The 55,933-nt window shown below is 70.6% G+C and carries 58 protein-coding genes and 1 tRNA gene (2 of these 59 only partly in view); 21 read left to right on the forward strand and 38 right to left on the reverse strand.

What is annotated here, in order from left to right; genetic code table 11:
• Positions 1 to 500 carry the 5' portion of a hypothetical protein gene (locus AC4D2C_RS06555; RefSeq protein ID WP_490913551.1) on the reverse strand. The gene continues 115 nt to the left of window position 1, outside the view, so the window shows 500 of its 615 coding nt (coding positions 1-500); the start codon lies at positions 498 to 500; the stop codon falls past the left edge of the window.
• Positions 501 to 624: 124 nt separating this feature from the next.
• Here AC4D2C_RS06555 and AC4D2C_RS06560 point away from each other — a divergent pair, with 124 nt between their 5' ends.
• The 4 genes from AC4D2C_RS06560 to AC4D2C_RS06575 all read left to right on the forward strand — a co-directional run bounded on the left by AC4D2C_RS06560 (position 625) and on the right by AC4D2C_RS06575 (position 3,289).
• Positions 625 to 1,374: a hypothetical protein gene (locus AC4D2C_RS06560; RefSeq protein WP_490913553.1), complete on the forward strand. Its 750-nt coding sequence runs from the start codon at positions 625 to 627 to the stop codon at positions 1,372 to 1,374.
• 75 nt (positions 1,375 to 1,449) lie between these two features.
• On the forward strand, positions 1,450 to 2,037 hold the full coding sequence (locus tag AC4D2C_RS06565; RefSeq protein WP_490913555.1) for a DUF7010 family protein: 588 nt from the start codon (positions 1,450 to 1,452) through the stop codon (positions 2,035 to 2,037).
• Between the two features lie 176 nt (positions 2,038 to 2,213).
• The gene (locus tag AC4D2C_RS06570) at positions 2,214 to 2,711 is read left to right on the forward strand and encodes a tetratricopeptide repeat protein (protein WP_490913557.1); all 498 of its coding nucleotides are present in this window, start codon (positions 2,214 to 2,216) and stop codon (positions 2,709 to 2,711) included.
• 200 nt (positions 2,712 to 2,911) lie between these two features.
• On the forward strand, positions 2,912 to 3,289 hold the full coding sequence (locus tag AC4D2C_RS06575; RefSeq protein WP_490914025.1) for a GNAT family N-acetyltransferase: 378 nt from the start codon (positions 2,912 to 2,914) through the stop codon (positions 3,287 to 3,289).
• Between the two features lie 127 nt (positions 3,290 to 3,416).
• Here the strand turns inward: AC4D2C_RS06575 and AC4D2C_RS06580 are convergent, their stop codons facing one another.
• Both AC4D2C_RS06580 and AC4D2C_RS06585 read right to left on the reverse strand, forming a co-directional pair.
• On the reverse strand, positions 3,417 to 4,004 hold the full coding sequence (locus AC4D2C_RS06580) for a dihydrofolate reductase family protein (protein WP_490913558.1): 588 nt from the start codon (positions 4,002 to 4,004) through the stop codon (positions 3,417 to 3,419).
• 185 nt (positions 4,005 to 4,189) lie between these two features.
• Positions 4,190 to 5,107, reverse strand: a complete 918-nt coding sequence (locus AC4D2C_RS06585) for a MerR family transcriptional regulator (RefSeq protein WP_490913560.1) — start codon at positions 5,105 to 5,107, stop codon at positions 4,190 to 4,192.
• 282 nt (positions 5,108 to 5,389) lie between these two features.
• Between AC4D2C_RS06585 and AC4D2C_RS06590 the strand changes: the two genes are divergently transcribed.
• Entirely contained in the window at positions 5,390 to 6,226 is an 837-nt protein-coding gene (locus AC4D2C_RS06590; protein ID WP_490913562.1) for an alpha/beta fold hydrolase, read from the forward strand.
• A 156-nt stretch (positions 6,227 to 6,382) separates the two neighbouring features.
• Here AC4D2C_RS06590 and AC4D2C_RS06595 read toward each other — a convergent pair whose 3' ends face one another.
• A complete protein-coding gene (locus tag AC4D2C_RS06595) occupies positions 6,383 to 6,742 on the reverse strand; it encodes a hypothetical protein (RefSeq protein WP_490913563.1) in 360 nt (119 codons plus the stop codon).
• 121 nt (positions 6,743 to 6,863) lie between these two features.
• Positions 6,864 to 7,451, reverse strand: a complete 588-nt coding sequence (locus tag AC4D2C_RS06600; RefSeq protein WP_490913564.1) for an NAD(P)H-dependent oxidoreductase — start codon at positions 7,449 to 7,451, stop codon at positions 6,864 to 6,866.
• A 107-nt stretch (positions 7,452 to 7,558) separates the two neighbouring features.
• Here AC4D2C_RS06600 and AC4D2C_RS06605 point away from each other — a divergent pair, with 107 nt between their 5' ends.
• Positions 7,559 to 7,852 (forward strand): hypothetical protein, encoded by a 294-nt coding sequence (locus AC4D2C_RS06605; protein WP_490913565.1) that lies wholly within the window; start codon positions 7,559 to 7,561, stop codon positions 7,850 to 7,852.
• A gap of 40 nt (positions 7,853 to 7,892) precedes the next feature.
• On the opposite strand, the gene AC4D2C_RS06610 is transcribed toward AC4D2C_RS06605, so the two are convergent.
• The 13 genes from AC4D2C_RS06610 to pyrR form a co-directional block, all read right to left on the reverse strand.
• Entirely contained in the window at positions 7,893 to 10,076 is a 2,184-nt protein-coding gene (locus AC4D2C_RS06610; protein WP_490913566.1) for a primosomal protein N', read from the reverse strand.
• Between the two features lie 45 nt (positions 10,077 to 10,121).
• Positions 10,122 to 11,333 (reverse strand): methionine adenosyltransferase, encoded by a 1,212-nt coding sequence (metK, locus tag AC4D2C_RS06615; RefSeq protein ID WP_490913568.1) that lies wholly within the window; start codon positions 11,331 to 11,333, stop codon positions 10,122 to 10,124.
• 95 nt (positions 11,334 to 11,428) lie between these two features.
• Positions 11,429 to 12,685: a bifunctional phosphopantothenoylcysteine decarboxylase/phosphopantothenate--cysteine ligase CoaBC gene (coaBC, locus tag AC4D2C_RS06620; RefSeq protein WP_490913570.1), complete on the reverse strand. Its 1,257-nt coding sequence runs from the start codon at positions 12,683 to 12,685 to the stop codon at positions 11,429 to 11,431.
• Positions 12,686 to 12,716: 31 nt separating this feature from the next.
• Positions 12,717 to 12,977: a DNA-directed RNA polymerase subunit omega gene (gene rpoZ, locus AC4D2C_RS06625; protein WP_334210087.1), complete on the reverse strand. Its 261-nt coding sequence runs from the start codon at positions 12,975 to 12,977 to the stop codon at positions 12,717 to 12,719.
• 43 nt (positions 12,978 to 13,020) lie between these two features.
• Positions 13,021 to 13,590, reverse strand: coding sequence for a guanylate kinase (gene gmk / locus AC4D2C_RS06630; protein ID WP_490913572.1), 570 nt, complete (start codon positions 13,588 to 13,590; stop codon positions 13,021 to 13,023).
• A 10-nt stretch (positions 13,591 to 13,600) separates the two neighbouring features.
• A complete protein-coding gene (gene mihF / locus AC4D2C_RS06635; protein WP_104050637.1) occupies positions 13,601 to 13,939 on the reverse strand; it encodes an integration host factor, actinobacterial type in 339 nt (112 codons plus the stop codon).
• Positions 13,940 to 14,128: 189 nt separating this feature from the next.
• Complete coding sequence (pyrF, locus tag AC4D2C_RS06640; protein ID WP_490913574.1) at positions 14,129 to 14,980, reverse strand: orotidine-5'-phosphate decarboxylase; 852 nt, start codon at positions 14,978 to 14,980, stop codon at positions 14,129 to 14,131.
• Entirely contained in the window at positions 14,970 to 18,278 is a 3,309-nt protein-coding gene (gene carB, locus AC4D2C_RS06645) for a carbamoyl-phosphate synthase large subunit (RefSeq protein ID WP_490913576.1), read from the reverse strand. The genes pyrF and carB overlap by 11 nt, the downstream gene beginning before the upstream one ends.
• Positions 18,278 to 19,651, reverse strand: a complete 1,374-nt coding sequence (gene carA / locus AC4D2C_RS06650; protein WP_490913578.1) for a glutamine-hydrolyzing carbamoyl-phosphate synthase small subunit — start codon at positions 19,649 to 19,651, stop codon at positions 18,278 to 18,280. The genes carB and carA overlap by 1 nt, the downstream gene beginning before the upstream one ends.
• On the reverse strand, positions 19,648 to 20,187 hold the full coding sequence (locus AC4D2C_RS06655) for a PH-like domain-containing protein (protein ID WP_490913580.1): 540 nt from the start codon (positions 20,185 to 20,187) through the stop codon (positions 19,648 to 19,650). The genes carA and AC4D2C_RS06655 overlap by 4 nt, the downstream gene beginning before the upstream one ends.
• Positions 20,175 to 21,563 carry a dihydroorotase gene (locus AC4D2C_RS06660; protein WP_490913582.1) on the reverse strand — a complete coding sequence of 463 codons (1,389 nt, stop codon included), beginning with the start codon at positions 21,561 to 21,563 and terminating at the stop codon, positions 20,175 to 20,177. The genes AC4D2C_RS06655 and AC4D2C_RS06660 overlap by 13 nt, the downstream gene beginning before the upstream one ends.
• Positions 21,560 to 22,585: an aspartate carbamoyltransferase catalytic subunit gene (locus AC4D2C_RS06665; RefSeq protein ID WP_490913583.1), complete on the reverse strand. Its 1,026-nt coding sequence runs from the start codon at positions 22,583 to 22,585 to the stop codon at positions 21,560 to 21,562. The genes AC4D2C_RS06660 and AC4D2C_RS06665 overlap by 4 nt, the downstream gene beginning before the upstream one ends.
• A complete protein-coding gene (pyrR, locus tag AC4D2C_RS06670) occupies positions 22,582 to 23,169 on the reverse strand; it encodes a bifunctional pyr operon transcriptional regulator/uracil phosphoribosyltransferase PyrR (protein WP_334210096.1) in 588 nt (195 codons plus the stop codon). Before pyrR ends, AC4D2C_RS06665 begins: the two co-directional genes overlap by 4 nt.
• A 96-nt stretch (positions 23,170 to 23,265) precedes the next feature.
• Here pyrR and AC4D2C_RS06675 point away from each other — a divergent pair, with 96 nt between their 5' ends.
• Positions 23,266 to 24,558, forward strand: coding sequence for a PrsW family intramembrane metalloprotease (locus AC4D2C_RS06675; protein ID WP_490913586.1), 1,293 nt, complete (start codon positions 23,266 to 23,268; stop codon positions 24,556 to 24,558).
• A 154-nt stretch (positions 24,559 to 24,712) separates the two neighbouring features.
• Here AC4D2C_RS06675 and nusB read toward each other — a convergent pair whose 3' ends face one another.
• The 13 genes from nusB to AC4D2C_RS06740 all read right to left on the reverse strand — a co-directional run bounded on the left by nusB (position 24,713) and on the right by AC4D2C_RS06740 (position 37,571).
• Positions 24,713 to 25,123, reverse strand: a complete 411-nt coding sequence (gene nusB / locus AC4D2C_RS06680) for a transcription antitermination factor NusB (RefSeq protein WP_490913588.1) — start codon at positions 25,121 to 25,123, stop codon at positions 24,713 to 24,715.
• Complete coding sequence (gene efp / locus AC4D2C_RS06685; protein ID WP_104050627.1) at positions 25,120 to 25,683, reverse strand: elongation factor P; 564 nt, start codon at positions 25,681 to 25,683, stop codon at positions 25,120 to 25,122. Before efp ends, nusB begins: the two co-directional genes overlap by 4 nt.
• 146 nt (positions 25,684 to 25,829) lie before the next feature.
• Positions 25,830 to 26,924 (reverse strand): 3-dehydroquinate synthase, encoded by a 1,095-nt coding sequence (gene aroB / locus AC4D2C_RS06690; protein ID WP_490913590.1) that lies wholly within the window; start codon positions 26,922 to 26,924, stop codon positions 25,830 to 25,832.
• Positions 26,914 to 27,489, reverse strand: a complete 576-nt coding sequence (locus AC4D2C_RS06695; protein ID WP_490913592.1) for a shikimate kinase — start codon at positions 27,487 to 27,489, stop codon at positions 26,914 to 26,916. Before AC4D2C_RS06695 ends, aroB begins: the two co-directional genes overlap by 11 nt.
• Positions 27,489 to 28,697, reverse strand: coding sequence for a chorismate synthase (aroC, locus tag AC4D2C_RS06700; protein WP_490913594.1), 1,209 nt, complete (start codon positions 28,695 to 28,697; stop codon positions 27,489 to 27,491). Before aroC ends, AC4D2C_RS06695 begins: the two co-directional genes overlap by 1 nt.
• Before the next feature lie 32 nt (positions 28,698 to 28,729).
• Positions 28,730 to 29,617: a shikimate dehydrogenase gene (locus tag AC4D2C_RS06705; protein WP_490913596.1), complete on the reverse strand. Its 888-nt coding sequence runs from the start codon at positions 29,615 to 29,617 to the stop codon at positions 28,730 to 28,732.
• Between the two features lie 12 nt (positions 29,618 to 29,629).
• A complete protein-coding gene (gene mltG / locus AC4D2C_RS06710; protein WP_490913597.1) occupies positions 29,630 to 30,850 on the reverse strand; it encodes an endolytic transglycosylase MltG in 1,221 nt (406 codons plus the stop codon).
• Entirely contained in the window at positions 30,847 to 31,467 is a 621-nt protein-coding gene (gene ruvX, locus AC4D2C_RS06715) for a Holliday junction resolvase RuvX (RefSeq protein WP_490913599.1), read from the reverse strand. Before ruvX ends, mltG begins: the two co-directional genes overlap by 4 nt.
• A gap of 5 nt (positions 31,468 to 31,472) precedes the next feature.
• Complete coding sequence (gene alaS, locus AC4D2C_RS06720) at positions 31,473 to 34,151, reverse strand: alanine--tRNA ligase (RefSeq protein WP_490913600.1); 2,679 nt, start codon at positions 34,149 to 34,151, stop codon at positions 31,473 to 31,475.
• A 132-nt stretch (positions 34,152 to 34,283) separates the two neighbouring features.
• Positions 34,284 to 34,568, reverse strand: coding sequence for a hypothetical protein (locus AC4D2C_RS06725; protein ID WP_490907991.1), 285 nt, complete (start codon positions 34,566 to 34,568; stop codon positions 34,284 to 34,286).
• A gap of 23 nt (positions 34,569 to 34,591) precedes the next feature.
• The gene (locus AC4D2C_RS06730; RefSeq protein ID WP_490907990.1) at positions 34,592 to 34,966 is read right to left on the reverse strand and encodes a DUF948 domain-containing protein; all 375 of its coding nucleotides are present in this window, start codon (positions 34,964 to 34,966) and stop codon (positions 34,592 to 34,594) included.
• A 153-nt stretch (positions 34,967 to 35,119) separates the two neighbouring features.
• Complete coding sequence (rpsD, locus tag AC4D2C_RS06735; RefSeq protein WP_087075826.1) at positions 35,120 to 35,746, reverse strand: 30S ribosomal protein S4; 627 nt, start codon at positions 35,744 to 35,746, stop codon at positions 35,120 to 35,122.
• 328 nt (positions 35,747 to 36,074) lie between these two features.
• On the reverse strand, positions 36,075 to 37,571 hold the full coding sequence (locus AC4D2C_RS06740; RefSeq protein WP_490913602.1) for a replication-associated recombination protein A: 1,497 nt from the start codon (positions 37,569 to 37,571) through the stop codon (positions 36,075 to 36,077).
• 98 nt (positions 37,572 to 37,669) lie between these two features.
• Here AC4D2C_RS06740 and AC4D2C_RS06745 point away from each other — a divergent pair, with 98 nt between their 5' ends.
• A complete protein-coding gene (locus AC4D2C_RS06745) occupies positions 37,670 to 38,332 on the forward strand; it encodes an acVLRF1 family peptidyl-tRNA hydrolase (protein WP_490913604.1) in 663 nt (220 codons plus the stop codon).
• Here the strand turns inward: AC4D2C_RS06745 and rpe are convergent.
• The 5 genes from rpe to AC4D2C_RS06770 form a co-directional block, all read right to left on the reverse strand.
• The gene (rpe, locus tag AC4D2C_RS06750; protein WP_490913606.1) at positions 38,329 to 38,994 is read right to left on the reverse strand and encodes a ribulose-phosphate 3-epimerase; all 666 of its coding nucleotides are present in this window, start codon (positions 38,992 to 38,994) and stop codon (positions 38,329 to 38,331) included. The two genes, AC4D2C_RS06745 and rpe, sit on opposite strands and share 4 nt — an antisense overlap.
• Positions 38,995 to 39,058: 64 nt before the next feature.
• Positions 39,059 to 40,642, reverse strand: coding sequence for an RsmB/NOP family class I SAM-dependent RNA methyltransferase (locus AC4D2C_RS06755; RefSeq protein WP_490913607.1), 1,584 nt, complete (start codon positions 40,640 to 40,642; stop codon positions 39,059 to 39,061).
• Positions 40,639 to 41,652: a methionyl-tRNA formyltransferase gene (locus AC4D2C_RS06760; RefSeq protein ID WP_490913608.1), complete on the reverse strand. Its 1,014-nt coding sequence runs from the start codon at positions 41,650 to 41,652 to the stop codon at positions 40,639 to 40,641. Before AC4D2C_RS06760 ends, AC4D2C_RS06755 begins: the two co-directional genes overlap by 4 nt.
• Positions 41,649 to 42,254 carry a peptide deformylase gene (gene def, locus AC4D2C_RS06765; protein ID WP_490913610.1) on the reverse strand — a complete coding sequence of 202 codons (606 nt, stop codon included), beginning with the start codon at positions 42,252 to 42,254 and terminating at the stop codon, positions 41,649 to 41,651. Before def ends, AC4D2C_RS06760 begins: the two co-directional genes overlap by 4 nt.
• 146 nt (positions 42,255 to 42,400) lie before the next feature.
• The gene (locus AC4D2C_RS06770; RefSeq protein ID WP_490907983.1) at positions 42,401 to 43,276 is read right to left on the reverse strand and encodes a cytochrome; all 876 of its coding nucleotides are present in this window, start codon (positions 43,274 to 43,276) and stop codon (positions 42,401 to 42,403) included.
• Positions 43,277 to 43,438: 162 nt separating this feature from the next.
• Between AC4D2C_RS06770 and AC4D2C_RS06775 the strand changes: the two genes are divergently transcribed.
• Together AC4D2C_RS06775 and AC4D2C_RS06780 are read left to right on the forward strand one after the other, a co-directional pair.
• Positions 43,439 to 43,512 (forward strand) — tRNA-Gly (locus AC4D2C_RS06775).
• A gap of 147 nt (positions 43,513 to 43,659) precedes the next feature.
• Positions 43,660 to 43,911, forward strand: coding sequence for an antitoxin (locus AC4D2C_RS06780; protein WP_490913612.1), 252 nt, complete (start codon positions 43,660 to 43,662; stop codon positions 43,909 to 43,911).
• 98 nt (positions 43,912 to 44,009) lie between these two features.
• On the opposite strand, the gene zapE is transcribed toward AC4D2C_RS06780, so the two are convergent.
• Positions 44,010 to 45,041, reverse strand: coding sequence for a cell division protein ZapE (gene zapE, locus AC4D2C_RS06785; protein WP_490913614.1), 1,032 nt, complete (start codon positions 45,039 to 45,041; stop codon positions 44,010 to 44,012).
• Positions 45,042 to 45,311: 270 nt separating this feature from the next.
• Between zapE and AC4D2C_RS06790 the strand changes: the two genes are divergently transcribed.
• Together AC4D2C_RS06790 and AC4D2C_RS06795 are read left to right on the forward strand one after the other, a co-directional pair.
• A complete protein-coding gene (locus AC4D2C_RS06790) occupies positions 45,312 to 46,238 on the forward strand; it encodes a sulfurtransferase (RefSeq protein ID WP_490913616.1) in 927 nt (308 codons plus the stop codon).
• A complete protein-coding gene (locus AC4D2C_RS06795; RefSeq protein WP_490907979.1) occupies positions 46,235 to 46,675 on the forward strand; it encodes a SufE family protein in 441 nt (146 codons plus the stop codon). The genes AC4D2C_RS06790 and AC4D2C_RS06795 overlap by 4 nt, the downstream gene beginning before the upstream one ends.
• Here AC4D2C_RS06795 and AC4D2C_RS06800 read toward each other — a convergent pair.
• Positions 46,659 to 47,930, reverse strand: coding sequence for an alpha/beta hydrolase family protein (locus AC4D2C_RS06800; RefSeq protein ID WP_490913618.1), 1,272 nt, complete (start codon positions 47,928 to 47,930; stop codon positions 46,659 to 46,661). The genes AC4D2C_RS06795 and AC4D2C_RS06800 overlap by 17 nt on opposite strands.
• Before the next feature lie 109 nt (positions 47,931 to 48,039).
• Here AC4D2C_RS06800 and AC4D2C_RS06805 point away from each other — a divergent pair, with 109 nt between their 5' ends.
• The 9 genes from AC4D2C_RS06805 to AC4D2C_RS06845 form a co-directional block, all read left to right on the forward strand.
• Positions 48,040 to 48,525 carry a hypothetical protein gene (locus AC4D2C_RS06805; protein ID WP_490913620.1) on the forward strand — a complete coding sequence of 162 codons (486 nt, stop codon included), beginning with the start codon at positions 48,040 to 48,042 and terminating at the stop codon, positions 48,523 to 48,525.
• 14 nt (positions 48,526 to 48,539) lie between these two features.
• A complete protein-coding gene (gene msrB / locus AC4D2C_RS06810; RefSeq protein WP_490913622.1) occupies positions 48,540 to 48,965 on the forward strand; it encodes a peptide-methionine (R)-S-oxide reductase MsrB in 426 nt (141 codons plus the stop codon).
• A 212-nt stretch (positions 48,966 to 49,177) separates the two neighbouring features.
• Positions 49,178 to 50,542, forward strand: a complete 1,365-nt coding sequence (locus AC4D2C_RS06815; RefSeq protein ID WP_490913624.1) for a DUF6421 family protein — start codon at positions 49,178 to 49,180, stop codon at positions 50,540 to 50,542.
• Complete coding sequence (locus AC4D2C_RS06820; RefSeq protein WP_490913626.1) at positions 50,539 to 51,273, forward strand: SDR family NAD(P)-dependent oxidoreductase; 735 nt, start codon at positions 50,539 to 50,541, stop codon at positions 51,271 to 51,273. The genes AC4D2C_RS06815 and AC4D2C_RS06820 overlap by 4 nt, the downstream gene beginning before the upstream one ends.
• 19 nt (positions 51,274 to 51,292) lie before the next feature.
• On the forward strand, positions 51,293 to 52,372 hold the full coding sequence (locus AC4D2C_RS06825; protein WP_490914027.1) for a threonine aldolase family protein: 1,080 nt from the start codon (positions 51,293 to 51,295) through the stop codon (positions 52,370 to 52,372).
• A gap of 96 nt (positions 52,373 to 52,468) precedes the next feature.
• Entirely contained in the window at positions 52,469 to 53,095 is a 627-nt protein-coding gene (locus AC4D2C_RS06830) for a DUF3000 domain-containing protein (RefSeq protein ID WP_490913628.1), read from the forward strand.
• Positions 53,096 to 53,168: 73 nt separating this feature from the next.
• A complete protein-coding gene (locus AC4D2C_RS06835; protein WP_490913630.1) occupies positions 53,169 to 54,479 on the forward strand; it encodes an HRDC domain-containing protein in 1,311 nt (436 codons plus the stop codon).
• 87 nt (positions 54,480 to 54,566) lie between these two features.
• Entirely contained in the window at positions 54,567 to 55,826 is a 1,260-nt protein-coding gene (locus AC4D2C_RS06840; RefSeq protein WP_490913632.1) for a thiolase family protein, read from the forward strand.
• Positions 55,823 to 55,933 carry the beginning of a 3-hydroxyacyl-CoA dehydrogenase NAD-binding domain-containing protein gene (locus AC4D2C_RS06845; protein ID WP_490913633.1) on the forward strand. It continues 2,013 nt past the right edge of the window, so the window shows 111 of its 2,124 coding nt (coding positions 1-111); its start codon is at positions 55,823 to 55,825; its stop codon lies off the right edge, out of view. The genes AC4D2C_RS06840 and AC4D2C_RS06845 overlap by 4 nt, the downstream gene beginning before the upstream one ends.

The raw sequence follows: 55,933 nt of genomic DNA on the forward strand, positions 1-55,933 counted from the left end.
ACCCAGGAGGACTGTCCTGCATCCGCCAGGGCAATTCCTCGACCGAATGCTCCCATCAGCACCACCCCGAGGAGGCCCACCAGACCGAACGACACCGAGGCCACCCAAGCGGCCGTCGGATGGTCGTTTCCCTGGCTCCATGCCTGACCGAAGAGGACTACGGTCGCCGCGTATGCGATGAATCCCAGGAGCAGGAGAACCGACACGAGGAACTGGGGAGCTGTGAAGATGCTGGCGCCGACCGCTGCTGCCACGAGGCCGGCCGCAACTCCGGCAAGACGCCATGCACGGGAGAAGCTGGGGTGCGTGGTTCTGAGCTTCACCGCAAAGACCAAGGAACCAGCAACCAGCACAGGTATGAACAGGAACGGTGCCACCATGACGGCGAGGAGGCTCATCCCGATTAGGACGATGGCAGTGACGCGATTTCCAGCACTGGTCATTGCAGTCCCCACCTTCAAAGTTGGAACGACTCTACCCGCAGCTCCTAGGCCGATCATCGTGCGGGCAGGCTGACCGGAGGCTGGTGGACAGGACTCGGCTCGCTCGGCGTGAAGGCTTTCGGTCCGATAACAACCTGTGCCCGCTATCGACGCGGCTTGTCATCCCGGGCAGGGTGAAGACATGCGCGCGATGCGACCGACGGGCGAGTTCCCGATTTCCGGCCAGATGCTACTCGGCGCCGTGACTATGGCGATGCTGCTGAGCGGATGCGCCGGCGCCCCTGGCGGTGATACTTACGGCACGGAGGCTGCCGAGGTCGTCGAAGGCGACAACTGTATCGCCCCGAATCTCAGCGAGGGGGCGCGGCCTGCCGACGCGTTCGGTTCTCCCGATCCCCAGCATTCGAATGCGCCGGATGCCGGCCGGGTACCGGTCGGTTTCACTCCGGCCACGGCTGTTCGCTGTGATCGAACGGGCAGCATCGAGGACGCCGAGGGGCGATGGAGCGGCGTCACCGCTGTCACTCTCACCGGTGACCTGACACCACTTCTGGCGTCCTTGGCCGAGCCGGATCATGCGGTTGGATGTGGGCCGTATACAGCGGACATGGAGATCGTGTCGCCGTTATGGCTCGTTGATGCGACCGGCCGTGCGATCCTCGCGCACTACCCCCGGGACAAGTGCGCAAAGACGAAGCCTGGTGTGCACGCCGCTCTCGCCGAGTTGTCCGTCGAAAGAACGACGGTACTGAAGCGAACCTCGGACGCACCGCGGGCTGCACTGGCAAGTGGATGTGCAGCTAAGCGGGCTCTTCCCATCAAGGCGGAAACACCGCAATCGATGAACTCGGAACAATTACCGTCGAACTCGATGGCTGTGAACTGCTACACCGCAACGGGAGCGAAACCCGCACCACCCCGGCCGACATGACAGACCTGCTCACCACACGAACCAGCCCGTGACCGCTACCCGACCGCCGAGAACCTCCCCGAACAGGACGACACCATGGTGACCGTTGACAGCACGGCCGACGCATCGACGAACGCCACTCCTCCGCGGTTCGCGGATCCACGACGGACGGGAACCTTGATCGGGCTGGTCGGTGCTTGCGTTTTCGTCTTCTCCTACACGCCCGGGTTCACGGACGTGCTGTCCGTCGCAGCGCGCATCCTTGTCATCGCTGCCGTCAGTGCGACCCTCTGGTTTCTCTTCGTCGCCCCCCGCTTCCTCGGCCGCTTCACACCCCCGCGCGGGTGGCATATCGGCGTGTACGTCCTCTGCGTCGTCGTGGAGTTCGCGCTGATCGCGGCTGGTGCCCGGTGGCTTGAATTCATCGGGAGACCAGAGCTCCGGCCGGCGTTGATCGCTCTAGTTGTGGGTCTGCATTTCCTCCCGTTCGCCTGGGCCTTCAAGGAGCGGATGTTCTACACGCTAGGCGGAACGATCATCCTTCTGGGTGCTGCGGGCCTGCTCATCGCCACCCCGACCAGTGCCCTCGGAGCAGCCGTTGGATCAGGGGTGGCCATGTCGTTCATCCTGCTCACCTACAGCCTGGGCCTCTTCGCTCCCCGTCGAGAGAGTGCAAGCCCCTGACGACTACGGCAGGAAAGGCGCGAGCGCGGCGGCGCATGGGCGCCGGTGATCTGGTCGGGTACGTCGATCTTCACGGCTCGAACCTGGGCGTTCCTGGGCGAGGACAGTTCCTACCTGCAATTCAGTATCAGCCGCCCAGCATGGGTGCATGGGGGTGACCGTGCCAAGCTGATGAGATGGCAGATACAGCGTGGCAGCAGAAGATCGATCGCTTCTATGAGCAGGACTTCGACGACGACGACCCGCTGGGTTCCCTGACGAGGATGCGCGCAATCCTCTCCGAGCGGCTTGAGGGGGACCCGGAAGCCATATTCGAGTTGGCCGGCGTGCACGATGCCCTGGGACTCGAGGACGACGCGATCCCGCTGTACAGGCGAGCCATTGAAGCAGGGCTGGAAGGGACGAGCGCCCTGCGCGCGTCCATCCAACTGGCGAGCACTCTACGTAACGTCGGCCAGTCGGCCGAGGCCGTGTCGATCCTCGAGTCCATGCCGGACGCCGGTGTCGACGAAGGGGCGCGCCAAGCCTTCCTCGCTCTGGCGCTGCATGACGAAGGTAGGCACGGGGAGGCTCTGAAGACGGCGCTGCTGGCCCTCATTCTGACGCTCAATGGTTACCAGCGATCCCTCCGCGCCTACGCGGCAGAACTGCCGAACACTGCCGGCAAGCCCTGACCGCGCCCCCCCCCCGGCAGGGGTGTTGCACCGACCACCGCCCGGAAACGTTCATGAAATAGGGGGCCAGTATCCTCCTTCCCATGACCTGCACCATTCAACTCGCCGACTTCGGGGATCCCGCCCTCGAGGCCTTCCTGCGTGCCCACTTGGCGGACATGGCACCGCAGTCTCCAGAAGAGAGCCAGCACGCGCTGGACATGGCTGCCCTGCGGCAGCCGGGCGTCAGGCTTTGGGTCTCCTGGCACGAACGGCGCATAGCGGGCACGTGCGCACTAGCGGTGCTGGAGCCAGGGCACGAGGAGCTCAAAAGCATGCGGACGGAACCCGAGTTGCGGGGGCGGGGAATAGCGTCCGAGTTGCTGGATCACGTGCTCGCGGATGCCCGAGCACGTCACGTCACGCATATCTCCCTGGAGACCGGAAGCATGGGGTTCTTCGCGCCCGCCCGAGCACTCTATGTCAGGCACGGCTTCCATCCGTGCCCACCCTTTGGCTCCTACGAGGAAGATCCACACAGCTCATACATGACGCGCGCTGTATTGACCGCTGACCGTCCCCATCCAGCTCAGGTATGAAAGCGTCTACCAGTCGTAACTGGCCCTGATCCTCGCTGTGCGGCGAACTTCTCGTCGAACACCTCGGCTACGACTCGGTGGAGCATAGCCTCGATGTCGATAGTCGCAACGACGGTCTCCCAGCCCCCTAACCGCGTACGGGGTGCGGTCGAGGATCGCGTCTCGGGTGGTATGCCCGGCCGAAGCTGCGCTCGGCACCGTCGTATGTCTCCACGAGTTCCCAGTGGTATCGGTGGCCGCCCGGTACATCGAAGATGCGGATGCCGTCGCCCAGAAATACTGGGGCGACGAAGACCTGCAACTCATCGATCAGGTCATGCTCGAGCGCTTGGCGGGCGATGTCCGCGCTGATGATCTGTATGTCCCGATCACCGGCGATCTGCTGAGCACATTCGATCGCCTCAACTATTCCGCAGTTCATCGCGACGATCGAATGATCGTCGGATATCTCGTGGGGCCGGTGAGTGAGGATGATCTCGGTCCCTGACCAGGCGCCGCCGTACGCCTCGGATGTCATCTCGTCCCGCTCGTCGCGTTGGGCCTGTGCGGCGTCGTAGCCGTTTCTGCCGGCGATGATGACGGCGACCTTCCCTGCCAGTCGCTCGGTGAAACCATCAGCTGTCGGCTCCGCAGCAGCCAACCAGCTCATGTCATGATCAGGTCCAGCGATGAAGCCGTCCAGTGAACACGTGAAACCCCAAGCGACTTTGCCCATGATCATCCTCATCGGTGTCGGCAACCACTGAGTCGATGCTACCCACCCCGTGATTCGAAGCGGAATGGATGGACCAACAGCGAGGTTCCAGCGATACCAGTGCTCCGTGGATTTCCCTTGATCTGTCGTGAGGCATGGCGCGGGGAATCGTGTTCTTCAGCCTGTGTACACCTCGACCTTGGTTGTCATCCACCTGGACGGAGGGGCTGTGTGTTGGTCCCCACTGGAGGCTGTGCATCGAAAATGCTGACCGGCGAGCTGCCGCCGAGCAGCGAAGGGCCGTGCACGACCTGCCGTGCGGTGGGATGGACGGCGGAGAGCCCATGTCGCTCGAGATGGTCGTGAAAAGCGAGGGTCTGCAGATAGTCGCGGGCGGCTTCTTCAACACCGCCTGGCTCGCTCGGGCGGTCATGGGTGAATGTGATCTCGATGCGCCGGGGTAGCGTGTCGTTGGCCACGGTGACCGGCTGCCCGGTCCGTGCGAGCACGTGCGCCGCGATGGCATCGCGGCTTCGCTGGGTCGGGCGCAGGGAGGTGGGGCGGGCGATGAGCATCTGGTTCGTGCCGCTTCTGGATGCATTCGGGACAGCTGTCCAGACTGTTTCGGCCAGATCCTCGCCGAGCTCCGAGAGCACCTCCACGAAGGCCTGATCGATGGCGGGGACATTCGTCGCCAGTGTGATGAAGGCTTCGGCTCGGCCTTCGAGGTCCAGAGGAAGTCCGAGGTCGATGATGACGCCCACCCAGTCCACGGGTGGAACAGGATCGCTGTGAGCGAGGAAGCTCTCGGGGACGAACGCAGCAACGCGCTCGGCGACGCCGAGGTAGAAATCCTCCAGTGCACGCCGCAGAGCAATCGTTTCCCGCCAACCCTGGAAATCGAAGGCCTGCGCGGTCGCCAACTCCGCCAACGGAACCTGGGCACGCCGTAACAGATCGAGGGTGATGCCATGCCGGGCCTGCGTGTGGTCATACGCGCGGTAGCCGGTGAGCGGGTCCACCGAGACCGGCAGAAGGATCCCGCGTTCCCCGTAAAGGCGCAGCGCCTTCGCCGTCAGACCGGTGACCGCCTCGAATTGTCCAGCAGCCAGTGCATCCCTCATTGTCTTCCCTCCCTCGGCTCATCGAATCGATATCAGCATGGACGGCGCCCTTGGGGCGAGGTCAAACGCGGCCGCGCGAGCCCCGCACCGCTGTCGGCGTTGCGGCGCACACAGTGACCAGCTCGAGGGACCACTAACTCGGCGTCCCGTGCAGCGGGCCGAGGACCACAGCTGGGCACCGAAGTGCCGCTGGCCCCGTCCGGTCAAGCATCAGCTTACGGATGCACGGCAGGGACGAGCGATCTCTGTCATGGGACGCGGGTTTGAAGTAGGTTCGGGCCTATGGACCCTCAGCAACTCATGGTTACGCTCTCCGATGGCAGTCAGCTCGCCGTGACGAGATGGCCGGGGCCGGGGCCAGCGGTGGTCTTCCTGCACGCTGGTGTCGCCGACCGGCGATCCTGGATCGCGGTCGCGGAGGCGCTCCACCGCGATGGCTCTGATCTGATCGCGTATGACAGGCGGGGTTACGGAGACACCCCGGCGGCTACTGACGCATCATCGTTCACGCACGTCGATGACCTGCTTCAGGCCATCGACGAACTCGGCCTCGACAGGGTTCTGCTCGTCGGCAATTCGATGGGCGGGGCGCTGGCGCTCGATACGGCTCTGCTGCGTCCTGATCGGGTCAGCGGGCTGGTGCTCATCGGTGCTGCGGTATCAGGGATGACCGACGAGGACACGTCGTTCGATTGGCAGCCGGACGAGGCCTCTGCTGCTCTGATGACACGTGCAGATGACCCGAACGTACCGGACGACGACAGGATCCGGGCGCTTGCCCACCTGTGGTTGGACGGCCCGGAAGCAACGGAAGGCCGGGTCGCAGGTGAGGCGCGGGAAATGTTCGAGTCGATGAACCGGAGGATTCTCGCGGTCGCTGCCCCTGATTCAGCCGGCGATGCCGGTGTTGATGCCTGGACCCGGCTCGGTGATGTGAGCGTGCCGGTGCTGTGTACCTGGGGTGAGCTCGATGTGCCCTGCGACGTGCCGTTCTATGAAGAGACTGCACGCCGTATAGGACAGGGGTCAGTACGCGTCCTGCCGGGTGCGGCGCATCTGCCGGGCCTCGAACAACCCGCACTCATCGCAGAGCTGATCCGAAACGCCGCTCACCACTGAGGCATCGGTCTGCCGGCCTATGGAGTTCGTAGGACCACCTGAGGGATATCCGATCCCGTTCTTGTTGCCCGCGAGGAACGCCATGTGGGCCGGATTCAGGGCGTAGTAGGCGTCGTTGCCCGGGCATAGGCCGTTGTCCTTCGTGTCGTCATCCGTTCAACGACGGAACGAAACCAGGAAGACTGCACCTGATGCGCCGTAGGTTCTTCTGACTCCGATGTCATCGTGGGGATCCCAGGAAGCCGTCCGGAAGCCCTCGATGCGCAGGGCCGGGTACTTCTCGAACTTGGTTCTTGTCACGTTGATGTCGCCTTCACACTCCAGTTCTCTTCCCCCTTCGAGCTCGATCCTGAGCCCCTGCGGGAGATCCGCGGCGAGGGTGAGGGAGAAGAGGGAATCGAAAGGCCGCCCGTACCACCCATCAGGCAGGACCAGCCACGCCCGCCCGTGCTTCGCGAAGAACCGCTCGACTGCACGGACAGGCGAACGTCGGCTCATCCGCGGGTCAGGAATCATGCGTCGATCCTATCGACGGGTGTGATGACATCGGGGTCGACGGGCTGGTTTCATCCGGTCCTCGGCCCGGTGGAGGGCCCGCGTCCCACTGAGGCGTATGCAGGTTGCGGGATTCGCGTTCCTATTCGCTGATTGCCTGGCTGACGGCGTCGATGGCACTGAGGACGACGTGCTCACGGGCGCCGGCGTCGTCCCGCTCGGACTCATACACGAATGCCGTGACGCCGCGCCGGCTGCCGCAGTAGTCGATGATGCCGTGCTCGATCTGCGTCCGGAGCGCATGCTCGTAGCCGTGCCGGTCGTACACGCCGGCGTCATCACCGGCGATGGGCACCAGATGTGTTGTCAGGCGCCCGAGGTTGCGGTTCATGCCGCCCTCCGCGGCGATGTCGAACGCCCAACCATTGACGAACACGCGGTCGATCCACCCCTTGAGCAGGGCCGGCATCGACCACCAATAAACAGGGAACACCAGCACGAGATGGGCGGCCCTGTCGAGCCTGAGTTGCTCCACGGCGACGTCGGGGGCGAAATCGTCCCCGACCCGGTAGGTGTGCCGATCGGCGAGGGTGAACCTCGGATCGAAGCCCTCTGCTGCCAGATCAGCGAGCTCCACGGTCCCGGGCTGCAACACTCGCTCGAGCCGACGCGCTATGTCATGGGTCAGCGAGTTCCGGTCAGGGTGGGCGGTAACGATGAGTGTCTTCACGCTCAATCATCACCACAGCTCGCTGTTCATCAACGCTATCGCCCCGGGCGCGTTGCATCGGGATGCTGTCCGCCTAGACTGACCACACCACGAGTCAGGAGGCCGGCATGGACGCCAGCGAGACGTCAGGCTGTGAGGCACCGCCCATCCGCTTGATGGCTGTGAACCCCGCCGGCAGTGACCTTGCCACGCGGATTCCGACGGACGGACCCACCACGGACATACCCGGTGAGGCAGGTGTCGATGCCAGTCCTTTCATCGCCGATGCATCCGATGCTCCTGATTTCGAGAAGAACCTCGCCGTGCTGCGGGCCGGGGATTCGGGGCAGACATTCACCGCAACAGCCGAACCGTCTCCGAGCCCCCAAGCCCCCGGAGCTGCCGACGCTGACGGCGATTGACCCCCCCCGAGGAAGCGTCGAACCGCCGGGCCGAGACGGGTCAGAGCACGTCGAGGGCGTCGAGACGGATGTGCACCGGCTCCCCCGTCCGCCTGGCCGACAGGGCGGCGCGGCGTGCCCGCAGCTGGGCGGTGACGCGGGCAGCTGCCCGATAGGGGAAGAACAGCAGCACGCGGTGGCTCCCCTGGCCCGCGAGGGTGTCCGGCGGCCCTGTCGGTGCTGCGCCCTTCACCGCGGCGGCAGCACCACGCGCGGCGAGCATCGCCTCGCGCCGTACGTCGGGCGGCACCGGGGCCGGGCCGACGACGCGCACCGAGCCCTCCGTCTGCACGCCCTCGAGGAAGTGGGTGAGGGCCTCGCGGGTCCCGGTGAGCACCGCGTAGCGCACGGCGGGCGGCAGGCCGAGTTCCTGCCGCTCGGCGAGTTCCCGTGAGGCGGCGCCTGCTGGGTCCCACCGCACGAGGTGGCCCACCGCGACGTCGTCGTCGCCGGTGATCACCACCGTGCCGCCCGCCGCGGAGGGGCGCGCGAGGATCGCCGCCGAGAACCAGCGCCGGAGGGCGTCCTCACCCGCGCGCAGTGACTCCCTGCTCAGCAGCGCATTGCCGTCGAGGAGGATGACCGCAGCGTATCCCTCGGGAGCCACCGGTTCCGCGCCCGGCGTTGCGACGACGACCGCGGGTGCATCCCGCACGGCGTCGACGATGTGCTCCCCCGCCGAGGAGATGACGGGTACTCCCGGAAAAGCCCTGCCCAGTTCCTCGGCCGTGCGTGTGGCACCCGCGACCGTGGCGCGGATGCGGGTTCCCCCGCACTCGGCGCAGGACCAGGAGGTCTCGGGGCGCCCGCACCACCGGCATGCGAGCGGCGCCGACCGGCCCGCCTGCGCGAGCGGTCCGGCGCAGGCCGAGCACCGCGCCGGGTGGCGGCACCGGTCGCACGCCAGCGCCGGCGAGAACCCCGTGCGCGCGACCTGCAGCAGCACGGGGCCGTGCTTCAGGCCCGCCTGTGCTGCGGCCCAGGCGGCGTGCGGGATCCGGGCCTGCGCGGCCAGGGGGTCCCTCTCCATCTGGTATGCGTCTGCAGCATGGACGACGCGCGGCGTGGCCCGGCGCACCTCTGCACGGTCGGCCTGGATGGCGCGCGCCCAGCCCGTGTCGACGAGGCGCTGCGCCTCCGTGGTCCGCCCGACGGAGGAGAGCAGCATCGCCGTGCCCTCGTGCTCGGCGCGCAGCAGCAGTACGTCCCGGACGTGCTGGTAGGGAGCGCGCTGTTCGACGTGTTGGTCGTCGCCGTCGTCCCACAGGCACACGAGCCCGAGGTTCCGCACCGGAGCATAGGCCGCGGACCGGGTACCGACGGCGACGGTCGCGGTCCCGTGGAGGACACGCAGGAAGTTCCGGTACCGCGGCGTCGCGCCGTCTTCACCGGTGAGCCGTGCGACGGCGGGGGCGCCCAGCCGGGCGACGAGCGCCGCTTCCACCCGCGCAAGATCGCGCTGGTCGGGGACGACGACGACGGAGCCCCGCCCGGAGGCCGCCGTGGCCGTCACGGCGTCGGCGATCTCCTCCGGCCAGGCAGTCGCGCCGTACCCCCCGAGGCTCGTTAGGACGGCGCGCGGTGACTCACCGGCCCGGAGGTGCTGCAGGTAGGTGCGCCCGTTGAGGTAGCGGGAGAAGCTGCCGGAGGCACGGGGTTCCACGTACACGGGCAGCGACGGCTCCCCCTCCTCCGCGGTCGCCGGCGCGCCGATCCCATCAGGGAACTCCGTCTCGACGCGGGCCATGCGCGGCGGGACGGCCGAGCGCAGCACGTCGCTGACCGTGCCGACGGAACGGGCGGCGACAGCGGTTGCGAGGGCGAGGATCTCGGGCCGGAGCACCTGCTGCGGCGACACGACCTTGCCGAGCGGAAGAAGCGTCGCCGTCGTGCTGGCTTCGTCGACCCGTTCGGCGAGGAATGCGGCCTGCTCGCGTCCGGCGAACCGCACCTTCACCCGGACCCCGGGCTGGGCCTCCGCGTCCATCGCCGCGGGCACCGCGTAGTCGAAGAAGCGGTCGAGGTGTGGCAGCTGGGCGTCGAGGATGACCCGCGCGACGGGCAGGGACGATGCCCGCTCGGGGTCGGCCTGCGGCAGTTTCGCGGGTCCGAACCCGTGCAGGAGCGACAGCTGGCCGTCCGCACCCGGGCTCGGCCGCGTTCCGGGCCGTGTCGTCTCGGTCATGATGCTGCAGCGGGTGGCCCGTGCCGCCCGCCGTCCCCTCCCGCCTCAGGCGTTGAAGTAGCTCCGCAGCTTGTCCACACGGTCCGTTCGCTCCCAGGTGAAGCCGTCCTCCTCGCGGCCGAAGTGGCCGTGCGCGGCCGTCCGCTGGTAGATCGGCCGCTTGAGGTCGAGCGCGTTGATGATACCGAGGGGCCGCAGGTCGAAGATCTCACGGATCGCCCTGCCGATGGCCTGCGGGTCGACGGTCTCCGTGCCGAACGTCTCGACGTAGATGCCGACGGGCTGCGCCATGCCGATCGCGTAGGCGATCTGGATCTCGGCGCGGCGGGCGAGCCCCGCGGCGACGACGTTCTTGGCGACCCAGCGCATCGCGTACGCGGCGGACCGGTCCACCTTCGAGGGGTCCTTGCCGCTGAAGGCGCCGCCGCCGTGGCGGGCCATGCCGCCGTAGGTGTCGACGATGATCTTGCGTCCTGTGAGGCCGGCGTCGCCCACGGGCCCGCCGATGATGAAGGCGCCGCCCGGGTTGAGGATGTGCCGCACGCCGGTGGCGTCGAGCTCGGACTCGGCCAGCACCGGGGTGATGACCTGCTCCACGAGGTCCGCGCGGAGCTCGTGGAGGGAGACCTCGGCCGCGTGCTGCGACGAGATGACCACGGAGTCGATGGACACCGGCCGATCGCCGTCGTACCCGATGGTGACCTGGGTCTTGCCGTCGGGGCGCAGGTACGGGAGCGTGCCGTCCTTGCGGACCGTGGTGAGCCGTTCGGAGAGGCGGTGGGAGAGCCAGATGGGCGCCGGCATGAGCACCGAGGTCTCGTTGCTCGCATAGCCGAACATGATCCCCTGGTCCCCCGCGCCCTGCGCGTCGTACGGGTCCACGCCCGTGCCCTCGCGCGTCTCGAGGGAGGTGAAGACGCCGGACGCGATCTCCGCGCTCTGCTGGCCGATGGACACGGACACGCCGCAGCGGGCGCCGTCGAAGCCGTTGGCCGAGGAGTCGTAGCCGATGCCGAGGATGGTCTTGCGCACGATGTCGGGGATCTCCACGTACGCCTCGGTGGTGACCTCCCCCGCCACGTGCACGAGGCCCGTGGTGACCAGCGTCTCGACCGCGACGCGGGAATCGGGATCCTGCTCGAGGAGTCCGTCGAGGATCGCGTCACTGATCTGGTCGCAGATCTTGTCCGGATGACCCTCGGTGACCGACTCCGACGTGAAGAGGCGCAACGAGGACTCAGGGCTGGGAGAATTCACGTGCTCACTCTACTTGGTCGGACGGACCGTCCGGCTCGATGCCGGGTCCTGCGCCGCCGTGGGACGTGCCCGCGCTGGACCCTCCGCCGTGCGGCTCAGCGGGAGAGCAGGCCGGCCGCATGGCCGATGACCGCGTCCGCGACGACACGCTTCGATCCGCGCACGGGAGCCGACTCGCTGCCGTCGGCGCCGATGATGGTGACCTCGTTGGAGTCCTCCCCGAAGACCAGGTCCGAGCCGACCACATTGAGGACGAGGAAGTCGCATCCCTTCCGCGCGAGCTTCGCACGGGCATGGGTGAGGGGATCGGCCGTCGCGTCGCCGGTCTCGGCGGCGAAACCGGCGATGACCAGCGGCCGGGCGTGATCCGTGCCCGCGGGCATGGCGTCGCGGGTGAGCACCGCCTCACGGAGCACGTCGGGGTTGCGGACGAGCGTGAGCACGGGATCCGTCCCGTCGTCGTTCTTCTTGATCTTGGTGGCGACCACTTCGGCGGGACGGAAGTCCGCCACGGCTGCGGCCATGACGAGCACGTCCGTGGCGGGCAGCGCTGCGAGGACGGCGTCGCGCAGCTGGAGCGCGGACTCGACCCGCACGACGTCGCATCCGCGGGGCGGGGCGACCTCCGCGTGGGCGAGGACGAGGGTCACGTGCGCGCCCTGGGCGAGCGCGGCCTCGGCCAGCGCCATGCCCTGCTTACCGGAGGACCGGTTCCCGAGGAACCGCACGGGGTCGAGGGCTTCGCGGGTGCCGCCGACGGAAATGGTGACGCGCTTGCCGTGCAGTGCTCCGCCGGCATGGGCGGCGGCATGGGCGGCGGCATGGGCGGCGGCATGGGCGGCGAGGGCGGCGGCATGGATCTCGGCCGGCTCGGGCAGCCTGCCGGGCCCGGTGTCCGCACCCGTGAGCCGGCCGGACGCGGGTTCGATGACGGTGATTCCACGCGAGCGGAGGGTTTGGACGTTCGCGCGGGTGGCGGCGTGCTGCCACATCTCGGTGTGCATGGCCGGAGCCATCACGACGGGCCCGCGGGCCATGAGCAGCGTGCCGGTGAGGAGGTCGTCGGCGAGACCGGCGGCCGCGCGGGCGAGCACGTCGGCCGTGGCCGGCGCGATGACGATGAGATCCGCCTCGTGGCCCAGGCGCACATGGTTCACCTTGTCGACGTCGTCCCAGACGCTGTTGCTGACGGGACGGCCCGAGAGCGCCTCCCAGGTGGCCGTGCCGACGAAGCGCGTGGCGGCCTCCGTGGGGATGACGGTGACGTCATGGCCGGACTCCGTGAAAAGACGGAGGAGGGATGCTGCCTTGTAGGCCGCTATCCCTCCTCCGACACCAAGTACTATGCGCACCGGTTATCTGCCGCCTGCTGGATCGGTCGTGTTATTCGGACTGTTCGATGGGTGAGGAGACGAGCATGCCCTCGTTGATCTCGCGCAGGGCGATGGAGAGGGGCTTCTCGTTCAGCTTGGTGTCGACGAGGGGGCCGACGTACTCGAACAGGCCCTCGTGGAGCTGCGAGTAGTACGCGTTGATCTGGCGGGCACGCTTGGCACCGTAGATCACGAGGGCGTACTTCGAGTCCGAGGCCTCCAGCAGAGAGTCGATCGGCGGGTTGATGATGCCTTCGGGCTGAGTTGACACAAATTCTCCAAAAAATAAGGCGGAACGGCTGGTGCGGGGCCTCTCAGCGCTGCAGCGGACGCAGTCCCATCAGTGATACGAGCTCGTCTGCCGCATGCTCCACGGAGTCGTTGACGACGGTGTGGTTGAATTCGGGCTCGGCGGCAAGTTCCAGTTTAGCGGTTTCCAGCCGTTGCTGCTGTTCCTCCGGTGTTTCGGTCCCGCGACCCACGAGTCGGCGCACCATCTCGTCCCAGGTGGGCGGGGCGAGGAACACGAAATTGGCCTCCGGCATGCTCTCCTTGACCTGGCGTGCGCCCTGCAGATCAATCTCGAGCAGGACGGTCCGCCCCTCGTCCATCGCGGCCTGGACGGTGCTGCGGAGCGTGCCGTACCGGTTGCGTCCATGGACCACGGCCCACTCCAGCAGCTGCCCGTCGTCGACGAGCCGGTCGAACTCCTCGGGCGAGACGAAGAAGTAGTGCACGCCGTCGACCTCGCCCGGGCGGGGAGGGCGCGTGGTCGCCGAGACGGAGAGCCACACCTCGGGGTAGTTGTCCCGGATGTACGTCGAGACTGTTCCCTTGCCAACCGCTGTGGGGCCGGCAAGGACTGTCAGCCGGGGCTGTGACACTACTGCTTCCTTACTTGCCGGCCGGGCCGGCGTGATGTTGTTCCAGGTACAGGACCAGGGCCTTGCGCTGATGGACGCCGAGGCCGCGGACACGGCGCGTGGCGGCGATGCCGACCTCGGTCATGATCGCCGCTGCGCGCACGTCGCCGACTCCGGGCAGGGCCTTGAGGAGATCCAGGACCTTGAGGCGGCCCACGGCGTCGTCGCCGTCCGGGTTGTCGATGACCTCGGCCACCGAAAGCTTACCGGTCTTCAGCCGGGACTTGATGTCCGCCCGCACCGCACGCGCCGCGGTCGCCTTCTCGCGCGCCGATGTTCGCTCGTCATCCGTCAATGGCTTCAGGCTCACGGGTGCTCCCTGCACTGGGCGGCACCACGGGTGGCGGCGACCGCTCGTCGTCTGGATCGGTCAAGGGTCTCCCCCGGGAGGGGGGTGGGGCTGGAACCGAACCTACCGGGCGCGGGCCTCCTAAATCAATGCACCTGTCACTGCACCTGTCACTGCAACCTGCACCGCACCCGATGCCGGGCGGGCGTCTCAGGCGAGCTCGTCGCGCGTCCGTTCCGCGGCGTCCCGTAGCGCGGGCACGCCGGGGCCGGCCGCGAGGATGGCACGGCTGGAGGTCGGGAGCACGAACGGCAGGGCGTCGCCGAACGCGTCCCGCAGCTCGCGCGGTCCGGCTCCCTGCGCGCCGACGCCGGGGGCGAGGATGGGGCCGTTGAGGCCGGCCAGGCCGAGGCCGAGGGTGTGCGCGGCGTCGCCGATGGTCGCGCCGACCACCAGGCCGACGTGCCCGGGCCCGGGCCCGGCGTTCTCGGCCGCTGCTGCACGGGCGATGGACTGCGCAACTGAGGCGCGCCCGCCGGCGTGCTGCACGGAGCGGCCCTCGGGGTTGGAGGTCAGCGCGAGGACGAACACACCCCGCCCGGTCGCCGCGGCAAGGTCGAGGGCGGGCCGGAGGGACTCGAAGCCCAGATAGGGGTTGAGGGTCACGGCATCCGCCGCGAGCGGCCGCCCCTCCCCCAGCCATGCCTCCGCGTAGGCCTGCATCGTCGAACCGATGTCACCGCGCTTCGCATCGGCGATCGTGAGGACTCCGGCGTCGGCGGCACGCGCCAGCAGGGCCTCGAGGACCGCGAGACCCCGCGAGCCGTGCCGCTCGTAGAGGGCGACCTGCGGCTTGAGGGCCGCCGACACGGGCCCGACGGCGTCGAGCACCGCGAGCGAGAAACGCTCGAGTCCCTCCGGCGAGTCCGTGAGCCCCCAGGCGTCGAGCAGTGCCGGGTGCGGATCGATCCCGACGCAGAGGCTCCCCTTCTCCGTGCGTGCCGCCGCGAGGCGCGCCCCGAAGGGAGCCCGCGGCGCGGCGGCCGGCGCCTCAGGAGGCATCGCGGGCCTCTGTGGAGGCGCGGAGGTTGGCGGCGTGCTCCTGCAGGCTCGTCACCGACCATTCGTAGGAGCGCATGGCCTCGATGGCCTGCACGGCCGCCCCGACCTCCGGGATGGTGGTGATGACGGGCAGCCCGTAGGACGTCGCCGCCGCCCTGATCTCGTAGCCGTCACCGCGTGCCTGACCGCCGGACGGCGTGTTGATGATCATGTCGATGCCGCCCGCGGTGATGAGGTCGACGACGGTGCCCTCGCCCGCGTCGCCGGCACCCTCGGCGACCTTGCGGACCGTCGTCGCCTGGATGCCGTTGCGGCGCAGCACGTCGGCGGTGCCACCCGTGGAGACGATCTCGAAGCCGAGGTCCACGAGGCGCTTCACCGGCATGACAATGGCGCGCTTGTCCCGGTTGGCGACGGAGACGAAGACCTTGCCCTCGACGGGCAGGGCCGCGTTCGCGGCCGCCTGGCTCTTCGCGAATGCCGTGTCGAAGTACTTGTCGATGCCCATGACCTCGCCGGTGGAACGCATCTCGGGGCCGAGCAGCGAGTCCACCACGGTGCCCTCCGGTGTGCGGAAGCGGCTGAATGGCAGCACGGCCTCCTTGACGGAGACGGGGGCGTCGAACGGCAGGGACCCGCCGTCGCCCTGCGCCGGCAGCAGCCCGCGCCGGCGCAGTTCGGCGACGGTGACGCCGGTCCCGATCAGCGCGGCTCCCTTGGCCAGCTGGACACCCGTGGCCTTGGAGACGAAGGGCACCGTGCGGGAGGCACGCGGATTCGCCTCGAGGACGTAGAGCACGTCCGAGGCGAGGGCGAACTGGATGTTGATCAGTCCACGTACCCCGACGCCCTGCGCGATGGTGAGCGTGGCCTCGCGGACGCGCTGCAGGACGTCGGCGCCGAGCGTGATGGGCGGCAGCACGCACGCGGAGTCGCCGGAGTGGATGCCGGCCTCCTCGATATGCTCCATGATGCCCCCGAGGTACATCTCGGTGCCGTCGAACAGGGCGTCGACGTCGATCTCGATGGCGTCCTCGAGGAACCGGTCGATCAGCACCGGGTGGGCCTCGGTGATCTCCGTGGCGTTCGCGATGTAGCGCGAGAGGTTCGCCTCGTCGTAGACGATATCCATCCCGCGTCCCCCGAGCACGTAGGAGGGGCGGACGAGCACCGGATAGCCGATCGTGTCGGCGATGCGCTTCGCGTCCTCGAAGGACACCGCGGTGCCGTTCTTCGGGGCGATGAGCCCGCCGGCGTCGAGCACGCGGCTGAAGGCGCCGCGGTGCTCGGCGAGGTCGATCGCCTCCGGCGACGTGCCGAGGATCGGGATGCCGGCGTCGGCGAGCTCCTGCGCGAGCTTCAGCGGGGTCTGCCCGCCGAGCTGCACGAACACCCCGAGCACGCCGCCGGTGCGCTGCTCGGCCGCGATGACCTCGAGGACGTCCTCCAGGGTCAGCGGCTCGAAGTACAGGCGTGTGGAGATGTCGTAGTCCGTGGACACCGTCTCCGGGTTGCAGTTGATCATGACGGTCTCGTAGCCGGCCTCGCGGAGCGCCATGGTGGCGTGGACGCAGGAGTAGTCGAACTCGATGCCCTGCCCGATCCGGTTGGGTCCGGACCCCAGGATGATGACGGAGGGCTGCTCGTGCGCCTCCACCTCGTCCTCCTCGTCGTAGGACGAGTAGTGGTAGGGCGTGTAGGCGGCGAACTCCGCGGCGCACGTGTCGACGGTCTTGAACACCGGACGGATGCCGAGGGCGTGGCGGACCCCGCGCACCACGGCGTCGGGGGTGTGGGTGAGCGCACCGATCTGCTCGTCCGAGAAGCCGTGGCGCTTGGCGTGCCGCAGCACCTCCTCGGTGAGGTTCGGCGCTGTGCGCACCTCCTCGGCCACCTCGTTGAGCAGCACCAGCTGGTCGAGGAACCACGGATCGATCCCGGTCGCCTCGTAGAGCCGCTCCACGCTCGCGCCTCCCAGCAGGGCACGCTGCACCTGCGCGAGGCGTTCCGTGGTGGGGCGCCTGGCGGCCTCCACGAGCGCGTCGACCTCGTCGGCGCCGACGGGCGTGAAGGAGAGCTGCGAGCCCTTCTGCTCGAGCGACCGCAGGGCCTTCTGCAGGGCCTCGGTGAAGTTGCGGCCCATCGCCATGGCCTCGCCAACGGACTTCATGGTGGTGGTGAGGGTGGGGTCCGCCGCGGGGAACTTCTCGAACGCGAACCGCGGCACCTTGACCACCACGTAGTCGAGGGTCGGCTCGAAGGACGCCGGGGTCTTCAGGGTGATGTCGTTGGGGATCTCGTCGAGCGTGTAGCCGAGGGACAGCTTCGTGGCGATCTTCGCGATCGCGAAGCCGGTGGCCTTCGACGCCAGCGCCGAGGACCGGGAGACGCGGGGATTCATCTCGATGACGACGACGCGGCCAGTGCCGGGCTCGACGGCGAACTGAATGTTGCAGCCGCCGGTGTCCACGCCGACCTCGCGGATCACGGCGATCGAGATGTCGCGCAGGCGCTGGTACTCGCGGTCGGTCAGCGTCAGGGCGGGGGCCACGGTGATGGAGTCGCCGGTGTGCACGCCCACGGGGTCGAAGTTCTCGATGGAGCAGACCACCACGACGTTGTCGTTCTTGTCGCGCATCATCTCGAGCTCGTACTCCTTCCACCCGAGGATGCTCTCCTCGAGGAGGACCTCGCTCGTGGGGCTGTACTGCAGGCCCTGGCCCACGATGCGGCGCAGGTCCTGCTCGGTGTACGCGAGCCCGGAGCCGAGGCCGCCCATGGTGAAGGAGGGGCGGACCACCATGGGGTAGCCGAGGTCCTCTGCGGCGGCGAGGGCCTCGTCGATGGTGTGGATGATGGCGGAGCGGGCGGACTCGGCGCCGCAGCGCTCGACGACGCCCTTGAACTTCTCGCGGTCCTCGCCGAGCTCGATGGCGGCGATGTTCGCGCCGATGAGCTCGACCCCGAACTTCTCCAGCACGCCGGCCTTGTCGAGGGCGATCGCCGTGTTGAGCGCCGTCTGGCCTCCGAGGGTGGGCAGGAGCGCGTCGGGGCGCTCCTTCTCGATGATCTTCGCGACGACGTCGGGCGTGATGGGCTCCACGTAGGTGGCGTCGGCGAACTCGGGATCGGTCATGATGGTCGCCGGGTTCGAGTTGACGAGGATGACGCGCAGGCCCTCCTCGCGCAGGACGCGCAGCGCCTGCGTGCCGGAGTAGTCGAATTCGGCGGCCTGCCCGATGACGATCGGCCCGGAGCCGATGACCAGGACGCTCGTGAGGTCGGTTCTGCGGGGCATCAGTTCTCTTCCTGCGTGCTGCCGGTGGATGCGCTGTGGGCGCTGTCGTGGCGGGGCTGCGTGCCCGTCACCTTGGATCCGTGCGTGCCGAGTTCGGCGGCGGCCGCACGGGCGAGCGCCGCCGATTCCGACGGTGCGTCGAGGGCGGAGGCCAGGACGGCGTCGCCCGATCCGGGGTTGGCCTTCTCGGCGGCCATGAGCGCGATGAAGCGGTCGAAGAGGTACGCCGAGTCGTGCGGGCCGGCGGCCGCCTCCGGGTGGTACTGGACCGAGAAGGCGGGCAGGTCCAGGCAGGCGAGGCCCTCGACGACGTCGTCGTTGAGGTTCACGTGGCTCACCTCGACCCGGCCGTACGAGCCCGCAGGCGCTTCCACGGGACCGTCGAGGGGTGCGTCGACGGCGAACCCGTGGTTGTGCGAGGTGATCTCCACCTTGCCGGTGCGGCGGTCGAGGACGGGCTGGTTGATGCCGCGGTGGCCGTAGCGCAGCTTGTAGGTGCCGAAGCCGAGGGCCCGTCCGAGGATCTGGTTGCCGAAGCAGATGCCGAAGAACGGCATCCGCGCGTCGAGGACGCGGCGCAGGAGGTCCACCTGGGCGTCGGCGGTCGCCGGGTCGCCGGGTCCGTTGGACATGAAGACGCCGTCGGGTTCGGTCCGCACGATGTCCTCGAAGCTGGCTCCCGCGGGCAGGACCACAGTGCGCACGCCGCGCTCGGCGAAGTGCTTGGGCGTCATGGCCTTGATGCCGAGGTCGAGGGCCGCGATGGTGGCCACCGTCCCGCCGGTCCAGCCATGGTCGGCGGGCTCGACGACATAGGCCTCGCCGATGCTGACCTCCTCGGCGAGGCGGGCCCCGGCCATGGACGGCTGGGCGAGGACCCGCTCGAGGAGCCGATCGTCGCCGGGGGCGGCGTCCGCGCCGGAGAAGATCCCGGCCCGCATGGCACCGCGCTCGCGGAGGTGCCGCGTGACGGCGCGCGTGTCGACGCCCTCGATCCCGACGACGCCCTGCTCGCGCAGCTGCTCGTCGAGACTCTGCTCGGAGCGCCAGTTCGACGGGCGGCGGGCGGCGTCGCGGATGATGTAGCCGGCCACCCAGATGCGGCGCGACTCGGCGTCGTCGGCGTTCACACCGGTGTTGCCGATGTGCGGAGCGGTCTGCACCACGAGCTGGCGCGCGTAGGACGGGTCGGTGATGGTCTCCTGGTAGCCGGTCATGCCGGTCGCGAAGACGGCCTCGCCGAGCGCGGTGCCCTCGGCGCCGTAGGCGCGGCCGCGGAAGGTCCGTCCGTCCTCGAGGACGAGCACCGCGGGTGCCTGCGGTCGGACCGGTGCCGTCGATGGAGCGTGGGCGGTGGATGGAGCGCTGCTCACAGCTGTTCCCTGCCTTCGGGGGTCGGTGGAGTTCGGTTCTCGGGTGGAGCGGAGGGCACGAGCGCGGCGATCGCGGCGACGAGCTGGGCCTTGTGCGCGGCGTGGCGGGTGCGGAAGCCGGTGTCGACGCGCAGCGCGCCGAGGCGCCAGGTCACCACGACGAGCCCTTCCTTCTCGACGAACTTGCCGGTCATGCCGCTCGCCAGCTGCACCGAGACGAGGTCGGTGCGGGGGATGAAGACGGCGCGCGCCCCGGTGCGGGTGAAGAGCACGCCGTCGGGGTGGACGGCGGCGACGGCGTTGCCGCGGAGGCCGAGCCCGTGCACCGCGATGCGGTCCAGCCAGTCCCCCGCCGTCGTCGTCGCGACGTACTGGCCCTCGGCCTCGTAGAGGACGGGCCCGGGGTCGGCGGGCGTCTCCGGCGGTACCGGGACGTCGGACTGCCGGCGGAGCCGGTTGCGCCATCCGAGCGCCATGAGCGCGACGATGACGACGATGATGCCGATCGTCATGGCGACCCAGCCTAGATATTCCATGCGGGGGCCTCCCTGCCCGCCCCGCGGGCTGCCGGGCGCGGCGTGGCGAGACGGCCGTCGAGGACCGTCGCGTGGCCGCCGAGGAACGTCGCCCGCACGCTGCCGGGCAGTTCCAGCCCACGGAACGGGCTGTTGCGGCCCTTCGTGGCCATCGTCGAGGGGTCGACCGTCCAGCGGGCGGCGGGGTCGACGAGGATCAGGTTCGCGGGCTCGCCGGCGGCGAGCGGCCTGCCCTGGTGGGCGAGCCGGCCGATCCGCGCCGGCGTCACGGAGGTGACGCGGGCGAAGCCCTCCCAGTCGAGCAGCCCCGTCTCCACCATGGTGTGCTGCACCACGGACAGGGCGGTCTCGAGACCGGTCATCCCCATCGCGGCCTGCGCCCACTCGCACTCCTTGTGCTCGCTCGGGTGCGGCGCGTGGTCGGTCCCGACGACGTCGATCGTCCCGTCGGCGAGGGCCGCGCGGAGGGCCATGACGTCGTCGGCGGTGCGCAGCGGCGGGTTGACCTTGTAGACGGGGTCGTAGCTGCGGACCAGCTCGTCCGTGAGGAGCAGGTGGTGCGGGGTGACCTCGGCGGTGACGTCGATGCCGCGCGCCTTGGCCCAGCGGATGATCTCCACCGAGCCGGCGGTGGAGACGTGGCAGACGTGCAGGCGCGAGCCGACGTGCTGGGCGAGGAGGACGTCGCGGGCGATGATGCTCTCCTCCGCGACGGCCGGCCAGCCGGTGAGTCCCAGGACCGCGGAGACGTCGCCCTCGTTCATCTGGGCGCCCTCGGTGAGGCGCGGTTCCTGTGCATGCTGGGCGATCACGCCGTCGAACGCCTTCACGTACTCGAGGGCGCGGCGCATGAGCACCGGGTCCGAGACGCAGATACCGTCGTCGGAGAACACCCGCACGGAGGCCGGTGATTCCGCCATGGCGCCGAGCTCGGCGAGCCGTTCCCCGCCGAGGCCCACGGTCACGGCGCCGACGGGCCGCACCTCGACCCACCCGGCCGCGAGGCCCAGGCGGTACACCTGCTCCACCACGCCGGCGGTGTCGGCGACCGGGGAGCTGTTCGCCATGGCGTGCACGGCGGTGAAACCGCCGAGGGCGGCGGCCCGGGAGCCGGTCTCGACGGTCTCGGCGTCCTCCCGTCCGGGCTCGCGGAGGTGGGTGTGGAGGTCCACCATGCCGGGCAGGGCCACGAGGCCGGCGGCGTCGACGGTCACGGCCTCCGCCGAGGCCTCGCGGGAGGCCTCGGCGCCCAGCGCGGCGATGACGCCGTCGCGGACGAGGACGTCCTGGGCGCCGCGTCCGAGCAGCGAGGCGCCGCGGATGAGGTACTGGGTCGAGGTGCCGGACGAAGCGCCGGGGGTGCTGGGGGTGGTCACGGGGTGCGGCCTTCCGGGATGAGGTCGGTCAGGTCGGCGTGCTGGTCGTGCCCGTCGTCGTGCGGGTCGCCGGCGAGCAGCAGGTACAGCGCGGCCATCCGCACGGATACGCCGTTGCGGACCTGCGCGAGGACGGTGGAGCGCGGGGAGTCGGCCGCGGCGGAGGAGATCTCCAGCCCGCGGTTCATGGGGCCGGGGTGCATGATCACGGTGTCGTCGAGGCCCAGCGCGTCGAGCAGGGCAAGGCGCCCGTCGTCGAACCCCCACCGCCGCGAATACTCGCGCATGGACGGGAAGAACGCCGCGTTCATGCGCTCGGCCTGCAGGCGGAGCATCATGACGGCGTCGGGCCGCTGGGCGAGGGCTTCGTCGAGGTCGTAGAAGACCGTGCAGGGCCAGGACCCGACACCAACGGGCAGCAGCGTGGGCGGCCCGGCGAGCAGCACCTCGGCGCCGAGGGTGGTCAGCAGCCATACGTTGGAGCGGGCCACGCGGGAGTGCAGCACGTCGCCGACGATCAGCACCGTCATGCCGGTGAGGTCCGTGCCCGCCGATCCGGTACCGCCGACCCCCGCCCAGTGCCTGCGCAGCGTGAACGCGTCGAGGAGTGCCTGCGTGGGGTGCTCGTGCGTGCCGTCGCCGGCGTTGATCACGGCGGCGTCGATCCAGCCGGACGCCGCGAGGCGGGCCGGTGCGCCGGAGGCGGGATGGCGGATGACGACGGCGTCCGCACTCATGGCCTCGAGCGTCTGCGCGGTGTCCTTCAGGGACTCGCCCTTGGAGACCGAGGATCCCTTCGCCGCGAAGTTGATGACGTCCGCGGAGAGCCGCTTCGCCGCCGCCTCGAACGAGATGCGTGTGCGGGTGGAGTCCTCGAAGAACAGGTTCACGACGGTGCGCGCGCGCAGCGCCGGCAGCTTCTTGATCTCCCGCTCCCCCACCGCCGCCATCTCCTCGGCGACGTCGAGGAGGCGCAGCGCGTTCCGGGCGGAGAGGTCCTGCGTGCTGAGCAGGTGTTTCACACGCGGTCCTCGATGACGACCTCGTTCACGGCCGAGCCGCCGATCAGGTCGATCTCCGCGAGGTGGACGCGGACGCGCTCCCGCGACGACGTGGGAAGGTTCTTGCCCACGTGGTCCGCGCGGATGGGCAGTTCGCGGTGCCCGCGGTCCACGAGGACGGCGAGGCGGACGGTGCGGGGCCGCCCGAGGTCGGCGAGGGCGTCCAGGGCCGCGCGGACGGTGCGTCCGGAGTAGAGCACGTCGTCAACGAGCACCACCACCTTGTCGTCGATGCCCGACGGCGGCAGCTGGGTCGCGAGCGGCGAACGGGTGGGGTGGCGACGGAGGTCGTCGCGGTACATGGTGACGTCGAGCTGCCCGGTGATGAGGTCCGGGTCGACGGCGGGATCGACGGCCGCGATCTTCTGCGCGAGCCGCTGCGCGAGGGGGAATCCCCTGCGCGGGATGCCGAGGAGCACGAGGTCGCGGGATCCCTTGTTCGCCTCGAGGATCTCGTGGGCGATGCGCGTGAGTGCGCGGTCTATGTCTGCTTCTGCGAGAACAACGCGCTTGTGCGGTCCGGATTCCGGGGGTTGCACGGTCATAACACGCTTCCTCCTTCCCCGCCTCACCGGACGGAACTTAAAGGTTGGTTGCGGTGTCAAAACTACCACAGCGCCGCCTGCCCCTAGGGTTGCCTCATGGCTATGAACACCCCCGGGACGGGCCCAGGCGGTCCGCAGCGGACCGGCCCCCAGGGCTACGGGCACCGACCACAGGACCACGACCAGCAGCACGAGGGCTGGTGGAGCACGACGACGCTGCGCCACCACCACCCCGCCCCCGCCCGGTCCGCAGGGCCGCCGTTCCAGCCCGTGTGGAACCAGCCCCCGCCGCGGCGGGGTGGCGTGCTCAACGTCATCCTCGTGATCCTCGCAGCCCTCGTGGTGGCGGGCGTGCTCCTGTTCCTCTCCCTGTCCCTCGGACCGTCCGCGTTCCTGCTGTGCGGGATCCTCGCCCTCGTACCGCTGGGCATCTGCCTGCTCGGCCTGCGCTGGATCGACCGGTGGGACCCCGAACCGCGGGGCGCCCTGCTCTTCGCGTTCCTCTGGGGGGCCGGGACCTCCGTGGTGGTCACCCTGCTGCTCGGCACCTACGTGGTGGATCTGCTGGGCAGCGCCCTCAGCACCACGTCCCCCGAGGTGATCGGGCCCGTCCTGCAGGCACCGCTGGTCGAGGAGTTCGCCAAGGGCCTCGGGGTCCTGATCCTCGTCTACACGCGCCGCAGCCACTTCGACGGACCCGTGGACGGCATCGTCTACGCCGGGACGATCGCGGCGGGCTTCGCCTTCACCGAGAACATCCTGTACTTCGGTTCGGCCGTCATGGAGTCCGGCACCGTCAGTGGCGTCGTGGGCGTCTTCATCCTCCGGGGCCTGTTCTCCCCCTTCGCGCACGTCATGTTCACCGCGCTGCTCGGCTTCGTGGTCGGCTGGGCGGTGAGCCGCGGCGGCGGCAACGCAAGGATTCTCGGCGCGTTCGTGCTGGGGCTCATCCCGGCCCTGGCGGGCCACATGCTGTGGAACGGCGGCGCCCTCGTCCTGTTCGACAATTTCCTGGTCTTCTACCTCGTGGTGCAGGTGCCGCTGTTCGTCGCCGCCGTGGTCGCCGTCGTCCTGCTCCGGCGCTCCGAGCGGCGCCTCACGGAGGCCCGGCTCGGCGACTACGCGCGCGCGGGCTGGTTCACCCCGGAGGAGGTGCGCATGCTCGCCACGCGCCCGGGCCGGTCGCAGGCGCTCGCCTGGGCGGACTCGGTGGGCGCGAAGAACGACATGCGCGAGTTCATCCGCACCGGCTCACGCATCGCCTTCACCCGCCAGCGCGTGCTCGGCGGGCGGCGCGACGCCGACTACGCCGCGGAGGAACGCGCCCTGCTCGAGGAGGTCACCCGGCGGCGGGCCCGGATGTTCCAGCTGGCGTCCGCGGCCCGCTGACCGCCGTCGCGTCCGGACGTGGGGCGGGCGTCCCTCGGCGGCACCCGCCTACGCGCGCCGCGAGCGGGTCCGGTGCCGCCCCCGCTGCGGCAAAGCCCCCGCGGTCCGCATGCGGCGGACCACGGGGGCTTTCGGCAGGGGCTTCCCGGCAGGGTCAGGCGAGCAGCGTGGGCTTGAGCTGCTGCAGGCGCCCGAGGAGCCCGTTGATGAACTTCGGCGACTCGTCGGTGGACAGTATCTTCGCGAGCTCCACGGCTTCGCTGACCGCGACGCCGTCGGGGACGTCGTCGTTGTACAGCAGCTCCCAGCAGCCGATGCGCAGGAGCATCAGGTCGACGGCCGGCATGCGATCCAGCGTCCAGCCCTGCGAATAGGTGCTGAGGAACTCGTCGATCTGCTCCTGGTGCTCCAGGACGCCTTCCACGATGTCCACGGTGTAGTCCGCGATGACCATGTCCGTCTTCTCACGGCGCGCGCGGATGACCTCGAGTGCCGCCATGTCGCGCTGCGCGGATTCGAAGAGGATGTCCAGGGCCCGGCGTCGGGCCTTGCTGCGTGCGCTCACTCGTTGACGCGTCCCAGGTACTCGCCCGTCCGGGTGTCGACCTTGACCTTGGTGCCGGTGCCGAGGAACAGCGGGACCTGGATCTCGTGGCCCGTCTCGACGGTCGCGGGCTTGGTGCCGCCGGTCGAGCGGTCGCCCTGGAGGCCCGGCTCGGTGTAGGTGATCTCGAGCGTCACGGAGGCGGGCAGCTCGACGTAGAGCGGTGAGCCCTCGTGCATGGCGATGGTGGCCATCTGGCTCTCGAGCATGAAGTTCGCGGCGTTGCCGACGGTCTTACCGGGCACCGTGATCTGGTCGTAGTCCGTGGTGTCCATGAAGACGAAGTCCTCGCCGTCCTTGTACAGGTACTGGTAGTCGCGGCGGTCCACGGTGGCCGTCTCGATCTTCAGGCCCGCGTTGAACGTCTTGTCGACGACCTTGCCGGAGAGGATGTTGCGGAGCTTGGTGCGGACGAAGGCGCCACCCTTGCCGGGCTTGACGTGCTGGAACTCGAGGACGTTCCAGAGGTTGCCCTCGAGCTTCAGCACAGTGCCGTTCTTGATGTCGTTCGTGGTCGCCACAGATTCACTTTCGTCGGTTTCGCTGATGGATGGGCCGGCCGGGGCGCGGCGGGCGCGGGGAAGCCCGCTAAAAGTCCAGTGATCAGTCTACCCTGCGCGGCGCGGCGGCCCGCTGGGCCCGTCCGACGCCCGGCGGGGTGGACAGGTCAGGAGGCGATCTCCTGGTATGCGGCGAACAGGAGCGAGGTGTCGGGGACCTCGAGCATGCCGGGGCGGCCGATGCCGTCGAGGACCACGAAGCGGAGCAGGTCCCCGCGCGACTTCTTGTCGCGGCGCATGCCGTCGAGGAGGGAGGCCCACCGGTCCCGGCGGTAGGTGACGGGCAGGCCGAGGGACTCGAGGACGGTCCGGTGACGGTCGGCGTCAGCGTCGCTGAGACGCCCGACCATGCGGGAGAGCTCGGCGGCGAACACGAGGCCGACGGAGACGGCCGCGCCGTGCCGCCACGAGTACCGTTCGGCGAGTTCGATAGCGTGCCCGAGCGTGTGCCCGTAGTTGAGGTACTCGCGGCGGCCCGCTTCGCGCAGGTCCTCGGAGACGATGTCGGCCTTCACGCGGATGGCGCGCTCCACGAGGTCCCGCAGCACGGGAGACGTGCCGTCCGTCGCGGCGTCGGTGTCCTGCTCGATGATGTCGAGGATGGCCGGGTCGGCGATGAAGCCGCATTTGACCACTTCGGCGAGCCCGGTGACGAGCTCGTTCTTCGGCAGCGTGGCCAGCGCGTCGAGATCGGCGAGCACGGCGGCGGGCGGATGGAAGGAGCCCACGAGGTTCTTGCCCTCGGCCGTGTTGATGCCGGTCTTGCCGCCCACGGCGGCGTCGACCATGGCGAGGAGGCTCGTGGGCAGGTGCACCACCCGGACGCCGCGGAGCCAGGTCGCCGCGACGAAGCCGCCGAGGTCGGTCACGGCCCCACCGCCGACCGTGACGACGGCGTCGGAGCGGGTGAAGTCGTTCTGGCCGAGGACCTGCCAGCAGAACGCGGCCACCTGGATGTGCTTGCCCTCCTCGGCGTCGGGGATCTCCGCCGTGACGGCGGTGAAACCCGCATCGGCGAGTTCGGCGCGGACGGTGTCCCCGGTGGCGCGGAGCGCCCGCGGGTGGATGACCAGGACGCGGCGCACGCGTTCGCCGAGGATCGCAGGGAGCCGGCCGAGCAGTCCCCGGCCCACGACGACGTCGTAGCTGCCCTCGGCGGCGCTGCCGGTCACCGGGATGATGGTTGGTTCGTCAGTCGCCATGGGGGTCGGTTCCGCTCTCGTCGTTCGGGATGTCGTTCGGGATGTCGTTCGGGATGTCGTTCTCGGCCAGGGCGCGCTGCACCGCGTCGGCCGCCGCGGCCACGGAGAGGCCGCGGGTGTCGACGACGGCGGTCGCCACCGCCGCGTACACCGGTCGCCGCGCGTCGTACAGTTCCTGCCACCGCTCCGCGGGCCGGCCCGCCAGCAGTGGCCGTCCCGTGTCCGCCCTGATGCGCGGCAGCACCGTCGCGAGGTCGGTGTCGAGGAAGACCACGACGGCGTCCGCCAGGAGCGCGCGGGTGCCGGGATGGAGCACGGCTCCCCCACCGAGGGAGACCACGACCCCGTCCGCGGCCAGGGCCTCGCCTACCACCTCCGCCTCGAGGGCACGGAACTCCTCTTCGCCGCCGCGGGCGAAGATGCCGGCAATGCTGCCGTGCCGCTCCGCGATGACGCGGTCCGTGTCGACGAAGCGTGCATCCGTGCGCCGCGCGAGCGTGCGGCCGACCGCGGACTTGCCCACGGCCATCGGGCCCACGAGGACCACCCGACGGTTGCCCGGCATCAGACTCCGGCGGAGTCCAGGAACTCCGGGATGCTCTCGAGGTAGCCGCGCAGGTTACGGGCCGTCTCAGCGAGGGAGTCGCCGCCGAACTTCTCGGTGACGGCCTCCGCGAGCACCAGCGCCGTCATGGCCTCGGCCACCACGCCGGCCGCGGGGACCGCGCACACGTCGGAGCGCTGGTGGTGTGCGCGGGCCGCGGCGCCGGTGCTGACGTCGACGGTGCGCAGCGCGCGGGGCACCGTGGCGATCGGCTTCATCGCGGCGCGGACGCGCAGGGCGTCGCCGATGCTCATGCCGCCCTCGATGCCGCCGGCGCGGTTGGAGAGGCGAACGATCTTGCCGTTCTCGTTCCGGACGATCTCGTCGTGGGCGGCGGTGCCGCGGCGCGCGGCCGTGAGGAAGCCGTCACCGACCTCCACGCCCTTGATGGCCTGGATACCCATGAGGGCCGCGGCGAGGCGGGAGTCGAGCCTACGGTCCCAGTGGACGTAGCTGCCGAGACCCGGCGGGAGCCCGTAGGCGACCACCTCGACGACGCCGCCGAGCGTCTCGCCCTCCTTGTGGGCGGCATCGACCTCCGCGACCATGGCGTCGGAGGTGTCCCGGTCGAAGCAGCGCAGCGGGTCCGTGTCGAGGGCGATCACGTCGCTCGGCACCGGCAGGGGTGCGTCCTCGGGCACGGAGACCGAGCCGATCGACACCGTGTGGCTGACGAGGTGGATGCCGAGTCCGGCGAGGAACCGGGCGGCCACGGTCCCGAGCGCCACGCGGGTGGCGGTCTCCCGGGCGCTGGCCCGCTCGAGGACCGGACGGGCCTCGTCGAAGCCGTACTTCTGCATGCCGGTGAAGTCGGCGTGCCCGGGCCGGGGTCGGGTGAGGGGCGCATTGCGCGCCGAGGCGGCGAGCTCGGCGGCGTCCTCGCCCTCGAGGGGGTCGGCCGCCATGATCTTCTCCCACTTGGGCCACTCGGTGTTGGCGACCTCGATGGCCACGGGCCCGCCCTGCGTGAGCCCGTGGCGGACGCCGCCGAGGATGCGGACCTGGTCCTGTTCGAACTTCATGCGGGCCCCGCGACCGTAGCCGAGGCGACGGCGGGCGAGGGCCTCCTGCACGTCGGTGCTCGTGACGGCCACGCCCGCGGGCATCCCCTCGATGATGCCGACCACGGAGGGGCCGTGGGATTCTCCTGCCGTCAACCAACGCAACATGGCTTCCATACTGCCATGCGCCGGCACGGGGATCAGCGCCGCGCTACCCCTACCGCGTCACACATCACATCGAGGACGGCGGCGCGGCCGTGTGCGGTGTCGGGGAAGGCGTCGGGGAAGAACAGTCGCACCTGCTCCACGGCCTGGTGGAGCAGCATGTCGAGGCCCGGGACGATCCGCCCGCCGGCCCGCTGCCACGCCGACGCGAGGGCGCTGGGCCACGGGTCGTAGGCGACGTCGAGCAGGACCCCCCGGGTGCGGAATCGCGGGTCCGCCAGGAGCGTGGCGGCCAGGGGGTCGGCGGCCCGCGGGGGGAGCGTGGAGACGACGACGCCGGCCTCCGCCACCGCGTCGGCGGCACCCGACCAGGGCAGCAGCACGACGTCGACGTCGAGCGCACCCCCGAGGCGCAGGAGGTCGGCCGCAGCCTCGGGCCGCCGGACCGCCACACGGACCGTGGAGGCGCCGAGCCGGGTGAGACCGGCGACGGCGGCCGCCGCCGTGCCGCCGCCGCCGAGGATCACGGGAGCATCCGGATCCTGCACGCCGGCGGCGGCCAGCGCGTTCGCCACACCGACGACGTCGGTGTTGTGCCCGGTGAGGCGGGTGCCGGGGCCGACGGCGGGGCCGACGACCACGGTGTTGACGACGCCGAGGACGGCGGCCGGTTCCGTCACGACGTCCACGAGCCGCGCCACGCCGCTCTTGAGGGGCATGGTGACGGACAGGCCGCGCCAGCCGGGCGTGGTCCTCACACCGGCGACGAACGCGTCGAGGCTCGCCTCAGGGACGTCGACCGCCGTGTACGAGCACGCGATGCCGAGTGCCCGGTAAGCGGCCGCGTGCAGCAGCGGGGACTTCGAGTGCCCGATGGGCGACCCGATCACGGCGGCCCGGGAGGGCGCCGCCGGAGCCGTCACCTAGCCGCCCACCTACTCGCACCGTCCGGGGTGGTCGGTGCACCACGCGAGGTACTCGTCGACGTACTTCAGGTGCTCCGCGTACGTCTCGGAGAACTTCGTCTCGCCGGTGTCGAGGTCCACCGTCACCCAGAAGTAGAAGGGCACGTCCGCCGCGTTGACCGTCGCGTCGATGGCCTCGTCGCCGGGCGAACCGATGGGACCCTTCGGCAGGCCGGGGTTCGCGTAGGTGTTGTACGGGTTGGAGGTGTCCCGCTTCTCCTCGTCCGTGAGCTGGTAGCTGCGCTTGTCGAGACCGTAGGTCACGGAGGCGTCGGACTGGATGAAGCCGCTGGTCTCGGTGTTGCCCGGGGTGAGCCGGTTGTTGATCGCCCCCGCCACCGTGGCGTAGTCCCCCTGCTGGGCCTCGGCCTGCACGATGCTTGCGATGGTGAGGATCCTGTACTGCTCGGACGGGTCGGTCACGCCGTCCTCGGCGAGGCGGTCGGTGGTCGCCGTGACCATCTCGGTGATGATGTCCGTGGCGGTCGCCTCGACGTCGAACCGGTACTCCCCCGGGTGCAGGTAGCCCTCGAGCGAGAGTGCCTGCGGCGGGAGGCCGAACTGCGTGGGGTCGGCGGCGAGGGCGTCGAACTCGGTGCGCGGGATGCCGGTGGAGGTGCTGAGGATGTCGAAGACCTCGCCCTGGCGCAGGTCACGCGCGACGGCGGCGTAGGACACCATCGTGGGGTCCTCGCCGAGGAGCGCCTCGGCCGCGGCGGCCGCGGGCATCTGGAGGCGCATCTCGTACTCGCCCGGCTGGACCTCGCGGCCGTCGGCGATCACCGCGAGGGCCTCCACGAAGGTGGCGGAGTCGGCGACGATGTCGGCGCTCTCGAGCCCGTTACCGATGGCCAGGGCACCGGCGCCCTCGGTGACGGAGAAGACGGTCTCCTCGCCTCCGGGACCGGCGTAGTCGGTGACGTCGTTCAGGCCGAGCATGTCGCGCAGCATGAGTGCCACACCGTAGACGGTGCCGGCGAAGAGCATCAGGACCACGAGCATCACGACGGTGCGCCTCAGGCGCCTGCGCCGCTTGGTGTTCGACGGCTGGGGGCGGCGGCTGCGGCGGGGCGTGTCCTGGTCCGCGAAGAACTGCTCGACGGGGTCGGGGTGCGCGTAGCCGTCGTCGTAGGCGGGGTTCTGCCCGTCGGATCCGTGGGCGGCAGGGGAATGGCGGGTGCGGTTGTTCACGACTCCGGATCCCTCCTGCTGGGTGAACTGTCCTTGATAACCGGCTCCTCTGTAGGGGTCAGCAATGGGCTCTGGGCGCCCTCTGCGTCGCGCACAGGAACCGGATCCCCCACGTCCCGTCCGCGTGAACGTTGCGTGTCGATGGCATGCTGGAGAATTTCGACGGCTGCCACCTGATCTACAACCTTACGATGCTCACGGCTGCTCAGACCAGCCGCGTGCAGCGAGCGGTGGGCCGACACGGTGCTCAGCCGCTCGTCCACCAAGCGTACCGGTACCGGCTGGGCCTGTCGCTGGAGCTCCTCGACGACCAGCGCCGCGTACGTCCTCGCCATCTCGGCCGAGGCGCCCTCCCGCCCGCTGAGGTTCTTCGGCAGCCCGATGATGATCTGCACCACTCCGCGCTCGAGGGCCTCGTTCACGAGGATCCTCACGTCGCTGTTCCGGCGCGCGTCACGCTTGAGGGTGCGGATGGGGGTGGCGAGCAACCCGTCCCGGTCGCAGCCGGCGAGGCCCACGCGGACCTGCCCGACGTCGACGCCGAGTTTCGGCCCGTGGGGGTAGGGGGCGGACCCGCTCGTGTCGGGGTCCGCTCCCCCGCCGCCGCCGGCCGTCACGGCGGTCAGCGTTCCGCCACGGCAGTGCGGATGGCGGTGAGCGCATCGGGGATGCGTGAGGCGTCCGACCCGCCGCCCTGCGCGACGTCGTCCTTGCCTCCACCACCGCCGCCGAGGATCTTCGCCGCGGTGCGGACCAGCGCCCCGGCCTTCACGCCGGCGGCGCGGGCGGCCTCGTTGGTCGCGACGAGGACGAGCGGGCGGTCCTGTGAGACTGCCGTCGCCGCGACGACGGCGGCCTCCGACCCGAGACGGCCGCGCAGATCGAGGACCAGCGTGCGCAGGTCGTCGGCGCCGCTGACCTCTCCGGCGTCGTGCGCGACGAGTCGCACGCCGTCGACGTCCACCGCCGTGTCGACGAGCGACCCGGCGGCCACGGCGAGCTGCTCCCTGCGGAGCCGCTCGAGGTCCCGCTCGGCGGTCTTGAGCTTGGCCAGGGTCGCGGAGATCCGTTCGGGCAGCTGCGCGGACGGCACCTTCAGCATGTCGGAGAGCTCCGAGACCAGTGCGCGTTCGGCGGCGAGGTGCCGGAACGCGTCCAGACCCACGAGGGCCTCGACGCGCCGGTTGCCCGAGCCGACCGACTGCTCACCGAGCAGAGTGAGGCTGCCGATGAGCGACGTGGACGCCACGTGCGTGCCTCCGCAGAGCTCCCGCGAGAAGTCCGCGTTCATCTCGACCACGCGGACCGTGTCGCCGTACGCCTCGCCGAAGAGGGCGGTCGCTCCGAGTGCCTTCGCGTCGGCGAGGGACATGATCTTCGTCTCGACCTCGTAGTTGTTGCGGATCGCGATGTTGGAGACCTCCTCGATCTCCGAACGCGCCGCGGCGCTGATGCCTTCGCCCCAGGAGAAGTCGAAGCGGAGGTACCCGGCCTTGTTGAAGGACCCGCGCTGCAGGGCCTCGGGGCCGAGGATCTCGTGGAGGGCAGCGTGGACGATGTGCGTACCCGAGTGGGCCTGCTCCCCCGCGTGGCGGCGCTGGCGGTCGACGGCGGCGGTCACCGTGGCGCCCTGCACCACCTCGCCCTCGCGGACGACGGCGCGGTGCACGCTGAGTCCCTTGATGGGCCGCTGCACGTCGAGGACCTCGACGACGAAACCGTCGCCGGTGATGAGCCCGACGTCGGCGGCCTGGCCGCCCGCCTCCGCGTAGAAGGGGGTCTGGTCGAGGACCAGCTCGATCTCGTCGCCGTGGAGCGCGCTGGGGATCGACTGCCCCTTGGTCAGCAGGCCGAGGATGGTCGCCTCGGAGGTGAGCTCGTCGTAGCCCGTGAACACGGTCTGGCCGCGGCCGAGCAGCTCGGTGAAGACCGAGAGGTCGGCGTGGCCGGCCTTCTTCCCGCGGGCGTCGGCCTGGGCGCGCTGACGCTGCTCGAGCATCAGGGAGCGGAAGCCGTCGGCGTCGACGGCGAGGCCCGCCTCCTCCGCCATCTCGAGGGTCAGGTCGATCGGGAAACCGTAGGTGTCGTGAAGGGTGAACGCGTCCTGACCGGAGAGCGGCCGCTCCTCGGCGAGGGACTCGCGGACGGCTTCCTCGAGCCGCGCGGTGCCCGAGGCGATGGTGCGCAGGAACGCCTTCTCCTCGGCGTAGGCGATGCGGCTGATGCGCTCGAAGTCCTGCTCGACCTCGGGGTAGACGCCCTTCATCGCGTCGCGTGACGCGGGGAGGAGTTCCGGCAGGCAGGCCTTCTCGACGCCGAGCAGGCGCATGGCGCGGACGGCCCGGCGGATGAGGCGCCGCAGCACGTAGCCGCGGCCCTCGTTGGACGGGGTCACGCCGTCGGCGATGAGCATCAGGGAGGAGCGGATGTGGTCGGCGACCACGCGCATGCGGACGTCGTCCGTGTGGTGCGGGTCGTCGGGCGACTCGGCGCTGGTGTAGGTCTTCCCGCTGAGCGCCGCGGCCCGGTCGAGGACGGGACGCACCTGGTCCGTCTCGTACATGTTCTCGACGCCCTGCAGGATCATGGCGAGGCGCTCGAGCCCGAGCCCTGTGTCGATGTTCTTCTTCGGCAGCTCGCCGAGGATCTCGAAGTCGTCCTTGCCGGTGCCCTCGCCGCGCTGGTACTGCATGAAGACGAGGTTCCAGATCTCGACGTACCGGGTGTCGTCCGCCTCGGGGCCGCCGTCGACACCGTAGGAGGGCCCGCGGTCGTAGAAGATCTCCGAGCAGGGACCGGCCGGGCCGGGCTGGCCCGTGGACCAGTAGTTGTCCTTCTTGCCCATCCTCTGGATGCGTTCGGCGGGTACCCCGATGCTGTCACGCCAGATCTGCAGGGCTTCCTCGTCCTCGTGGTAGACCGTGATCCACAGGCGCTCGGCGGGCAGGCCGAAGCCGCCGTCGGCCACGTCGCTGGTGAGGAGGTTCCAGGCCATGCGGATGGCCTCGGCCTTGAAGTAGTCGCCGAAGGAGAAGTTGCCGCACATCTGGAAGAACGTCCCGTGGCGGGCGGTCTTGCCGACCTCCTCGATGTCACCCGTGCGGATGCACTTCTGGACGCTCGTGGCGCGGGCGTAGGGGGCGACCTCGCGCGCGGTCAGGTACGGGATGAAGGGCACCATCCCGGCGACGGTGAACAGCAGCGACGGGTCGGAGGAGATGAGCGACGCAGAGGGCACGACGGTGTGCCCGTTCTTCTCGAAGTAGCCCAGCCAGCGGCTGGCGATCTCGTGGGACTTCATGGGGGATCCTTCAGGGTCGGGGCACGATGCTGCGTGGGCACGGACGGACGCCGGGCCGCTCGAGGGCGGGTCCCGGGCGCCATGCGCGCGGATGGCACCGGCGAGGTGCGGCGGCGGTCCGGCCGCCCGCGGCTAGCGGAGGGAGCGGCGGGAGGCGGGGACGTCGTCGGCGCCGGGCGCAGCCGAGGCCGCAGGCGCAGCAGGGGCCTCGACGCCGAGTGCGGCGCGGAGATCGTTCTCGCGCTCGGTCATGGCGGACCGGAGGGCGTCGGCGAAGTCGGCGATGCTGTCGCTGATCTGGCCGACGGCCCGGTTCAGGCCCTCGGGACCGAGGGTGGACTTCGCCTGCGACACCTTGCGCACGGCGACGACGCCGATGGTGATGCCGGCGGCAAGCCAGAAGGCTCTTCTGATCATCGTTCTCTCCGGTTCGTTGGGGGCTAGCGGCTGCGGCGGCGGCGCGCGGGGGACGTGCGGCCGGCGAGGGCCGACCGGACGCCGTAGGAGAACGCGGACACCTTGATGAGCGGTGATCCGATCGTGGCGGCGACCAGCGACGAGAGGGCGGAGATGTTGGCCGAGGCGTCCGACACGTTCGAGGTGATGCCGTCCACCGCCTTCAGCTGCTGGTGCGTGGTGTTCACGGTGCTCGTGACCTCCCCGATCAGCGGGGTGGTCTCGTCGGTGACGGTGCGGATGGCCTTGCGCAGTTCGTCGAACACGCGGCCGAGCTTCCAGATGGGCACGGCCAGCAGCAGGACCAGGACGGCGAACACGCCAGCAGCTATCAGGCCGGCTATATCTCCACCTGACATGGGCGGTCTCCTTTACGCGGGGGCCGCCTCCGAGGGCGGGCACGGGAATTCTTGCTCTTAGTACCTTACAGAACGAAGAGCCCGTGGCGGGTGCCACGGGCTCTTCGTTCACGCGTCTCACTGTCCGGCGGACTGGTCCGCCGGGTGGGGGGACTAGCGTGCGTAGTACTCGACGACGAGCTGCTCTTCGCAGGTCACGGGGACCTCGGAGCGCTTCGGGCGACGCACGAGGCGTGCCTGGAGCTTGTCGAGCTGGACGTCCAGGTAGCCGGGGACGGCGGGAAGGACGTCGCGGTGCGCACCGGCGGCCGCAACCTGGAGCGGGACCATGGTCTCGCTGCGGCTGTGGACGTGGATGAGCTGGCCTTCGGAGACGCGGAACGACGGGCGGTCCACGCGGGCGCCGTCGACCATGATGTGACGGTGCACGATGAGCTGGCGGGCCTGGGCGCTCGTGCGGGCGAACCCGGCACGCAGCACGAGGGCGTCGAGACGCATCTCGAGCAGTTCGATCAGGTTCTCACCGGTGAGGCCTGCGGTGCGGCGGGCTTCCTCGAAGATCCGGGCCATCTGCGCTTCGCGGATGTTGTACTGGGCGCGCAGACGCTGCTTTTCGCGCAGACGTACGGCGTAGTCGCTGTCCTGCTTGCGACGTGCGCGGCCGTGCTGGCCCGGCGCGTACGGCCGACGCTCGAGGTACTTCTCCGCCTTCGGGGTGAGGGCGATGCCGAGGGCCCGCGAGATGCGGACCTTGCGGCGGGCACGTGTGTTGTTAGCCACGTTTACCTTTCGATGATTTTTGCGGCGAAGAAGCGGACTTGCGCCACGGGGGCGTCCGCACTTCCTGGTGTCGCTGGCCTCCACTTGCGGAGAGCCGGGATTGGCCGCTTCCCGGTACTACAGTCCGCCGCGACCCTGGCCACCACCTTCGCCACGCGGCAGGAGACCTGCTGCGGAGCATGGGAGGACGGCTGGTACACGACGACTTGCCAGTCAGCGACCAATATTAGCAGTGCGCGGGCCGGCCGGCCGAATCGGCCGCACCGGTCAGGCCGCGGCCCGCCTCCCTGCCGCCTTCCTGTCGCCCCCTACCTCCCGCTAGCTCCCCCTACCTCCCGCGGATGATCCTGCGCAGCCGCGAGAGGCGCGCGGAGATGTCCCTCTCCGTGCCGCGGTCCGTGGGCTCGTAGTAGTCCCGTCCCACCAGGTCGTCGGGGGCGTACTGCTGCAGGGCGATCCCGTGCGGCTCGTCGTGCGAGTACACGTACCCCTTGCCGTGTCCGAGCTGCGACGCCCCGGGGTAGTGCGCGTCCCGCAGGTGGGCGGGGATGCCCTGGCCGCGACCCGCCCGCACATCCGCGATGGCGGCGTTGATGCCGTTGTAGGCGGCGTTGGACTTCGGCGCGGTGGCGATGTGCACCACGGCCTCGGCGAGGATGATGCGGGCCTCGGGCATGCCGACCAGCTGGACGGCCTGGGCGGCGGCCACGGCGGTCTGCAGCGCCGTCGGATCCGCCATCCCCACGTCCTCCGCCGCGGAGATCATGAGCCGTCGAGCGATGAAGCGGGGGTCCTCTCCGGCCTCGAGCATCCGTGCGACGTAGTGGAGGGCCGCGTCCACGTCCGATCCCCGGAGCGACTTGATGAATGCGCTCGCGACGTCGTAGTGCTGGTCCCCGGCGCGGTCGTAGCGCAGGGCGGCGACGTCCACGGCCTTCTCCGCGTGGTCGAGTGTCACCAGCACGGGCAGCAGTTCAGCCCGGCCGTCCCCGTCCTCCGCGTCCTCCGCGCCTTCCGCGTCGTCCGTTCCCGCGGCGGTCGTGAGTCGGTCCTGCGCGGGACCGCCCGCGTGCGCGTCGTGTGTCTCGCGCTCGGACCGGGCGACGCCGGCGGCGGCCTCCAGGGCCGTCAGCCCGCGCCGTGCATCACCCGCGGCCAGGCGCACGAGGTGCTCGAGCGCGTCCGGCGACACCTCCACGGTGCCGGCGAGGCCGCGATCGTCGTGGACGGCGCGTTCGAGGAGGCCGCGGATGTCCGCCTCGTCCAGCGGCCGAAGGGTCTGCAGCAGCGAGCGCGAGAGCAGCGGCGACACCACGGAGAAGGAGGGGTTCTCGGTGGTGGCCGCGATCAGGACCACCCACCCGTTCTCCACGCCGGGCAGCAGGGCGTCCTGCTGTGCCTTGTTGAAACGGTGGATCTCGTCGAGGAACAGGACCGTGGTCTGCCGGTACAGGTCGCGGGAGGTCAGGGCCTCGTCCATGACCCGCCGTACGTCCTTGACGCCTGCGGTGATGGCGGACAGTTCGACGAACGTCCGCCCCTGGCCGCGTGCGATCACGTGGGCCAGCGTCGTCTTGCCGGTTCCCGGCGGGCCCCACAGGATCACCGACGACGGCGCCGCGTGCGCGCCGGGGTCGTGCTCGCCGGCGAGGGTGCGCAGGGGCGACCCGCGGCCCAGCAGGTGCTGCTGACCGACCACCTCGTCCAGCGAGCGCGGGCGCATGCGGACCGCCAGGGGGCTGCGCGGCCGCCCGGCGCCGGCGACGCGGCTACCGGCGGAGGGCGCGTCGTCGTCGTCCGCCGCCGCGCTGAATAGATCATTCACAGCGTCAACGTTACTGTGGGCCACTGACGCAGCGGGCCGCGCGGGTGCCGGCCGCAGCACCCATCGACGACCGGGCCCGGGCCCTGCGAAGGAGCACCGTGTCCACGACCAGGTCCGTGCTCGTCGAGGCACGGCGGCTCGACGGCTGGCTCACGCGGTTCGAGCAGCGCAACGGCCCCGCCATGGTGCGGCCCGCCGAGGCTGGGCCGGGCTCCCTCGAGGTCCTCGCCGAGAACGGATGCCGGGCGGTCCTGACGCCGCCCCTCCCCCCGTCCGCAGCCGGTCCCGCCACCGGACGCGACGGGCTCGTCGCGGCCCTGCTGTCGGGGATCGATCCGGCCGCGCCGGTGGGGATGCTGCTCATCCGGCGGGGCGGCTACTCCGTGGGGGTGGCCCGGGAGGGCTCGGTGGTGGCCTCGAAGACGGGCACGCGCTACGTGCAGGGCCGCACCGCCGCCGGCGGCTGGTCGCAGCAGCGCTTCGCGCGGCGTCGCGCCAATCAGGCCGACGCCCTCGTGGAGGAGACCGCGGTCCGCGCCGCGGCGATCTTCTCCGCGCATCCGCCGTCCTGCCTGCAGCTCGGCGGGGACAGGACCCTGGCCGTCGCGGCGCTCGGCGAACCGGTCCTCGCGTCCGTCGCGGGTCTGCCGCGGGTCCCCTTCCTCACGGTGCCCGATCCACGCTTCGCGGTCCTCGAGAAGGCGGCCGGATCGGCGCTGTCCGTCCGGATCACCGTCACCGATCCGCCCGCCGTCCCCTAGGACCGCTTGCGTGTCGCGGCCAGGCGCAGGGCGGTGATGGCGGCACCGGCGTCGTCCGCTCCGTAGACAGAGGAGCCGGCCACGAAGACGGTTGCTCCCGCGTCCGCCGCACGGAGGATGGTCTCCTCCGTGATCCCGCCGTCCACCTGGATGACCAGCGGGAGGTCGGCGCCACGGACGGCCTCGGCCGCCCGGCGGATCTTCGGCAGCGTGAGGTCCAGGAAGGACTGGCCGCCGAAGCCCGGCTCGACCGTCATCACGAGCAGCATGTCCAGCTCACCGAGCAGATCGAGGTAGGGCTCCACCGGTGTGGCCGGCCGGAGGGCCATCCCTGCCCGGGCCCCGGCGCCGCGCAGCTCCCGGGCCAGCTTCACGGGCGCGGCGGCGGCCTCCGCATGGAAGGTGACGGACGCGGCCCCGGCCTCGGCGTACTGCGGCGCCCAGCGGTCCGCGTCCTCGATCATGAGGTGCACGTCGAGCGGCAGCGGGCTGACCTCCTGGATGCGCCGGACCACGGGCAGGCCGAGCGTCAGGTTCGGCACGAAATGGTTGTCCATCACGTCGACGTGCACCGCGTCGGCGGTTCCGATGCGCTGCAGCTCCGCCTCGAGATTGACGAAGTCCGCGGAGAGGATGCTCGGGTTGATACGGAGGTGGGTCACAGCCGTTCCTTTCGTTGCGGGCACAGGGGCGTCCGGATCACGCGGGGGGCGCTCCCGGATCCGCTCATCCTTCGGGGGTCCTGCGGATGAGCGCCAGGTACATCGCGTCCGTGCCGTGCACGTGCGGCCAGAGCTGGGCGCTCGAGCCGTGGCCGGCGTCGAGCCCTCCCCCGATGCTCACGGCGTCGAGCGCGGCGCCCGCGTCGACCCGCTCGAAGCCGGTGCGCCTGCGGAGGCAGTCGTCGACGACGGCGTCGGTCTCGGCGTGGTGCGGTGAGCACGTGACGTACGCCACCACGCCGCCCGGGGCGACGGCGTCGAGGGCCGACGCGAGGAGCTCCCGCTGGAGCGGCGCGAGGGACACCAGGTCGGCGGGCTTGCGGCGCCACCGGGATTCGGGCCGGCGGCGCAGCGCGCCGAGCCCGGTGCAGGGCGCGTCGACGAGAACGCGGTCGTAGTGCTCCGGCTGGTCCCGGCCGATCTCCCGGCCGTCGCCGACGCGCACGGTCCAGGAGTCCTCGGGCAGGGGCCGCAGCGCCTGCCGGACCAGTTGGGCCCTGTGCGGCACCGGCTCGTTGGCCGTCAGGTGCACGCCGGCGTCCTGGCCGAGGGCTGCCAGCAGCGCCGTCTTCCCGCCGGGGCCGGCGCACAGGTCGAGCCACTGCTCGGCGTCGTTCGTCCGCCGGTCGACCGGCACGGCGGCGAGGGCGCGCGCCACGAGCTGCGAGCCCGAGTCCTGGACGCGGATCGTGCCCGTCGAGACGCCCGGCAGCCGGCTGACGTCGCCGCCGGAGTAGTAGGCGGAGCCGGGGGCGAGGAGGCCCGGTTCGGCTCCTTCGCCCAGGGTGTCGTCGAGCGTGGCGAGCCCGGGCAGGGCCACGAGGTGCACCACGGGCGCTGCGTTGTCCGCGGCGAGCAGCGCGTCGATCTCCGCGGCGTCGCGGCCATGGGCGACGAGCGCCTGGCGCAGGGCGCGGACGATCCACTCGGGGTGGCTGTGTGTCAGGGCGGCGATGGCGGTGGCGTCCGTCAGACCGTCGACGAGTTCACCGATCCAGGCCTCGAGGTCGCGTGCGCTCACCTTGCGGAGCACCGCGTTCACGAGCGACGACGGGCCGGCCCCGATCACGGCACGCACGAGTCCCACGGTCTGGTCGAGCGCCGCGTGCGCGGGGACGCGCATCGCGAGGAGCTGGTGCACCCCGATCCGCAGGGCGTCGAGCACCGCGGGGTCCAACTGGTCGAGCGGTCGGTCCACGCAGCGGGCCAGGACGGCGTCATACGTCCCCTGGCCGCGCAGTGCCCCATAGGTCAGTTCCGTGGCGAAGCCGGCGTCGCGCCGGTCCAGGCGGTGCTTACGGATACTCGCCGGCAGCACCAGGTTGGCGTACGCGTCCTCGGCGGCCACGGCACGCAGGACCTCGAAGGCGACGAGGCGGGCGGGGTCCGCACGGCGCGTCCGCTGGGACGGCGCAGCCTGCGAGAACTGGCGCTCCCCGCCCCGGTTGCGTTCACGCCCCTGGTCGTTGCGGCGCCGGTTGCCACCGCCCTGGCCGCTGCTGCTGCCGGGCCCGCGGGACCGGCCCTGTCCGCCGCCGCCACCGGATCCGCGGTTGGACCCTCCGTTCGATTCCCCGTTCGCCGTCACTCGAACACCAGCTCCCCGCGCGCTGCCGCGCCTCGTGCCCAGTCCAGGGCGTTCATCATCTTCTTGCCGGCGGGCTGCAGTTCACCGAGGGCCACGGCGCCCGAGCCCGTCTCGACGAGGACCTGCCGCGCGGCGACCCTCAGCGCTCCCGGCGCGAGCGGCGCCCCGGATCCCCCCTCGACCGGTGCGTGCGCGCCGTCCCGACCGCTCCCGCCGCCGGCACTGTGCGCGCCCTCCGCGGCGTCCGCACCGTCCGCGGCGGGGGTGACGGGGGTGACGGGGCCGAGCTTGACGCGCTGCCCGTCGAGGGTGGTCCACGCCCCGGGTTCCGGGGTGACGGCGTTGATGCGCCGGCGGACGGCGACGGCCGGCTGGGACCAGTCGATCCGGGCGTCGTCGATGGTGAGTTTCGGGGCGAAGCTCTGATCCCCCGTCTGCGGCGTCGCGGTGACGCGTCCTGCCGCGAGGCCCGAGAGCGTCTGCACGAGGAGGACCGCGCCACTGTGCGCGAGGCGCCCGAGGACCTCCCCGCTCGTCGCGGACGGTTCGAGGGTCTCGGTCATCACCCCGAAGACGGGCCCGGTATCGAGCCCCTCCTCGAGGAGGAACGTCGTCGCCCCGGTGACGTCGTCCCCGGCGAGCACCGCGTGCTGCACGGGCGCGGCGCCCCGCCATGCGGGCAGCACGGAGAAGTGCAGATTGATCCAGCCGTGTTCGGGGACGGACAGCCCGGCCGGCGGGACGATGCCCCCGTAGGCCACGATGGCCGCTGCCTCGAGCTCGAGGGTGCCGAGGTGGTCGATCAGCTCCGGGGTGAAGCGGTTCGCCTTCACCACCGGCAACCCGAGCTCGTCCGCGGCCGCGGCGACCGGGCTCGGCGTCAGCACCTTCCGGCGCCCCACGGGTGCGTCGACGCGCGTGAGGACGGCCACGACATCGAAGCCGGCCTCCACGAGGGCCCTCAGTGACGGCACGGCGACCTCGGGCGTGCCCGCGAAGAGGATCCTCATCGGGTGGCCCGGCCGAATGCGCCGGTGCCGCCGCTGCCGGGCTCCGCGCCGGGGGTGAAGCTCGACCCGAGGCTCCGGGCACGCTCTGCCGCCGTGCGGGACGTGACGCGGTTGTAGTCCGCACTCCGGATGGCCCGCAGGGCGTTCCTGCGGTCCTCCCCCTGGAGACGGTCGATGTACAGGGTGCCGCGCAGGTGGTCCGTCTCGTGCTGCAGGGCACGCGCGAGCATGCCCGTGCCTTCGACCACGACGTCCTGGCCGGAGACGTCCCGGCCGGTGACGCGGGCCCATTCCGTCCTGTCCACGTAGCTGCCGAGACCGGGGACGGACAGGCACCCCTCGACGTCGGACTCGCCCTGGGACGCGCCGTCGGTCTCGAGCACCGGGTTTACCACATGACCCTGCGCGCCGTCCACGCGGTAGGTGAACACCTGCAGCCCGATCCCCACCTGGGGTGCGGCGAGCCCCGCGCCCTGCACATCGATCATGGTCTCGGTCATGTCCTCGACCAGCCGGGCGAGCTCCGGTCCGAAGTCGGTCACCGCGGCGGCCGGTGTGCGGAGGATCGGATCGCCGATCATGCGGATACTCAGGACGGCCATCGGTGCTCGTTCCTCGCTTCGGTCAAGGACTGCGCCGGGATGCGCAGGACGGGATGCGGTCCGCGGCGCTGGGCCGCGAGGTTCCCGTCAATCCTAGTGCCGACGCGCAGCGCACGACGGACGGGGTGTGCGCGACCCGGACCGGCTCAGGCCGGCAGGGCGGATCCGGTCGGCACCGACGGGGCGGGCGGCGGGCCGATGGGCAGCAGCGCCCGGCCGGCCTCCTCGGCGTCGAGTCCCGCCTCCCAGGCGCGGCGCAGGGCGCAGAAGCGCAGCCAGTGCTTCCTCAGCACCTCCGGATTGGCCCGCATGGCGCGGACCTCGGTCTGCCCGACGGCGACGCCGAGCAGCAGGGGCTGCTCGCCGTGCGGCCACGGGCGCCACTCGCCCTTCTGCGGGTCCACGAGGCATTCCTCGGCCTTCATCCCGGCCACGAGCTGCATGACCACCTTGTCGTCGAGGGCCTTCACGAAGCCGTCCCGGTCGGTGTTCTTGGTCTTGTAGTCGATGAGGCAGGTGCGCCCGCCGATGGTCGCGACGAGGTCGAGCGTGCCCGCGTAGCCGAGCTCGGTGTTCCAGACCGTCAGCTCGGGTTCCACCGGCCGGACGTCGTAGAGGCTCCACCACTCGTCGAACCGCTGGGCGAATCCGGACTCGCCGTTCTCCTCGAGGGCGAGGCGGGCGGCGTCGAGCTCCTCGGGACGGCCGAGCGCGCGCAGCGCGACCTGCTCGCAGTAGTGGTGCACCCGGGTGCCGCGGAGGGCCGCCTCGTCGCGGTAGCGCTCGGCCGCGGAGGCCGCGTCCCTGACCGCGGATCGCAGCTCGGACGGGTTGCCGAGTGCCACGGGCAGCCGAGGGTCCCGCGAGAGCGCACTGGCCGCCATGTGGCCGAACCAGCCACCGAGCGAGGTGGGCAGCTGCGAGATCACGGTCGTGATCGACGGGACGGAGGGCTGGTCCGAGGTGGAGCGGGCGTACATCCTGCCGTGGGGCGTTGCGTGTGCGAGGAGCGGGGCGGTCATGGCTCCAGTCTCTCAGGTGCCTCTGACAGCCCTGCACCGGGGCGGCGACGGGCCGATTGGACGAACCCCCAAACGTCCTATAGAGTTTTCTCTCGTTGGAAAACGAAGAAACACCGCGAAATGCAAGCCATTGAGCGGAGTTCTCGGCTCTGTTCTCCTTCTGCGGACGTAGCTCAGCTGGCTAGAGCACCACCTTGCCAAGGTGGATGTCGCGGGTTCGAATCCCGTCGTCCGCTCGCAGACCGGTCCCGATGAGGACCGGTCTTTTTCTTTGCCCGGTGCGCGGGCCGGCCGGCACTTCTCCCAGGACATCCCCATCCTGCTCGCCTATGATGGATGGAGCGGAAACGGTCCTGCGTTTCCACGACCGAAAGGAGGTGTCCGTGGGTTTATTGGACGGGCTCAAGGGCAAGGCCGGCACCCTCGCGGGTAAGGCGACCGAACTCATTGGCGATAATTCCGACAAGGTGAAGAACGGCATCGGGAAGGCCGGCGCTTTCGTCGACGGCAAGACCCATGGCAAGTACTCGCACCACATCGACGGAGTGCAGACGAAGGCTTCGGCGATGGTCGACCAGATCGACAAGAAGGACGGCAAGGGCGACGTCGGCCCTACCCCTCCGCCGGCCGTGTGATCCCAGCCTGGCAATAAGGAGCGCCGGTCCCGCCGAGAGGCGGCACCGGCGCTTCCTGCTTTCCCGCCCCCACGGGGTTCCGGGGAGGCCGGATGCGGCTAGCTCGCGACGTCGCTCCCCTGCCGGGCGAGCGCGGTGAGGCGGGACACCGCCCTGTAGTACTTCTTCATGTAGCCGCCGCCCATCATCTCCTCGGTGAAGAGGTTGTCGAAGGTGGTGCCGCTCGCCATGATCGGCACGTCCCGGTCGTACAGGCGGTCGGCGAGGACCACGAACCGCAGCGCCACGGACTGCTCCGTGATGGTCTGCACGTTGTGCCAGGCCACCGCGTCGACGCCGTCGAGGAGCTGCCGGTAACGGCTCGGGTGCACGTCGGCGAGGTGCCGGATGAGGTCCGAGAAGTCGTCCTCCGCGAGGACGCCCGACGAGAAGGCGGCGATACGGTCCCGCAGGGCGGCATCGTCGATCGCGTCCGGCGCCTGCGGCAGTCCCCGGTGCCGGTAGTCCTCCCCGTCGATGCGCGCCACCTCGAACTGGTCCGCGAGGACCTGGATCTCGCGTTGGAAGTCCTCTGCCGCGAACCGCCCGTCCCCGAGGGAGCCCGGGAGCGTGTTGGACGTCGCGGCGAGCTTGACGCCCGCGTCGGCGAGCTCGCGCATGAGCCGGGACATCAGCACGGTGTCGCCGGGGTCGTCGAGCTCGAACTCGTCGATGCAGACGAGGCTGTAGCCGCTGAGCGCGTCGACCGTCTTGCGGAAGCTCAGCGCCCCCACCAGGTTCGTGTACTCGACGAACGTGCCGAACGCCTTCCTGCCCGTGGACGCATGCCACAGGGAGGCCAGGAGGTGGGTCTTGCCGACGCCGAAGCCGCCGTCGAGGTAGATGCCGGCGCGGGTCGCGGGCTTCTTCCCGCCGAACAGCCTGCGGAGGCCCGAGGGCTCCGGCTCGTTGACAGCGCCGGCGAAGTCGCGGAGCTTGGCGACGGCCGCCGACTGGGAGGGCTGCTGCGGATCGGGGCGGTAGGAGTCGAAGGACACCTCGCCGAAGCGGGGCGATGGGTAGAACCCGTCCAGCAGATCATCGACGGAGACCTTCGGCGACCGCTCTGTCAGGTGTTCGATGGCTGGCACGGATCTGGACCGCTTTCTCTTGTCCGGCGAGGTCGGCGGGAACGGCCCTGCACGCCGCCGTTCCGCTAGGCAAGACTACGGCAACCACACGAGCCTGCCCGCGCGGGGACGCGGACCGACAGTCCTTGACCGGGGCGCGCCTCGGGGTCGTCCCGGGCACGGGCAGCACGCGGATGCACCGGAAGCTTTCGCCGCACCGCGTGGTTAGGCTAGGTGGAAAGACACGTTCCGGGCCCGCTGCGCGCGCCCACAGCTATACGAAAGGCCGCAATGACCCTGACTGCAGACCCCCAGGACAAGTTCGCCGAGTACGCCCACCCCGAGCGGCTCGTCTCCACCGGGTGGCTGGAGGAGAACCTCGGCGCGGACGGTCTCGTGGTCGTCGAGTCCGACGAGGACGTCCTGCTGTACGAGACCGGGCACGTGCCCGGCGCCGTGAAGATCGACTGGCACACCGAATTGAACGACGAGGTGACCCGCGACTACATCGACGGCGAGGGCTTCGCCCGGCTCATGGCCTCCAAGGGCATCTCCCGCGACTCGACCGTGGTGATCTACGGCGACAAGAGCAACTGGTGGGCGGCCTACGCCCTGTGGGTGTTCGCCCTGTTCGGCCACGAGGACGTCCGCCTGCTCGACGGCGGCCGCGACAAGTGGGTCGCCGAGGGCAGGGACCTGACCACGGACAAGCCGGAGATCACGGCCACGCAGTACCCCGTCGTCGAGCGCGACGACGCCCCCGTGCGCGCCTACCTCGCCGACGTCATGGCGCACCTCGGCAACCCGCTGATCGACGTCCGGTCGGGCGACGAGTACACGGGCGCCCGCACCACCATGCCCGCGTACCCCGAGGAGGGCGCCCTGCGCGGAGGGCACATCCCCACAGCCCGCTCGGTCCCCTGGGCCCGGGCCGCCGCCGAGGACGGGACGTTCCGCACGCGCGCCGAACTGGACGCCATCTACCGGGACGAGGCCGGGCTGCAGGACGGCGACGACGTCGTCGCGTACTGCCGCATCGGCGAGCGGTCGAGCCACACGTGGTTCGTGCTCACCCACCTGCTCGGCTTCGAGAAGGTGCGCAACTACGACGGCTCCTGGACGGAGTGGGGCAACGCGGTGCGCGTCCCCATCGTCCGCGGCACCGAACCCGGCGACGCCCCCGCGCAGCCGGCCCTTCCCGCCCAGGCGACCCGATGACCGCCGGGGCCGTCCCCGCGAAGCTCGCGGAGATCATCGACGACTTCCAGGACCTGTCCGAGCCGGACCGCCTGCAGCTCCTGCTCGACTTCTCCCGTGAGCTGCCGCCGCTGCCCGAGCGCTACGGGGAGCACCCCGAGCTCCTGGAGCAGGTCGTCGAGTGCCAGACCCCGCTGTTCCTCACGATGGAGATCGGCGCGGAACCCGAGCGGCCGGTGCACCTGTTCTTCTCGGCGCCGCCCGAGGCACCGACGACCCGCGGGTTCGCGGGTGTGCTGCTGGAGGGCCTCGACGGGCTGCCGGCCGCGGAGGTACTCGCCGTACCGGACGACGTGCCCGACCGCCTCGGCCTCACCCGGGCCATCACGCCCCTGCGCATGCGCGGCATGGCCGCGATGCTGGGACGCATCAAGCGGAAGATCAGGGAAGCGCAGTAGCCGTCCCGCCGTCGGGCGCCTTCCCCCCGGGCAGGGTCCGGCCGTACAGGAGGCCGTCGAGCCAGCGTTCCACGACGGACTCCCACCGCTGCGGGTCCATGTTCCACTCCTTCGTGTGGCGTGCACGGTGGAACCGCTCGAGCGTCACGAAGGCCGGGTTCCTGGCTGCCAGCTCGGCCGAGGGTCCGATGGGGACGAACTCGTCGTCCTCGCTGTGCAGCACCAGGGTGGGCAGGGTCAGCTGCTCGGCGCGGGCGATCCAGTCCATGCTCTTGAGGTCGAGCGGCGCGGCCAGCCCCGTGATCCGGCGCGCGCGCTGGCTGGCCAGGAGATACTGGCCCAGCCGCCCCACGGGCGCCGGGATGCGGTTGAGTTCGGCGTGGTGCGCGAGCACCTCGATCCAGTTGATGACCGGGCCGTCGAGCACCAGCGCGGTGATCCGGCTGCGGTGCCGCGAGAGGTCCGCCGTCTGCAGGGCGATGGCTCCGCCCATCGACCAGCCGAACAGGACGACGTCGCGGGCACCGTGGGACACCGCGTAGTCGATCGCCGCGTCGACGTCGTGCCACTCGGTCATGCCGAGGCCGTACCGGCCGTCGGGCGCCGAGGGGGCCTCGCCGTCGTTCCGGTAGGACAGGACGAGGCTCGTCATCCCGAGGCGGCGTGCCGGCGGGAGGGCACGCAGGGCCTCGTTGCGCGTCGCCCCGCGGCCGTGCACCATGATGGCCCACGTGCGGGCCGGCGCTTCCGCCCGGACGAGCCAGGCCGGCGCCGAGCCGCCCTCCACCGGGATGAGGACCTCCTCGTCGGCGAAGCCGAGGGCCGACGGCGAGGGATAGGTGGCGCCGCCCCACCAGCCGCGGGTCGCCGATGCCAGATCGCCCGCGTAGACCTTCTCCACCTCGCGCTCGACGGTACCCTCGCGCGGCACGTAGGAGCGGATGGCCCCGAGGCGGGCGTGACCCTCGCCGCGGTCGAAGTGGAGGCTGTAGGTGCCCTCGACGGTGGTGTCGTCGTTCGCGGGGAGGATCACGGTCTGGTTCCCGGCGGGTCCCACGACGGCGAGGATGTCGAGGTTCTCCTCGCGGCCGCGCGCCGGCGTCACGATCTGCCGGGCGAAGTACACCGCGAGACCGGAGACCGCGCCCGCCGCCGAGGAGGCGAGCGCCGCTCCCGCCCCCACTCCGAGCGCCGTCCATTTGAGCCAGGGCGCAGGGACCCGCTGCACCGCGGGCGTCGACCTTCCAGTTGCCATGCCTCCCTTTCTACCCTGCTTGCACCCCGCCCCGCCAAGCTTCGACGATTCGCCACACCGGGCACACCGGGCACAGCTGTCTCCCGGTGCGCCGCAGTACAGTGGCGCCATGACCGAAACGATCCTCGTGCTGACCGAGGAAGCCCTGACCCAGCCCGATCTCGCCAATCTCCGGTCCCTGCAGGGCGAGGAGTCGGCCGATGTCGTGGTCCTGATCCCCGAGGACCGCGACGAGTCGGTCCTCGGCGAGTTCTTCCGCCACCTGAGCCTGCTCGAGGTGGGCGAGGCCTTCCGGTCGTTCTCCGCGGACGACCGGGAGCACGACGAGGCGGCGGCCCGCACGGCCCTCGAGGAGTCGCTGCGGCTGCTCGCGGACGAAGGGTTCACGGCACGCGGCCGGACGACGACGGGGAACCCGGTGGACGCCCTCGTGCAGGAGGCCGCCGACACCGGGGCGGCGCAGGCAGTGGTCATCACGCGCCCCCATGCGGTGGCGGACACCTTCCACCGGGACTGGGCCAACCGGGCGCAGGACAAGCTCGGGATCGCCGTGCTGCACCTGTACTCGGGCTCGGGATTTATTGGCGACTCCTAGGCGTTGCACGCACTATGACTACCGAACACGACGCCTACCGGCCCGAGATCCAGAAGTCCGATGACGAGTGGCGGCAGGAGCTCTCCCCGCAGGAGTTCCAGGTGCTGCGGAAGGCCGGCACGGAGCGCCCCTACACCGGGGAGTACTACGACGTGAAGACCGCCGGCACCTACGCGTGCCGTGCGTGCGGCGCCGAGCTCTTCACGAGCAACGAGAAGTTCGATTCCCACTGCGGGTGGCCGTCCTTCTGGGCGCCGCTGGCCGAGGACAAGGTCCGCTACCTGCACGACCGGTCCCTCGGCATGGAGCGCATCGAGGTGCGCTGCGCCCGCTGCGACTCGCACCTCGGCCACCTCTTCAAGGGCGAGGGCTTCGACACCCCCACGGATCAGCGTTTCTGCATCAACTCCATCTCGATGACGCTGGTGCCCGCCGAGTAGTGCAGCGGGACCCGCACACGGGGAAGGCCAGTCCTCGGACTGGCCTTTTTCGTGTGCCCGGTGTGAAGCCGCGCTGGACCTTGCACTCGGTGCCGTACCGGTCGAGCGTAAGCATTGCTTGAGCTAATGCTGCTGGCGTGTAAGTATCCCTGTTCTGCTTGCTACTGTCACGACAACACCAGCGATGCATCCCACCGACGAAAGCAGGAGTCGTGACCGTCACTCCCCTCGCCCCCGTAGACAACCGGCCGCAGGAGCACGCGGCGTGGCACGCACTCAAGGCCGCGGCGCACCGGCTGCGCGTCCTGCAGGTCAAGGACGGCTCGATCCCCGACCCCGAGCACCACGTGGACGCCGCGGCCCACACGGAGGCCATCACCGCCGCCGTGCAGGAGCTCATGCCATTGTTCCCCCATGACGCCGAGTACCTGGGCCGCACCATCACGGCCCTGGAGGCGTGGCAGGCGGGCGGCTTCGCGGTGCCCGACTTCCTCGAACCGCTACTGGCCTTTCAGCCGCAACTCGATCGGATCGACGGCCTCCAGCACCTCGTGGTCTTCCCGATGTACACGCAGAACGGCAGCACCAGCCGCCTCGTCGAAGCCGTGCTCATCGAGGTCCTCTGGCCGGAGTTCATCGGTGAGCTCGAGGCCGGGGCGTACTCCAATGCGCTCTTCGTACCCATCCGCTTCCTCGATTTCACCGAGGGCTACAACACCAATTCCGCCGTGCTCTTCCCCGAGACGGTCGCGGTCAGCTCCACGCCCACATTCACGTGGGGTGCCATCTTCGCGGACCGGGAGGCCGCGCGCTTCCGCCGCGTGGTCCGCGCCGCCGCGGACATCACGCGCCTCGATTTGCCCCAGGACGCACTGGAGCTCCTCGACGACCAGCAGCTCGCCGAGGAGACGTTCGTGATGTGGGACCTCATCCACGACCGCACCCACATGCGCGGCGACCTGCCCTTCGATCCGTTCATGATCAAGCAGCGCATGCCGTTCTTCCTGTACTCGCTCGAGGAACTGCGCTGCGACCTCACGGCGTTCCGCGAGTCCGTCAGGATCGAGCAGGACGACGACGCGTCGGCCGAGGCGCGCCGGCATGCCCGGCTCGTGCAGTACGCCGTCATCTTCGACCGCATCTTCCGCTTCAGCATCACCGGCAGCCGCGTGCGGAACTACGACGGCCTCGGCGGCCAGCTGCTCTTCGCGTGGATGCACCAGCACCGCGTGCTGCACTGGACCGACACCAAGCTCACCATCGACTGGGACGAGGCGGCAGGCGTCGTCGTCGCCCTCGGCGAGCAGATCGAGCAGCTGTACTGGCGGTCCATCGACCGCCCGAAGATCGCACACTGGCTCGCCGCCTACGACCTCGTCTCCGCCACCGTCACCCCGCACCCGGCCTCCGTGTGGGCCAAGGGCCCGGACGCACTGGAGCTCATGGGCCCCCCGCGGGCCCTCACCGACGCCGTCCTCGACGACGAGTTCCCCCTCTCGATGTTCTTCGAGGCGCTGGAGAAGAAGATGAAGCCCGTCATCGAGTCGACCGCGGGCATCACCGCGCACACGGCGTGAGCTACGTACCGGGTGCCCCTGACACCCGCACGGCCGTCGTCGCCGGCGCCACGGGTGCGTCCGGCATCGCCCTGGTCCGGCGCCTGGTCTCGGACGGCTTGACCGTGGTGGCCGTGGGGTCCGACGCCGTGCGCCTCGAGGCGGCGCTCGCCGGGATCGACGGCGTCGACCGGCAGGTGTGCGACCTGACGGACGAGACCGCGGTCGGCCGGCTCGCCGAGCGCGTGCTCGCGGACCACGGCGGCGCCGACGCCCTGTTCCACCTCGTGGGAGGCTGGCGGGGCGGACGGGGCATCACCACCCAGACGACGGCGGACCTCGAGGCCCTCCACCGTTCCGTCTTCGTCACGCTGTTCAACACCAGCCGGGCGTTCTACGACCAGCTGGCCGAGCACTCCGGGCGGCTCGCCGCCGTCACGGCCACGGCCGTGACGGCACCCACCGCCGCGAACGCCTCCTACGCCGCGGTCAAGGCGTCCGTCGACGCCTGGCTCCAGGCGGTGGCGCAGGGCTTCGCCAAGGACGGGACGGGGGCGGCCGCGACCGCCGTCGTCGTCAAGGCGCTGGTGGACGACGCGATGCGGCAGCAGCAGCCCGAGCGGACGTTCCCGGGCTTCACGCACGTGGACGATCTCGCGCGGATCCTCGCGTCGCTGCCCGCCTCACCGGCCGCCGAGGTCAACGGCGCCCGCCTCGACGCCGTCGGGGCCCGGCCGCCCGCTCGGGGATAATGGGACGGTGACCGACACCATGACCTCCGCCATCGCTCCCACAGCACCCGCGCCCCTGCACGACCGCACCTCGCGCAGCTTCGCGTCCGACAACTACTCGGGCGTGCACCCCGAGGTCCTCACGGCCCTGGCCGCCGCCAACGAGGGGCACCAGGTCGCCTACGGGGAGGACCAGTACACGGCCCGGCTGCAGGAGGTCATGGAGCACCACTTCGGCGAGGGCATCTCCATCTACCCGGTGTTCAACGGTACGGGCGCGAACGTGCTCTCGCTGCAGTCCATCCTGCCGCGCTGGGGCGCCGTGATCTGCCCGCAGACCGCGCACATCAACGTGGACGAGAACGCAGCCCCCGAGCGCGTGGGCGGCATCAAGCTGCTCACCGTCCCCACGCCGGACGGCAAGCTGACCCCCGAGCTCATCGACCGGGAGGCCTGGGGCTGGGGCGACCAGCACCGCGCCCAGCCGCTCGCCGTCTCCATCACCCAGACGACGGAGCTCGGCACGCTCTACTCCGTCGCCGAGATCAAGGCGATCGCCGACCACTGCCACGCCCGCGGCATGAGGGTGCACATGGACGGCGCCCGCCTCGCGAATGCCGCCGCGGCCCTCGGCCAGCCGCTGCGCGCCTTCACGCGCGACGCCGGCGTGGACATCCTCTCGTTCGGCGGCACCAAGAACGGCCTCATGTTCGGCGAGTGCGTCGTGGTCCTGAACCAGGAGGCGTCCACCGGGATGGACTACCTGCGGAAACTCAACATGCAGCTCGCGTCCAAGATGCGCTTCGTCTCCGCACAGCTCGTCGCCCTGCTCGAGGGCGATCTCTGGCTCCGCTCGGCGTCGCACGCCAACGCCATGGCGGCGCGCCTCACCGAAGGCGTCCGCGGCATCCAGGGCGTGATCCTCACGCAGGAGACCACCGCCAACGCCGTCTTCGCGATCCTGCCCCCCGGGGCGGCGGACCGTGTCCGCGAGAGCTTCCGCTTCTACGACTGGGACCAGGCGACCGGCGAGGTCCGGTGGATGTGCTCGTTCGACACCACCGAGGAGGACGTCGACGCCTTCATCGAGGCGATCCGCCGGGAGGCAGCAGCCGTCTGACGACCGACCCCCACCAGGTCCGTCCATCGGTCCGTCGGCGCCCGCCCACCGGCGCGCCGCCGCCGAACTCACCCCCGCAGGGCATAGCCTGCGGGGGTGAGTGCTACCGATGGCGGATCGCAGCTGCCTGCCGAATTCCTCGACGCCCTGGCCGGCCTCCGGAAGGCGGCCCGCCGCAGCGAGATCCGGCTCGAGGAGATCCCGGCTCCCTCACGGCTCGCCCCCTTCGCGGTGGCACTCGGCGCGGAGATCTTCGAGGCGTCGCCGCTGCCGCTCCACGGGCCCGCGCGTGGCCTCCTCGCGCGGTCCGACCCCGAGGAACTCGCCACGGGCCGCTTCATCCTCCTCTACGACCCCGACGGCTCCGAGGTCTGGAACGGCCGGTTCCGCATCGTGACCTACATCCGCGCACAGCTCGAAGCCGACATGGGCAACGACGCCCTCCTGGGATCGGTCGCCTGGACATGGCTCGTGGAAGCCCTCGAGACCCACGGCGCACGGCATCACAGTACGGGCGGCACCGCCACCCGCATCCTGTCCGAGAGCTACGGCACGCTGGAGGACCGCCCCGACACCATCGACATCGAACTCCGGGCGTCGTGGACCCCCGAGACCTCGGACGTCCGCCGGCACCTCGAGGCGTGGTCCGACATGGTGTGCACCTTCGCCGGACTGCCGCCCCTCCCGGCGGGTGTCGCGCACCTTCCCCACCGCAGATCCTGAGCACCGGGGAACGGCGGCAGGACACTGCTCGCTTGAGGGTCCCGGGGACCCGCGGGGATAGACTGAAAACACCATGACTTCCCATACGTCCGAGCAGACGGACAGCACCGATGTGCCCGATCGCGCCGTCGACCCCGAACCCCAGGAACTCCCCCTCCTCACCGAGCCGCGCGATGGCGTCCCCCTCGTCATCGACACGCAGGCCGGCCTCGAACGTGCCGCCGCGGCGCTCGCCGCCGGTACGGGCCCCGCGGGCGTCGACGCCGAGCGGGCCTCCGGGTTCCGGTACGGACAGCGAGCGTTCCTCGTCCAGATCCGGCGCGAGGGCGCAGGCACCTGGCTGATCGACCCCGAGCCGTTCGACGACCTCCGGATCATCGACGACGCCCTCGACGGCGTCGAATGGATCCTGCATGCCGCGAGCCAGGACCTGCCCTGCCTGTCCGAGCTCGGCATGTGGCCGGACCGGCTCTTCGACACGGAACTCGCCGCACGCCTCGCCGGTCTCCCCCGCGTGGGCCTCGCCGCCGTCATCGAGTCCCAGCTCGGGTTCAGTCTCGCGAAGGAGCACTCCGCCGCCGACTGGTCCAAGCGGCCGCTGCCCGAACCCTGGCTCCGCTACGCGGCACTGGACGTGGAGGTCCTGACGGAACTGCGCGGCAAGCTGGCGGACCTGCTGCAGCAGGACGGGAAGCTGGGAATCGCGGAGGAGGAGTTCGAGCACATCCGCAGCACTCCCCCCGCCGAACCGCGCGTCGACCCGTGGCGCCGCACCTCCGGCCTGCACCAGCTGCGGGACCGCCGGCAGCTCGCCGCCGTGCGGCAGATGTGGCTCGAACGCGAGGATCTCGCCCAGCGCCGCGACGTGGCGCCCGGACGGCTCATCCCGGATTCGGCGATCGTGGCGGCGGCCAAGGCGATGCCGTCCACGGTCCCGCAGCTGCTGGCCACCAAGGGCTTCCACGGCCGCGCCGCCCAGAAGGAGGCGCCCCGCTGGCTCAAGTGCATCAGCGAGGCCAGGAAGCTCACGGAGCTCCCGCCCCTGCACATCTCCACCAACGCGCCGCCGCCGCCGCGCGTGTGGGCGGAGAAGGACCCCGAGGCGGCGGCCCGCCTGCAGACCGCCCGCCCTCGGGTGGCCCACCACGCCGAGAAGCTCGGCATGCCCGTAGAGAACCTGCTCACCCCGGACTACCTGCGCCGCATCGCCTGGCGGCCCCCGGCCGAGCTCTCCCTCGAATCGGTCTCGGCGGCGCTGGCCGAGCTCGGCGCACGCCCCTGGCAGATCGAGCAGGTCGCCGCGATCATCACGGTGGCCTTCCTCGACCCGGACCCCCTTCCTGCCAAGAACCGCCAGGCAGGCCAGGAGCCGTCCGAGGACTGAGGCGGAGGGGCCTGGCGATCCGCTTGCACGCTTATGTTACCGGCCAGTAACATAAGCGCGGATCAACAACTCGAAGAGGAGCAACAGGTGAGCCTACAAACCGGGACCACGTCCGCCGGCAGGACGTCGCGCTCAGCGCGTGCCGTCCGCGATGTCGTCTTCGTCGACGGAGTACGGACCCCATTCGGCAAGGCGGGCGACAAGGGCATCTACGCCGGCATGCGCGCCGACGACCTCGTGGTGAAGTGCATCCGCGACCTGCTGCGCCGGAACCCGTCGCTGCCGCCCGAGCGCGTGGACGACGTCGCCATCGCCGCCACCACCCAGACCGGCGACCAGGGCCTGACGATCGGCCGCACCGCGGCCCTCCTCGCCGGGCTCCCCCGGACGGTCCCGGGCTTCGCCATCGACCGCATGTGCGCCGGCGCCATGACCGCCGTGACCACCACGGCGTCGGGCATCGCCTTCGGTGCGTACGACGTCGTCATCGCCGGCGGCGTGGAGCACATGGGCAACCATCCGATGGGCGCCGACGCGGACCCCAACCCGCGCTTCCAGTCCGAGCGGATCGTGGACGCCGCCGCCCTGAACATGGGCAACACGGCCGAGAACCTGCACGACCGCTTCCCCGCCATCACCAAGGACCGTACGGACGCCTACGCCGTCCGCAGCCAGCAGAAGCTGGCAGCCGCCTACGAGGCCGGACAGATCCAGCCCGATCTCGTGCCTGTCGCCGGCCGGAAGGCCGGTTCCGGGTGGACGCTGAACACCGCGGACGAACCCCCGCGCCCCGGCACCACCGTGCAGGACCTCGCAGCCCTGCGCACGCCCTTCCGCGCGCACGGCCGCGTCACGGCCGGCAACGCCGCCGGCCTGAACGACGGCGCCACCGCCGCACTGCTGGCCTCGGCCGACGCCGCCGCCGAACTGGGCCTGCCCGTCCGCATGCGCCTGGTCGCCTACGCCTTCGCGGGGGTGGAGCCCGAGGTCATGGGCATCGGTCCGGTACCCGCCACCGAGAAGGCCCTGCGCCAGGCCGGCCTGGACATCAGCGACATCGGGCTCTTCGAGATCAACGAGGCCTTCGCCGTCCAGGTGCTGAGCTTCCTCGACCACTTCGGCATCGACGACGAGGACCCGCGCGTGAACCGCTACGGCGGGGCCATCGCCGTCGGGCACCCCCTGGCGTCCTCGGGCGTGCGGCTCATGAACCAGCTCGCCCGCCAGTTCGAGGAGGACCCCTCGGTCCGCTACGGCATGACCACCATGTGCATCGGCCTCGGCATGGGAGCCACCGTCATCTGGGAGAACCCCCACCACGAGCACTACGGACAGGATGCAGCATGAGCTTCGAACGCTACGACGAACTGGCTGCGCTGGTTCCCGCCGAGATCGTCACCCACTCCTACGTCCAGGACATCACCCTCCCCCAGGGTGCCGGCGTCCTCGCGCTC

This window comes from Arthrobacter sp. TJ-240, from assembly GCF_058269195.1.

Excerpts from the sequence above, each read along its gene's own strand:
- AC4D2C_RS06560 (WP_490913553.1), top strand. The coding sequence starts at position 625 with ATGCGCGCGATGCGACCGACGGGCGAGTTCCCGATTTCCGGCCAGATG.
- AC4D2C_RS06565 (WP_490913555.1), top strand. The coding sequence starts at position 1,450 with ATGGTGACCGTTGACAGCACGGCCGACGCATCGACGAACGCCACTCCT.
- AC4D2C_RS06570 (WP_490913557.1), top strand. The coding sequence starts at position 2,214 with ATGGCAGATACAGCGTGGCAGCAGAAGATCGATCGCTTCTATGAGCAG.
- AC4D2C_RS06575 (WP_490914025.1), top strand. The coding sequence starts at position 2,912 with ATGGCTGCCCTGCGGCAGCCGGGCGTCAGGCTTTGGGTCTCCTGGCAC.
- AC4D2C_RS06580 (WP_490913558.1), bottom strand. The coding sequence starts at position 4,004 with ATGGGCAAAGTCGCTTGGGGTTTCACGTGTTCACTGGACGGCTTCATC.
- AC4D2C_RS06585 (WP_490913560.1), bottom strand. The coding sequence starts at position 5,107 with ATGAGGGATGCACTGGCTGCTGGACAATTCGAGGCGGTCACCGGTCTG.
- AC4D2C_RS06590 (WP_490913562.1), top strand. The coding sequence starts at position 5,390 with ATGGACCCTCAGCAACTCATGGTTACGCTCTCCGATGGCAGTCAGCTC.
- AC4D2C_RS06595 (WP_490913563.1), bottom strand. The coding sequence starts at position 6,742 with ATGATTCCTGACCCGCGGATGAGCCGACGTTCGCCTGTCCGTGCAGTC.
- AC4D2C_RS06605 (WP_490913565.1), top strand. The coding sequence starts at position 7,559 with ATGGACGCCAGCGAGACGTCAGGCTGTGAGGCACCGCCCATCCGCTTG.
- AC4D2C_RS06610 (WP_490913566.1), bottom strand. The coding sequence starts at position 10,076 with ATGACCGAGACGACACGGCCCGGAACGCGGCCGAGCCCGGGTGCGGAC.
- pyrF (WP_490913574.1), bottom strand. The coding sequence starts at position 14,980 with ATGCCTCCTGAGGCGCCGGCCGCCGCGCCGCGGGCTCCCTTCGGGGCG.
- carB (WP_490913576.1), bottom strand. The coding sequence starts at position 18,278 with ATGCCCCGCAGAACCGACCTCACGAGCGTCCTGGTCATCGGCTCCGGG.
- AC4D2C_RS06655 (WP_490913580.1), bottom strand. The coding sequence starts at position 20,187 with ATGGAATATCTAGGCTGGGTCGCCATGACGATCGGCATCATCGTCGTC.
- pyrR (WP_334210096.1), bottom strand. The coding sequence starts at position 23,169 with ATGACCGTGCAACCCCCGGAATCCGGACCGCACAAGCGCGTTGTTCTC.
- AC4D2C_RS06675 (WP_490913586.1), top strand. The coding sequence starts at position 23,266 with ATGGCTATGAACACCCCCGGGACGGGCCCAGGCGGTCCGCAGCGGACC.
- aroB (WP_490913590.1), bottom strand. The coding sequence starts at position 26,924 with ATGGCGACTGACGAACCAACCATCATCCCGGTGACCGGCAGCGCCGCC.
- AC4D2C_RS06695 (WP_490913592.1), bottom strand. The coding sequence starts at position 27,489 with ATGCCGGGCAACCGTCGGGTGGTCCTCGTGGGCCCGATGGCCGTGGGC.
- aroC (WP_490913594.1), bottom strand. The coding sequence starts at position 28,697 with ATGTTGCGTTGGTTGACGGCAGGAGAATCCCACGGCCCCTCCGTGGTC.
- alaS (WP_490913600.1), bottom strand. The coding sequence starts at position 34,151 with ATGAAGTCCCACGAGATCGCCAGCCGCTGGCTGGGCTACTTCGAGAAG.
- AC4D2C_RS06725 (WP_490907991.1), bottom strand. The coding sequence starts at position 34,568 with ATGATCAGAAGAGCCTTCTGGCTTGCCGCCGGCATCACCATCGGCGTC.
- AC4D2C_RS06730 (WP_490907990.1), bottom strand. The coding sequence starts at position 34,966 with ATGTCAGGTGGAGATATAGCCGGCCTGATAGCTGCTGGCGTGTTCGCC.
- AC4D2C_RS06760 (WP_490913608.1), bottom strand. The coding sequence starts at position 41,652 with ATGAGGATCCTCTTCGCGGGCACGCCCGAGGTCGCCGTGCCGTCACTG.
- def (WP_490913610.1), bottom strand. The coding sequence starts at position 42,254 with ATGGCCGTCCTGAGTATCCGCATGATCGGCGATCCGATCCTCCGCACA.
- AC4D2C_RS06770 (WP_490907983.1), bottom strand. The coding sequence starts at position 43,276 with ATGACCGCCCCGCTCCTCGCACACGCAACGCCCCACGGCAGGATGTAC.
- AC4D2C_RS06790 (WP_490913616.1), top strand. The coding sequence starts at position 45,312 with ATGACCCTGACTGCAGACCCCCAGGACAAGTTCGCCGAGTACGCCCAC.
- AC4D2C_RS06795 (WP_490907979.1), top strand. The coding sequence starts at position 46,235 with ATGACCGCCGGGGCCGTCCCCGCGAAGCTCGCGGAGATCATCGACGAC.
- AC4D2C_RS06800 (WP_490913618.1), bottom strand. The coding sequence starts at position 47,930 with ATGGCAACTGGAAGGTCGACGCCCGCGGTGCAGCGGGTCCCTGCGCCC.
- AC4D2C_RS06805 (WP_490913620.1), top strand. The coding sequence starts at position 48,040 with ATGACCGAAACGATCCTCGTGCTGACCGAGGAAGCCCTGACCCAGCCC.
- msrB (WP_490913622.1), top strand. The coding sequence starts at position 48,540 with ATGACTACCGAACACGACGCCTACCGGCCCGAGATCCAGAAGTCCGAT.
- AC4D2C_RS06825 (WP_490914027.1), top strand. The coding sequence starts at position 51,293 with ATGACCTCCGCCATCGCTCCCACAGCACCCGCGCCCCTGCACGACCGC.
- AC4D2C_RS06835 (WP_490913630.1), top strand. The coding sequence starts at position 53,169 with ATGACTTCCCATACGTCCGAGCAGACGGACAGCACCGATGTGCCCGAT.